Below are 57,671 nucleotides of genomic sequence, written 5' to 3' on the forward strand. Positions count from 1 at the left end.
TTTGACATGAAGAATGGTGTTGCGATCAGAATAATTCTCACATAGTTTCGTCCAAGTCCAATCAGTCCGGCATCTGCACCCAACAAAGCCAATGCTTTGTCCGGAATAAAGATTCCGATCAGCATAAATGGAACTGCAGCCAATATGCTCCAGGTTACTGACTGTACGAAATAATGTTCTGTATTTTTTCCTTTTGCCCTGCTTATGGCATACCTGGTAGCGGAACCAATCCCGATCATAGCCCCAATCGCATAGATCAGTCCATAAACCGGCAGAATCAAATTGAGAACTGCCAGTCCGTCAGCACCGGAATATACAGATATAAAGAAAGTATCTGCCAGAACATAAACGGAAATCCCGATCATTCCGGCAACACTCTGGGTTACATATCTGGTGAATCTTTTCAGCATAATACTTCGCTCCTTCGTTATATTGTCAGCATTATCTTCCTTTCATCTGCAGACTTATCTCACCATTATACCCATATAAAACAAAAATGCAACCACAAAACTCCAGACATAAAAATCTCCTTAAGCAGATTTTTTAATGCTGCTCAAGGAGACTTTGTTGATATTCGCAATTCACTTCACGACACTCTTTATTTTATCCTGTTTTTTTTCAGGTCTTCTACGATTTCATTGTAACGTTTTTTGTTCAGACGGTAGAAAAACAGTACAATTGCTGTCACTATCCATAAAATTCCCGGAATTGTAGTAAAGGAATGTCTCATAATACTGAGGACAGCCGGATTCTGTACCTGATTTGCCACATATCCATATTTTCCAAGAAGTGCTGCAAGAAGCGCAGTTCCTATTGCCATGCCAATTTTATTTCCCAGTGACACAAATGCATATTGAAAACCATCATTTCTTAATCCCGTTTTCCACTCTCCGTATTCTACGCAGTCAGGAATGATCGCATAAATTGCAGTGTTAAATCCAGAGAAAAAGAACTGTGTAATTCCTGCAAGTGTATAGAACGCTGCCGGTGTTTCTTTTACATTAAAGAAGAACATACAGAGCATGGAAATTCCAGTAAAAAGGGCAAAAATGGATGCAGTTCTTCCTTTATTATTCAATTTTCGGAATACAGGCTGGAAACATGCAGCACCGATAATGGATGGAATGATAATGCACATGGAATATGTAGTATAGTAGGATGCATTTCCCTCTACATAAGTGAAATAGTATAAAACATCTGCATTTCTTCCATAAAGTGTAAATCCGAATAACACCTGTCCGATTAATGCCAGAATATATGGGCGGTTCTGCATCACTGCTCTTAACTGCACTTTTATGGATATTTTTTCTTTTTCCGGCATAATCACCTGCTCTTTTGTTTTTGCAAAACAGAAGAAATGACAGGCTGCAAAAATACATCCGTATATGATTGCTACCAGTAGGTATCCGATTTTAGCACTTTGACTGCCAAGTTTTCCAATCAGTGGAACTGTAATGATATTGATAATTCCAATTGCAACCATTGCAGATACTGAACGTGATGTATTAATCTTTGCACGTTCATCGATATCCTGTGTCATTGCTCCACAAAGGGTGCCATACGGGATATTTACACAAGTATATCCAAGTACCAGCAGACAGTATGTAATTACCATATAGATAACCTTTGATCTGTCCGGCCAGTCCGGATGTGCCCAGAATGTCATAATCAGAAGCACGGCCGTGATCGGAGCTGCAATGAGAAGCCATGGACGATAACGTCCCCATTTTGTTTTGGTTTTATCTGTCAGTCCACCCACGATCGGATCATTGATCGCATCCCAAAATCTCGAAAACAGCATCAGGGCAGAGACTGCTGCCATACTGATTCCGAATACGTCTGTGTAAAAAATCATGAGAAAATTACTGACGAACATCCAGCTGAAATTACATCCTACATCGCCAAATCCATATGCGATTTTACTGATCAACGGAACTTTTACATTTTCGTTTTTATTCTCCATAATTCCTCCTGCCTGCTGCCATCCTCCGTCTTTCCGTTTACTCATGTCTTCTTTACAGCAGTCTTTTTTATTATATCTTTGTCTTACATAATGCTTATGATCAGCAGGGTATTTTATTTTTCCTGCACATTGATAATCACTTTCATTGTAGTCTCACGGTTATCGTCAATGTACTGGTATGCTTTCAGATAATCTTTAAATGCAAACGTCTTAGAGATCAGCGGTCTTAAATGCACTTTTCCTTCATTCACCAGTCTGATTCCGTCTACATAATCATCATGTCTGTACATCATTGTGCTCTTGATATCAAGCTCATGATCATTTGCAACTGCCAAATCGATCTCAGCCATTCCTGCAAAAACTGCAACCAGCACAATCACGCTTCCTTTTCTTGCATATTTGATCGCCTGTCCCATTGTAATGTTATTTCCTGCACAATCATAGATAACATCTGCCTTATCCGGTCCAAAGGCTTCTACCATTGCTTCCCCGAAATTTTTATTTCTTGTGTTGACACATACGTCAATTCCACACTCTTTTGCTTTTTCCAGACGGAGATCACTGACATCTGTAATCATAACTTTAGCTGCTCCCATCCCTTTTGCAGACTGCGCTACCAGATTTCCGATCGGACCGGCTCCTATCACCACAATATTCATTCCTGTTACATCGCCCATCTGTTTAACACCATGAACAGCTACTGCCAGAGGCTCAATCATTGCGCCCTCTTCATAAGACATATCTTCCGGTATCGGTGTTACTTTTGATGCATCAACTGCAAAATATTCGGATGCAGTTCCTGTTGTCTGGAATCCCATTACTTTCAGCTCTTCGCAGAGATTGTATTTTCCGTGACGGCATGGATAACAATGTCCACAATATACCTGTGGCTCAATTGTTACTTTCTGTCCCACATGAAATTCTGTTACTGCATCACTTGTTTTTACCACTTCTCCTGATACTTCATGTCCCTGGGTTACCGGATATTTTGTAAAAGGATGTTTTCCGTGATATACATGGATATCAGAACCACAGATACCAATATTCATAATCTTAACCAAAACCTGGTTGTCTTTCATCTCTGGTACGGGAACCTCTCTGAAAATAATTTCTCCTGGATTTGTCATAACCTGCTGTAACATAATATTTTCCTCCTTATTTGTTGAATGTACTTTGAACTTCTAGTTATTTATTAACTTTTATTAAATGTTTTATTAAAGTAATTACATTATTATTCAAATCGCTAAATTTGTCAATAAACATTTAAAAATATTTCTCATTTCTACCAGTTGCACAAAGTAAAGATTTTATTTTTATGCAGATGTTACTATAACACTCCTCATAATTATCTGCTGAATTCCCGCACAACAACAAAATACCCTGCTCACAACCTTTCTTTGTTGTAATCAGGGTATTTTTTATATTCAGATATTTGTTTAATATGGTATATCAGCAGATCATCAGTGATTCAAGAATGCCATCGGCTATATCTTTCCGATAAAATCCTGCAAGAAATGCTTTGCTGCACCTACAGCTGAGGCTTCTTTCTTATAAGAACAGTTTTTCAGATATCTCAGATCATGATCAAATCCATTATACTTCATTACTTTTTCCCCAAGAGGTATCATATAATCTGAGAGATATCCACCCATTTCACCTCCAAGAATGATATCCATATCATATGCCATGCGCAGATTTGAAATCAGAATTGCAAGATAATCAAGATACTCTTCCCATTTTTTCTCTGCCTTTTCATCATTGTTTTGAAGCAGCTGCATAAACTGTTCCACAGAATCCTTTGACTCACCAACAAGTGCGCCTGCAGCGCAATAAGCATCTGCACAACCTGATTTTCCACAATAACACTTGCGGCCCTGAGGTACAAGTATCATATGTCCAAATTCTCCGGCCTTCTGATTTTCTCCGGAAAACAAATTTCCCCCTATGCAAAATGCACCGCCAAGAGTCTGATTCAATGAAAGGTAAATTGCATTCTGATAGATGTTCATATCTTCTGCCATCATTGCCGCATTGGCATCATTTGAAAAATAAACCGGGACAGAAAATGCCTGTTCCAGGAAACTGAGACTATAGTTTTCAAGTTTCAGTGCGTGGGATTTTATCACCAGTTTCTGCTCCTGATTAATGATTCCCGGAATAGAGATTCCAACACCCAGAAGCTTTTCTTTCTGTTCTGCATCATTCATATGATCCAGAAATTTCGCCGCATAATCTGCCACCTGACTGCAATATGACATATCAGATACAAATTTCAGACGGATCCGCTCTGATTTCACAATCTCATACTTCAGATTTACCAGCACCATTCCCAGATGATTTGCAGTAATCACAATTCCCATTGCATAACGATAGGATGGATTGATTCCAATACTTTTAGCCTTTCTTCCGCCTGTGGATTCATATTCTCCAGTTTCTATTATGATACCTTTTTCCAATAAATCTTTTACATTAGACAGAACTGTTGGCATACTCAGATTCAGTTCTTTGGATATTTCCACTTTTGATGTGGATTCTCTATTTATAATATAATTTACGATTTTTGATTTCGTAGCAAATTTCTTTTCCAGTCCGCTCATTCTGTTTCTACCTTCTTTTATTAATGTATTTATAAAAGAATGATACCTGTTATTGTCATATTTGTAAATAGCCATTGTCTCTGCAGAGTATGTTGCTTTTTGCAATTGAAGCAGGGAACTTAACTTATTCAGCTGATTCAGTTAATATATCTACAATAACAGATAAATTTATATCATTCAGATGAAATATTATATTTCATTTTTCACGTTAATGATATAAAATTATCGTAACTGTTCAGTACCTTCACAGTCACGAGCCAAAATGCATTAAAAATCACCTGCGGTGATGGCATTTTGGCTTGTATGTCTTGGGATTTTGGTACTTGCGTGCCAAAACACCTCGCGGGATAGTAGACTACTGAATAGTTACAAATTATTAATATAAATATCAGGGCATATTCGAATAATCATTTCTAAACTTTTTCAAATATGCTCAGGAAAGGAACTTTTATACTAATGAAAACCAAGATTCAGGATATGACCTCCGGTTCACCGGGACGGTTGATCATTCTTTTTGCAATTCCACTGATGCTGGGAAATATCTGTCAGCAGCTTTATACAATGGTGGATACCATGGTTGTTGGCCAGGTTGTAGGTGTGGAGGCTCTTGCCGCACTGGGTGCTGTTGACTTTCTGATGTGGGTTGTCACAGGAATATCCACAGGACTCACTCAGGGATTTTCTATTCAACTCTCCCAGTATTATGGGGCAAAGGATTTCGAAAATCTGCGTAAATCTCTGGCTCACAGTTACCGGCTGACCGCATTCATCGCAGCCGGAGTATTGATTCTCAGCCAGTCATTTGCCTCGCTGGTATTAACAGGGCTGCATACACCTTCCAATATTATCGGAATGTCTCTGTTATATCTGCGCATCATTTTCTGTGGAATCCCCGCTACAGCAGCCTATAATATGTTTGCCTCTGCCCTAAGGGCTATGGGAAACAGTAAAACACCGCTGACCGCAATGATCATCGCATCTGTGCTGAATGTCTCACTGGACATCCTTTTTGTGGCAGGCTTCGGATGGGGTGTGGCAGGAGCAGCAATCGCAACTGTGATCGCACAGAGCTTCTCCGCTGTTTACTGTTTCCTGATTTTACGCAGAATTGATATCGTTCATCTGACCAGAGCAGATTTTATGCCTGCCTCCGGCATGAATGCCCGCCTGATGAAACTTGGTATTCCTGTTGTATTCCAGAATATCATCATCGGTGTGGGCGGTCTGGTAGTGCAGTATGTGATCAATGGCTACGGTTTCCTTTTTGTGGCAGGATTTACAGCTACAAACAAGCTTTATGGTCTGCTGGAAATGGCAGCTATTTCCTATGGATATGCCATCGTTACCTATGTGGGTCAGAATCTGGGAGCCGGAAAGATTGACAGGATCAGAAAAGGCGTCCGCAGCAGTATGCTGCTTTCCCTGCTTACCTCACTGATCATTTCTGCTGCCATGTTTTTATTTGGAAAAAATATTCTCTCACTTTTCATCTCAGGTGAACCGCAGCAGACGCAGGAGGTACTGGCAATTGCTTTTAAATACCTTTCTATTATGGCTGCCATGCTTTGGGTTTTGTACTTCCTGTACGTGTACAGATCTGCACTTCAGGGGCTGGGAGATACCTTAATGCCTATGGTAAGTGGTATGGCTGAATTTGTCATGCGTATCAGTGCTGCACTGATTCTTCCCCATTTCATCGGACAGGACGGTATTTTCTTTGCAGAGATTGCAGCATGGAGCGGAGCCACTGTGATCTTATGCATCAGTTATTATGCACGGATGCATAAATATCATTAAAACAAAACAGGCACATAGTCCCGGATATCCGGTATATGTGCCTGTGAAACGTGTAAAATTATGTAAGATTCTTAATCCATTTATATTTCTTATAATGTTTATAGACCACTGGCAGTTTAATGATCTCGTCCAGATTGAGTACAAAGTAGACAACCATAACCGGCAGTTTCAGGATAAATGCGCAGATGCATCCCAGAGGAACAATGATACACCACAGAGTTACAGAATCACACAGCATTCCAAATTTGGAGTCTCCGCCTGCTGCGAAGATTCCTCCTATTGTCATACAGTTTACTGATTTTCCTGCGATGTAATAGGAAGAGATCAGCAGCATTTTTTGCAGATATCCGCGGGCTGTCGGGGTGAGATCTACCATTTTTGTGATAAATGGGGATAAGGCAATCAGGACAAGGCCTGATACAATTCCTGCAATAATCGCAGTTTTGGTAAGTGTCTCGCCTACCTCTTTTGCTTCCTGCAGGCGGTCTGCACCAAGACGGTTTCCCACTATGATACTGCCTGCATTTCCAAGTCCGAGGCAGAAGCATACAACAAGATTTTTGGAAATATTCGCTATTCCATTGGCGGCAACAGCATCCGTTCCCAGATGTCCCATGATCACAGAATACATGGAAAAACCTATTCCCCATGCAAGATTATTGATCAGTAACGGAACTGTTTTCTGCCAGAAACGGCCAAATAACTTTTTCTCACAGCTTCTGAGACTGAATTTCACAGCTCTGATCCTGCACAATACATAACCAACACTCCACAGGAACTGCACAACTGTTGCAAGTACGGTTGCCAGTGCAGCACCTTTAATCCCCATCTTCGGGAAGCCGGACAGGCCAAAAATGAAAACAGCATTCAATGCGATATTGAGAATTACCATAACCCCATTGATCAGGGTACTCATATTTACTGCACCACAGTTCTTCATCATTGCCAGGAAAATCTGTGCAATTCCCGAAAACACATAGGAAATGCCGATGACTCTTAAATACTCACTTCCCAGAACGATCAGAGTTTCCTCATTTGTCAGGATTCTCATGAGCTGTTCCGGAAAGAAAAGGGTTCCTGCCAGAAATACTACTGCAATACATCCACAAATCTTTGTCACAAGGCTGAACACCTGGGAAATACCTGTGTAATCCCCTTTTCCATAATATTGTGCCACAAACATATTCTCGCCTGCCATAAATGCAAACATAAACAGATTAAATACAAAAGTAACCTGTGTGGCCAGTGATACGGCTGACATGGCATCCTGACTTAACTTTCCCAGCATGATCGCATCACATGCTCCGACCAGGGCTGTCATGAACTGCTGAAGTGCGATTGGAAGTGCCAGCCTGACTATTTCTTTTCGTAAACTTCGTTTACGCTCATCCATTATCTTTTTTTGCTCCTGTATAAAATATTAATGATACTCATCAGTCAATTTTCAGAATCATATTCAGGATTCTTCTTGCGCTGAAACGGATCTCTTCTTGTTAAAGCTCTTTCGTTAAAAATGCAAAAGGTTCTTCATCCTGCAGGAAATGCAGAAGCTGATATGCGCACATGATCGCTACATTTTCCTCTTTCAGGATTCTCTTTACTTCTTCTCTGTCAGCAAGTACAACTTCAATTTCCTCTGTGTCTTCCTGTGCATCTTTACTGATTTCACCTTCCGCATATCCATAAACAGTTGCGCAGGATTCATCTGTCATGCCAACCGTTGTGAAATAAGGTTTCTCAAATGCAGGATCTACTTTCAGCGGTGCGAATTTCAGTCCTGTTTCCTCGTACATTTCTCTTACTGCACCCTCATGGAATTCTTCGTTCGATTCTACCAGACCTGCCGGGAATTCATAGATGTATCCGCCGATTGCATATCTGTACTGACGTACCAATACAACCCTGTCTTTTTTCTCTCCGTAAAGACTGTAAATAATTACACCATCCGGAGTATTTTTACCTGTTTTTATTTTTAATTCGTTAATACTCTTCGCACGGGATGCCACAAAATATGACACAGGAGTGTTGTGAATGCTTGTTGCATTTAAATGATACAAATTCAAAAATTTACAGTCTGTCAGTTTCTCAATATTATGTATCTGTCCCATAATGGATACTTCCTTTCGCTATTCATAAACCTCACATTCTGATGTTTATATCGTCTGTTTTATCTTACCATATTATCGTATCTTTTTTAAGTCTGTCTGAAAATTTCCGTAATTATTTTTTGCACATAAAAAAAGAACAGCCACAGATTTTTCATCATACGACTGTTCTTCTTTTTTATTTATTGGATTGCCAATTTATTCTTTATCAGATATAAAATCAATCTCCCTTGAGAACTACACGGATTCTCTTATAGATCAGGAATACGATCAGGGATGTCAGAGCATATTTGAATATGTTGAATGGGAAAATGATCATTGCTGCAAATGTAAGAAGATTATTTACAGAACTGTGTACTGCACTTCCCATTTCGATAAATGCTTCTACCGGCATTCCAAAAGCCTTTCCGTATGCCGGAAGTAACACGAATGCATTGATAAAGCATGCAACTACTGCTGTAAGTACGGTTCCAACTGCCATTCCGATCACTGCATGTTTTCTGCTCTTAACAGATTTATAGCGGTAGATCAGACCTGCCGGAACTGCAAATGTACATCCAAAGATGAAGTTTGCCACATCGCCTACACCTGCTGTCATAGAGCCCTTTGTTACCAGATGCACAAGAATCTTCACCAGCTCGATCAGTACACCTGCGATCGGTCCCATTGCAAATGAGCCAACCAGTACCGGGATTTCTGAAAAATCCAGCTGATAAAAAGTCGGTGCCAGGAAAGGAAGCGGAAACTCCAGATTCATTAAAATTCCTGCGATAGCGCCAAGCATGGCTATCTGTGTAACGGTTCTCGTCTTACTCCTTGCCATCGCATTTCCATTTCTTAATACCTGTTCACTCATACTGTTTCTCTCCTTTGAAATTATTCTTTATGGATATGTCTCATACCCTGTTAAAAGAAAATTCCACAAGCTTTTTATATAATGAAGATTTTCTTCAACATATAAAAAACCCCGGATCATATCCGGGGTAATGAGCACGTATGGTAAATATCGCGTGTTCTTCTCTCATCCAGACTATACTGTCGGTTCTGGAATTTCACCAGATCAGCCGCCGAAGCGGGTCGCGGACTATAACCGCCGGTAGGGAATCTCAGCTGATGCTGATCACCACAACCCCGAAGAATTTTCTTTTATTTGCGTCTGATTATACTACATACAGGCATTTATTTCAATATCATTTGTGACTTTTTTCTGAGTTTTATTTCCATTTAATCAATATTGTTAACCCTACAGCCCGCTAATACAACAACAAGCGTGTCTCCACCCTCGGTATTCTCAAATGAACTGGTTCCAAGCGGCAGACCGGTTACTTCTACTGTATCATCCTCGAAAACATCATCCAATTCTCCATTATAATAAACAGAATACTGCTGTTCTTCTCCATCTATCAGATTTAGCCATGTCAGATAATGTCCTTCTTCCATTTCCTCTTCCTGAACCTGTATTACGTATGCGTCCGAAATTCTCATCAGCTTATCACCATATCTGGATGGATTTTTGTTGATATGGCGAAAATCCAGTTCTGCATCTATCATTTCATCCGGTATTACCAGTTCTGGTGAAGCAGGGAAAAAATCATCATGTTCTTCCAGAAAAGTTTCCGCCTTCTCCGTTAATGTATACTCTGTACTGCATTGATCCTGTATATATGTATACAGATCCAATGCTGTATAGCTTGCGCCTGTATTCTCTGAGGCATATACATTTAAACTGTCCAGAGGTGTTACTCCCTGTAAAATAACCGCTGATAATGCTGCTATTGCAATCCTTTTCATAATTGTTTTTGCTGCCATAGTTATCCCCCTTTTCTTTTGTAACATTTACCATTAATTATATCTTCGCTCTTTCTTTAATATCCTCTACAAATGCTGTAGCTATTTTCTTTCTGTTGGAATATACAACCGCTTTGTTCCCGCTTCTCAGACATATCGTTATTTTATAATTTGAGCCTGCCCATATAAACAGAAGAACACATATGATCATTCCAGGATTAGAAAAACAGGAAATCACTGCCAGACAAATGAAAAATATATAATATCCTGGTATTTTGTAGTTCATAAGTATTGCCGTAATATCTTCATAATAGATCACAGGAATCATATTCTTCTTTACCGGCTTTATATCTATAGTCAGCTTTTCGTGATCAGCAAGAATTGTGCTGTAAATCCTTCCCGTCAGCCACGATAAATAAATTCCTCTTGAAGAACTCATGGTATACTTCATATTCTGCTTTGTCACAGCATTTTCTTTTTCCTGTGTAGGCTGTGTTTGAGTTTCCAGTGCTTCCATATTACTTTCCCCTCTTATTTCAGTTTTTACCGACCAATGTCAGCAGCAGTGCAATGGGTATTGTCACAAATCCTGCAACCATACAGATAATAAAACGTGTCATGTAGAAGTATGTTGCATTGGAATAAACATACACTTTCTTAGACCACCATATCTTATTAGTCGCCCAATATGCTGCCGCTATGTAAGCGATCATAAGTATTGCTGCCATAGTTTTCACCTCACTTATGTACAATCTTCAGTAATTCATTTAGAGGATTGTTATAATTCACTCATCTTTATTACACTCATTATACCCTTCTCTTATCAGCTTTTCATTCACTGACAGTATATGTTTTACGCCACAGCAACAATAGTTTTCTCACTTATGGCCAAACGTTATTTTTGTTCCTTACAGTAACGTAGCCAACTATCAAATATAAAATTTACAATCTTCTTTGATAATTGACGAACTCCTGAGAATATGCTTTAATGGGTTTAGTATAAATACTTCAGGAGAACAAACATAGTTCTCAACTACGCATCTACACCAATGATACATTGTATCATATCTCACAAAAAGAAATGGAGGAACACAAATGGGTCTTATAGCTATCAGCAGTCTGATGCTCTTGGGCGGTATGTATCTGATGATCGCATTCGCATGGTGGCTTCTGCAGATCATTGCCAACTGGAGAATCTTTACCAAAGCAGGAGAGGACGGATGGAAAAGTATTATTCCAATATATGGCGATTATATTTCTTATAAAATCGCATGGCAACCTGCATATTTCTGGCTGACATTGGTTCTTGGAATCGTATCTTCCTGCTTACAGGGAACTCTTGAAACAAACGACAGTTTAATGATCTCCATGATCATCGTACTGATCAAAATCATACTTGCCATAATCAGCATTATATACAGTGTTAAGCTTGCAAGAGCTTTTGGCAGAGGCACAGGATTCGCCATTGGCCTTATTTTCTTACAGCCAATCTTCATGCTGATCCTTGGCTTCGGCGATGACAGATATTATGGGGCAGATAAATAAGTATATATTAAATGGAAAATCCCCGGAACTTACGTTCCGAGGATTTTTACATATATACAGATTACAGTTTATTATAGAATTCTGTTGTCAAAATATTCTTTTACCGTTTCACAGCAAAAATCAGAATTGTCAGTCCACTGGAGCAGACAGATAACTTGCCAGACAATATCCAGATGAACCTTGATAATACACAGAAATAAATCCGTTTCCGACATCTCCGAATGTAGCAACGGCTGTTCCCAACGGAATCTGACAAATTTCAGCAGCATTTACATCTGGATTTGTGCGAAGAGTAATACTTTCATTGCAGTTAATCACATAACGTGTATGTGGAATCGGAGCACCTTCTGTTGGTTCTTCATATTTAGTAACCTGAGTAAGCGCAATCCATCCGTATGTTCCATTATAATTTGTATAGCCCCATGAATTTCCATTGGAAGCCACTGCTTCCTGAGTTACAGTCAGAACTGTTCCGTTTGGAATCATGTCTGGAAGAACTTTATCATACTCCACTCCTGCGCCACAGCGCATGTTTACACCGCCATCTGGGGCTGTTACTTCTACATCATACGAATTGCTGCCTGTCGGAATATCCGATGGCGAAAGGAATTCTATCTTATTATCAAATTCAGTATAATTTTCATTCTCACCAAGCTGTCTTGATTCTATTTCCGTCTCTGTTATAGCATTTCCACTCTTTGTAACACGAGTAATTCTCTGACATCCCTGTTTTCCCCATACAAAATACATCCCATTTCCATCAGGGGCTGTATAAAACATGCCTTGATCTCCCACTGTGCCAATCATACTTACATATTTTCCATCTTGCAGTGTATAAATATCATTTACCCAGTCTGCAAGACACGTGCCATGTGAGATAATCAGTTCCCTAATTCCATCCTGATCAATATCATATAATGCCACTGAAATACCTAAATTTCCCGCAGTCGCTCCTGCATCTGCTATCACACTTTCATATGTAGCGTACTCTGGCATATTCTTATAATTTATTGGATTGGATGCCATAACATCAGTACTTCCAGAAAATGCAATACTGCTTAAAAGTAGCGCACTGGTAACAACTGATATTTTTAATAAATTTTTCTTTTTACTCATAATATTTTTCTCCCTATATTGCTTTTTATAGATACTCCATAATCAATCACCATTAAAAATCTGGTCTATCTTTCGTTTCCAATCACCTTTTTGTTTAACCTTATCTTTCTCTGTCAACTTTACTTCTGTTCTTCCCTTTTCTTTTACATCTGATATTTCTTTTTCATATAAAAATCCATATCTGTCCTTTAATGTTACATGAAATATTGAATATTCGTCATAGTCATCCGGAATTTTTACTGAAAAACTTTCTTTTTTAGGATTCACTTTATGCGCTGCATTAATTTCTGTTCCTTCACCTACAGTAATATAAACTTCATTTATAATTTGTCCTGTTTCGTTTATGATTGTAAGATATCGTTCGTCTTCTTTTTTTTCAGCAATATCATTTTCTACACCTGATTTGTCTTTCGTTTTAGACAAATTTCCACATGCATATCCTCCTCCAAAAATCAATGTTGCTACCAACAAAGCTACTGCAATACTTGCTATTATTTTCCACATTAATTTTCTCCTGTTGAATTTAATTTCTGTATTTTTTCTTTTGTTTTTTGATTTTCATTTTTTGAACTATGTAAACTTTATTTCTGAGAATCTTGAATCTGATGATTTGTGTCTGAGGTCTTAGATATTTCTTTTTTACAATTTTGTTTTTTTACAGTTGATATTGTCTGTTTTCCATAATCAGTTAGCTTCTCGCCTGCTAATCTAGCCTCTTTCCCAGCCTCATAAATGTTGTCTTTCATTCCCATAAAAGTACGTTGTGCACATTTATGATAATATGGAAGCATCTCCTGAATCGCCGGTTCAATCACCAGATAAAGTATAATCCCAACTGCTGCACCCATTGCATAAACGGTTCCCCATATATTTCCCATAGCTACATTCAAGCTTATGATTTTAAAAAATCCACAAAGAACTATAAATGCCATACATCCAACGCTTAGAATTTTTAAACCTAGCCAGGATAAAATCATTGCCAATACAAAAAGCATTCTGCAGTCAATATATGTCCCTATAATAGGAATTTGAAATTCCCGACTGGACAAAATACTCTGAATAAATGAAGACAATAATAAAACTGACAATATAAAAAAAATCCAATCTGTACAATCTGACATTCTCTGCAACCCTTTAAACCTAATAACATAAGCTGAATATATCACAATTGCCATTACAGTTGAAATAAGATCTGGTTTTATGGAGATCGTTGCATGTTCTGATTTCCAGTTAATAAAAGATAATAAAACTGCAATCAGCATACCGATTATGGAACCGGCTGTAACTACTTTAGTTTTTATGGCTTTACTGGTATAAATTTCTCCATTACAACCATATTCCTCTATAAATTGTTCTCTCGCCAGCTGTTGTGCTTCTTCTTTTGTAGAGGCTTTAACTCTATACGATTTTCCTTGTAAATTAACAATTTTCCCTTCTGTATGTATTAAATATTTCATAGTTTTTTCTTCTCCCTCAGTAATAATTTTTTACGTCTTTCTAAGTTGAACTTCAATGTGTTACTTATTTATGCTAAAACGGGAAGAAAAATATTTCCAAATACTTTTCTCCCCATTTTGTTCGCAACACTTCTATAAAAATTAATAGAAGTTCAAAAGAATTAAATCTTCTCTCCCGTTATATAAACTCTATTCTTGCTCCTCAAATTTCTCTTTAATTTTTTCAACAGTCCTATTCTTAATTCTTTTTCCTATTATTTTTACTTCACTTATTATTTCATTCCTCCATTCTCCAGAAAATTTTGGCTCATTATCCATATTATCCCAAGAAAAATCACCAGAATTATAATCATACTCTTCATATAAATCGTAGTTTTTTTTTTGTAACAAAATAGCTTTTCTGCTATTTTACACCTTTCTATCCCCTTCTCATCTATTTTTTTTCTTAATTGTAGATTTTTTTCTAATGTTTCCATATCCGGAACTCCTGTAGACGTTTCTATAAACACTGCGTCTTTTTGTTTAACCATATTAAGATAATCATGATTTATGTTGAAAATACTTCCATATCCACAGGAACTGATTTTTTTTATTTTTTCCGTCTGAATGCGATATCCAAAGTAAAAAAGAGTATCTGGTTTAATGCTTTCCAAATAATTATTTATAATTTCAGTTTCTGTATTTTCCTTCTGCATTAATGCTTCAAATTCTGTCCACTCATCTGTAACAATGGCAAAATTAATATAATATTTCACGTTTTCCTTTGTTGCAGTAAACTTTTTCTTTAATAAGAAATACGTATCTGCACTTTCGGGAATCTTGCCATATCCTCCTCTGACTATTCCATTTTCAAAACACTGCTGTATAAATGGATTTATTTTATCGCAACTTGGTTCCTGTAAATCAATATCATACGAAGAAGTTTCAACTTTACCAATATGATATCCTGCCGGAGAACCTTCATAACTACAATAATAATAGATTTGCATAATATCCACTCCCTATTCATCAAATTTCATAGGATCCTGAAGAATGCGATATCCTTCTCCTGATTTTTTTAATTTCTTCAATAACAGTTTTTTCTGATTTTGATAATCTTCAGGACTTGAATGTTTTAAAAAAAGTTCCATCATTGCTTCTATAATCCAGTCCCATAAACTTTTCTTTAATATACTTTTTTTATTTTTTTCGGAAAGGTACATGAGATATGTCAACAAATATACTAATGGTTGCTCACAATGCTTGGGTTCTGGTTTTCTGCCAGCATTATCATCAAAACAATAAATCGCCTTTTTCGGAGTGCCAAACTGACGATTTATCTTGACATCACCACTTTCTCTATCTCTTTCAAAATGACTAAAATATGCCTTTCCAAGTGTAAAAATCGGAGTAATAGCAACTTCATACTTGGTCGGATTTTTTTTAAAGTATCTAATTAATTCTTCATATGATTGCATTGTTGCAGTAAGTACCTTATCCATTTTATTATCTTTCAAATATCTCTCACACTTCAGTGGAACAAATAGCACTAGCATTCTCTGTGGACGAGCCTTTTCCAAAGCCATTTTTATCATTTCTCCTGTCCTATGACAAAAATTGCGTCGTTCATTATATTTTCCCTCTTCTTCCATCATATGTGGCGTATCAATAGCAATCATTAAAACCTGACTTTTTTTCATCGTTTCAAACAAAAGATTCTCGTGTTCCTTATCGGCTAACCACTCTCCTGGATAATCCACAAAATTAACCTGCATACTGTCCCGCTTATCTTTAATTCCTACTTCCAATGAATATGTCGTCATCTCTGCTGTAGGATTACTATCTGGTGAAAAAGTACGATTGTCGCTTCCAAGAAAATATTCTTCTATCTCATTATTTTTTTCTTCTAAAATACTTAATGTTTCTAAATCAGCATAGGACATAGTCAGATCAGTTTCTGCAAACTGTTGTTCAAAATTTGATTTCATGGCAGCAAGAACACTAGTCTTTCCACAACGGCGCCCTCCAACCATCATAACCTGTACTTTTAATGCATTTTTCGCAGCCATTACTCTACCTCCATATATGTAAATTCAAATTGATTTTTATCATCATATTTGCGAATTTTATTCACCAGAAAATTCCATTTATCACTAACACCTTTTTGTTGCTGATATTCAAGATATTCATCTTCCCAGATACATGGTATAGAATCTTCATACAGGTATCTCCATTCATCTGTTACTTCTCGTTTTCCATCTTTAGCACATACAATACGGTCATAAAAATCCTTTACTACAGCCCATAATGCACTATTAGGATAACTATATAAGGGTTCCAGTTCTTCTTTAATTGATTTGTAAACAATTTCCAGATTATGTTCCAGCCAGAATATAATATCGTCCGCCTGTTCTTCTTTTTTCTTTCCCTTTATAGTCACCTGTCCAAGCACACTTAAATCAATGACATCTAAATGATTTCTTACACGATAAATCAGATAACTCTCCATTTTCAAATCAAAATCAGCTAATTTTTTTAGTGCCTCCACGATTAATTTATATCTGGGATAACCACTGAGATAGGAAATCATTTTTTCTAGCCATTCATCTTCATTTTCTGTTGATGCATTAAATAATCTTCCAAGTTTTCCCTGGGTTTCATCTGCGAGACAATATAAAACGTCCTGTTTCATTTTCTTTACCAGATCATGCAAAGTAACATTCAATTTAAGAAAATCATCAATAATAGCAATGCGTATCTGATTTGTGAATATTTCATATACATTAAGCTGATTCTTTGTTCCCACATTTAATACTTCCATAACAGTTTCTTTTTCAGGAACCAACTTTAATATATTTTTTAATTTTTCTTCTGACGCTGTTTTTAAACTTTCACATACATTCCGTCTTTCTTTTCCATAAGGTCCACCTTCTAAATACAATTCCCGTACAGAATTAGTCATTTCACCTATAATATCAACGATTTTACTGTCAAATTCTCTCTTTGCATCTTCATCCACAGATGCTTTAAATGTTTCCCCAATCCTATTTGCAATAAGATGATATTCCTGATAAAGCCTATACAGGCTTTTTTCCGCCTTACCTAATAATACGTCATCCATTTCCGGTAAATTACTTGATAACTTTTCAAGAACAGGAACCAGAAGTTTTTTCTCTACAGTTTCTTTATCTTTACAATCCACCCGTAATTTATCCGCAACCGGGAAATCCGGCATTTTTTTCAATGTTTCCATAATAAACGGAATTCCTGCTGTATTATTAGAGACATCACTGTTTACTTCATTAATAATCCAGAACAACATACGTCTGGTATAATCTGCTGTCATTTTTTTACTTATATCATTTACAATATCAATGTCATCCTGTTCAATACGAGGACGCTGTGCGTCCGGACGCGTCATCAGCAAAATAACATCACTGTCATTACTTACTGTCTCCAACATCTGCTCCCGAATATCAAGTGCCGTTGCTCCCAGACCAATTGTATCTACAAGTACTATTTTCCCGCAGTCTTTATATGGAAATGCACACAGGATATTAGCAACTTTCACTCCAAGATATGTAAAATACTTCTGCTCTTTATATTTACTGTTATACTGAGCAACATAACTTTCAATTTCCTCTGCCGGTATTTTCTTTACACTTCCAAGCAACGGGATTACTTCCGCACTATGTTCTATATATTTTTCAAGCTGTAAATATAAAGACTGTTTCTGAGCACTTGTAATATCTATTTTTGACTGCAATTGTTTCTGTTTCAGTTCCTCAATCTCATCAACTGAATCTATCTCATAAACATCTTTTCCAAATATTTCACTCAAATATTTATTTACAATATCTTTATATTCTTTTCGTGTATAAAATGTAATTTCCGCAGTTACAGTATCATCGCCAGAATTTGTGATAATTGATTTTGCACCTGTACAGTCCTCTCCATTCGAAGAGGGAATAATCTCTCCAGAAAGTCCACTTATATTCTGCATTACAAGACTTTTTCCCTGTCCTGCACGCCCTACAAAACTAATATGTATCTGTTTTCTTGAAAATCGGATTTTCAACTGTTCCAGTAAATCCTGAACATTATCATAATAATTATGAAATGTTGCTGTATCAATTGTCCTCAATTGTTCAAAAATAGTAAGATTTTCTTTTGCTATGCAGACACTGCTTTCAAGATTTTTTTCGAGCATTTCCTGACATGTGTTTTCCAGATCCGCAACCACCTTATTTATTTGGGTTAATCGTTGCTGCATTTGTATAATCTGCGGTATTTTTTCCTGCCTTTTTTTCACTATCTCATTAATTTTTTCGGCTATATCCATATTAAATCTCCCTCCCATTTTACTATTAAACGAATTTTCTACATCCGTTTCACCCTGAGAACTATTTTCCAATTCTCAGATTTTCCTCATACTTAATCCGTTTTCCGATATACTATTTGATAGTTTTAAATAATTTGTATTTACGATAATAATTTTACGTCTTTTAACACCTATTGTAAAGTAATTTGTCGAAATATTATTAACGTAATATGGAATTAAAGGAGATGCAAAATTGTTTGATGTATTAGAAAAAATAACCTCTTTACGGGAAGAACGGGGATGGACAACATATCGTCTTTCCAAATTGTCCGGTATTCCACAATCTACTATTTCCACGTGGTACCGGAAAAATCTTATGCCACCCATAGACAAACTTGAAATTATATGCCAGACCTTTGGTATTACTCTGGCAGAATTCTTTAATGATACAGATGTTCTGGTTTCCATGACTGAAGAAGAAAAAAATATGCTGTCACAGTGGAATCTGCTGACTCCTGCTCAGAGAGCAGCTGTGATAAATATTATCGGTCTGCTACTGTCCAGTGATTGAACCTTCCCTGGACAATAGCAATTTGAACTTCAATATTTTTCTTTTCCTTCATTGCTTATTATAACTTACTCATCTTTTCATTTCATTCACTGGCAGTATATATTTAATGCATATTGATCTATTGCTGCCCGCATACTGATATTCACAAAATATTTTAACAGGATATATCCAAACCCCATTGCCAGAAAAAATAGAATAAGATCAAGCAGATATTCTTAATTGAAGCAGTGCTTACTTGATTCGGTTAAATTCTCATTATCAAAGAATCACGACCACCGGCTTAGCTGATGGTCGTGATTCTTCTTATACCGAAAGATTTAATTCAAGATAATAAACTATCCCGTTTATTATCCGCTCTTTTTTCTTTCTTCTACTTTTCTATAATTTTTTTATTTAATAAAAGTGTGATTGTGGATAAAATCCATGTGTAATCGTAGTCTCATATTTGTCTGCTGAAGACCACCCAATAAGTTTCTGATCACAATAGGATTTCTCAGTGACCTTAATTCCATTTCCGGAAACTACAAATGTCAATGTATGTCTTTCTCCATCTGAACATGTAAATTTAGCCGTTGCCTTCTTTCCGTTTGAATCAATAATTGCAGTAATATTGTTTCTATCCATCTTAGGCATATGTACAGAAACTTTCATTTTGTTTCCACTGATACTTGTAATATTCAAATAGAATCCACCATTAGAAAAGGCCCATAATTTTTTCACTTTAAACTTTACCGGATTCTCAGATACGCTGGTTTTTGTATTCAATTTCGAATTTCTGTTAACTGTTGTATTGTCATATAAGACAGGTGCCTTTTTGTATTCCGCTCCACCAGTCAGATTTTGCAAAATATTCTTGTATGATTTAAAACTAATTGCTTTACCAATTCCGTTAAAGTAAGTAGTATTTCCTGTATATCCGGAATAAATCCTTTCTGCTTTTTTTGATACTTTTCCCCGGGAATATTTCAGATATGTATACACTGTACTTCCATATTTCAATCCCGTTCCAACATTAACAAATACACCTTTTGAGGCATATATCTGTCCCATTTTATAATATCTGTCAAAAGAATAAATACATTTGACTTTTCCATTCACGTAACTATATAATTTGTAATCGTAATTGTAATTCCATTTTTTTGTACATACATATAATTCCGGAATTGAATCATTATTAATATCAGTCAGTCCAAATTTTAAATTAGAAGGTGCGATATAAGTACTTCCATCCCAGTTTACTGATTTTGATAAAAATGCCGCATAAGCTTTCTTTGCAGTTGATGCTGAAGCGGCCTGAACCTCCTGTGAATTTATCTGGAATATCCCTGATACTGTTAATGTCATCACTGATATCCATATTAAAATCTTTCTTATAAAATCTTTTTCTCTGCTCATTTTCTATTGCTCCTTTATACAAATTCAGGCGGATAAAATCATCCACTTTTAGTTAAATATATAAACCATTATCTGCTATAAACTTCTTTGCATCCTGTATTGTTTTATTAACAGCATATTCATTTACAATATTATTATCTGTAACCTCATCTTTAAATACCAGCTTAGTTTTACACATTTTAAAGAGCAGACCTACCAGTAGCACTGTATTTTCTGTAATAGTCCTTTCTTCTTCTGTAAAATCATCCCAAAAAACTTTTCTTTTTTCAACAACTATCCTCTTTAGTTTTTCGAAATGTCTTTGATAACATGCATTTACCGTAATCAAACTATTATTAAAGTTCATTGCCACACAGTAAAGTTCATTTAAATAACTACATATTTCATTTACCTCATTTTCCGCTTTCAACATCTGTGCCCATGCTTCATCAGCTTTATCAGACAATGAACCACCCACAATATTAAAAATAACTCCACCTACCAGCAATCCAACTCCTAATGTCGATGCGCCTAAAATTGTACTTCCAAGTGCCATTCCACCGCCTCCGGCAGCTAATGATCCTCCGCCAAGTGCCGCTAATGTAGCATTTGTGGCAGCAACACCTGAAAGACTTGCTATCGCAGTTCCTGTAGATGCTGTTCCCAAAGCCATTACTGCAGCTGTAGTAGCACCTGCCGCCGCAAATCCTCCTGCTGTTCCAACAGCAGCACCTGTAATACCTCCCAGAAGAACACCTGCACCAACTGATACATTCTTCAATTCTTCAGCATCATATTTCGGTAATTCAACATCATTCTTCTTATATCCTTTAAATTCTGGTCTTCCCTGAATTCTTTCAAGTACATCTGAGAATTGTTGAAAACTCTTTAAAATAGTCAGCTCTCTTGTTCCTACTTCATCCATTTTACTACAGGTAATTCTGTTTTTACTTTCAAATTTTTCAATATTAGCTTTATGTCGCGACTCCGCCCTTTTCATCGTATCATTTGCATCCTTCATCTTTGATGCACCTTTTACTCCATTAACAACACCTGCTACCCCTGCGGCTGCAGCTAATCCCCCTAAAATAAATGGTATTGGCATATTTTTCTCCTTCCTATTTTTTCATTTTATTACAAGCATCATAATTTGCTTTATAATATTCTTCCAGTGACATTGTGTCTTTAAAAAATTTCTCATAACACTCATCAACTCTGCACAATAATGGTCTGAAATCATATATTGAACACAAATTCCCAACTAAATATTTGCATGTTCCATCTCCTTTGTCCAATTCACTATATATTTTTGATTTACCAAGATTTCTACAGCAACACCCACATTTATCACATTCAAACACTATTCAAATACCAACTTTCCATGTTTATTTGACATATGTTCATTAAAATCTCCCTCCCATGGTTTCTTAATTCCTAGTTTTTCAAATTCTTCAAGCAACAATCTGTTCAGTTCTTTTTCTGACTCTGCCTTTACAAATACTGTTATAACCTTTTCAAACTTAGAAGTTTCTTTTTTATACTGTTCCAAATCAATCTGTCTCAACTGTTCTAAATACTGTACCAGCAATTCATTGATTCTTTTATATGCATCAAGCTGCCTTTGAACAGCGTTTGACAAGCCTACTCTGATACAAACTTCTTTCAAAACTAATGTTGTCAATCTTACCCATGCACATAAATTCATGCGCATGAAAAATGCCAAAAAGTTCCCGCCGGATCTGATTCCTGCATCAATCCCATCTATTACACATAACGTACCATTTCCGATCAAAAGCATCACTCGCAAATCCGCATTTTTAGAAGTAGGAATACACTCTTTAAGTGGTTTATGATATTGAATATATCTTCTTAACATCCAAATAAGCCGAATTGTCAGTTCTGTAACTATTACAGGAATAGCCTGTGCCATTCCAAACCTGAAATCATATCCCTGTGTAAATGCTATCTGAGCAATTTCTGCCAGATTCTTCTTTTCATTTTTATAATTAAAGCTTCCATTTTTACAAAAACCAAAGAATTCATAAAACGGCATTACAATACCGGTTCCTCTGCCATGTGCTCCTGAACTTCCCGCTATATCAGACATTAAATGAATGATCCAGTTAGAAACTCCACACATTATTTTCATAATAAAATTTCCACCTTTTAATTCAAATGTATCAGTAGAAATTGTGACTAAGCGTCCATTTACAACAAACGTTGATTTTGAAGCAAATTGATTCAAAATCGAAAAGAACAATCCCACAACATCCGGAGAATGTGCCAAAGACATCATATGATGAGTTTTTGGTGCAATATTAAACAGATCATTGACATCCCCTGGCTTTCTCTGATCATAATTTACTCTTGAATTTCGCTCTAAAAATCCGATTGCTGATTTAACATTATCCACATTTTTTTCCTTCGGATTCCAACCCATTTTTCTGGAAAAAGCCATTACTGCTTTATCAACTTGTTGATCTGTCCATGTTCCTAACGCACTATCTCCAGGACTTCCGACTCCAAATATATCAATCATTCCTCCAATAGCCCCACAGACTACCGCTGCAATATAATCATATTTATCACATCGGTCTTCACTTTGTAATAATTTTCGATTTGCTTCACTTAATTCAATTTTAATTTCTCTATTATCCATACTTTTTCCTTCATATTTTTAATAAATCTTCCATGGATTACTATTGATACTCTTACCATTTCTGAATATTCTCAGGGAATACGGAAATACAGTCAAGCGGATAAAATCATCCACTTTGCTACGTAGCTCTACAGCGAATAAATGCTTCGCAGTGGACTTACTTGATTCGGTTAAATAATGTAGATATTTTCTTAGTTATTATTTTATTGTATTTCTTACTTTATAATAGGTCAATTAGTCCCTAAAGTCAACAGGTCATTATGCCATAATTCTTATAAAAGGAGGTGTATATGTCACGTTTAAAAGAGTTACGCCGCGAGCGAGGCTACACGCAGATAAAAATGCAACATCTTACCGGTATTGATCAGAGTGATTATTCAAAAATTGAAAACGGCAAGCGGTACTATACCTTTGAACAATGCCGACGGATTGCTCTTGCACTCAATACAAGCATGGATTATCTGGCCGGACTCACGGATGTTAAGGATGCCTACCCGCGGAAGCCCTCTAATTCCTCCGCAGAATCAGCACCTGACAATAGTACTTCATAAGTCATTGTCGATTTGAAAACAAAGAACCTATGAATATATTCAGTATATACTCATAGGTTCTCAATTTCGTCCACCTTAGGTGAACTTTTCTTATATTTTCTACCCCACCTGATAATAAGAGTTATCTATAAATGTTTCATTTTCTGTAAATTCATCAAAATCCGAATATCCTGTGCTCCCCTTTCTCGTAACTACAACTTCTCCATCATCTGTCCATTCCAAAGAAAAAGAAACATTCTTTCCTTCTGCCTCTGCAACATATTTTCCCATTATTTTTCCCTGTGCAGAAACAACTCCACCATGTGTCATAGATCTAAAAGTAATGTTAATGGTATGATTTCCGCAATCATATACATCCATATTAATATAGCTTTCTGTGCCACCGCGGGTACTGATATATGTTCCCATTTTTCCAATAAAATCATCTTTGTTTTCACTTATCATTTGAGATGCCACATTTTTTTCAATAGATACTATTTTCATTTTCCAAAATGCTCCTGCCACAATTACCACAAAAGAAGCAACACATAATATACCTATTTTCATTCTATTCCTGCTCAGTCCACCCCAGGGGGTCTCATAAGTACTCAACGTCTTTTTTAATTCCTGCACAGAGTGGAATCTTTTTGCAGAATCTACTTGAATGCAGTGGCATATCACAGAACGCAACTTCCCCTTATAAATCACCTTATGATTCTCCAACATCTTTCCTGTCAGCATTTCATGCATTGTGACACCAATAGAATAAATATCACTGCCAATGCCGGTCTGACCATATCCATAATGCTCCGGAGAAGCATATTCTTTCGTTCCCAGCAATATTGTATCCTGACTTTCCTTTTCTTTATAACAACGTACTGTATCGAAATCTATCAATTTAATACTTCCGTCACTTCTCATCATAATATTGCCTGGCTTTATATCTCTGTGAATCAGTGGTGGATTCTGATTATGAAGCACTTCAAGACCAGCGCAGACTTCCTTTATTATGAAGATTACTTCTTTTTCTGAGAATTCACCGTTTATCTGTAGATATTCTGCCAGAGTTTCGCCATCTATATTTTCTTCTACAATATATGTATTTCCATCACAGTACAAAACATCATACACAGTTGTAAGATTCGGATGATGAATGCCCTTCAGCTTTAGATATATTTCTTCTAAATCTCGATCGTAATATGTTTTCAGAATACATACAGACTGACGTGGATTATAAAAAACTCTTTCTACTTTACTTTTAGATGTATCCCTTATCAAGTCCAGAACATGATATTGTGAAAAGAAAAACTGTTTTTCTATCGACTCCATATAATTTTACTTCTTATTCTTTTCTTTATCTAACAAACTCATTTTGGATCCACGTTTTTTTAATAGTTCCTCCACCTGATAAACATCCATGTGATTTCTGAGTCCAAACTCTATAATAGAATCCTCTTCCTGTCTTGGATAAAGTTCCTTATTTCCTGATGACTTTAACAGAAGATTGGTTTCTTCTACGGTTGCATTTAATGCAAATGCAACTTTAATTACAGTCTTTTTTGATGGACGTTTTTCTCCATTACGAATATAGTAGGTGAAACTTTTTCCAACCGCATTCCTCATGTAGAGTTCACTCATTTTAACGCCTTTTTCATCAAGTAAATGGTTAAGACATTCTCCGAAATCCAATTTCTGATCCTTATTTGCATTTATCCAGTCTTCCAGCTGTATACTATCTGTTATGCTTTTTAATTCATTCTCTAATTCTTCTGTCGTCTTTGTCATTTCATTCATTTTCTTTTATAAATCGCCCTTCTGGAGCATGTTTGAAAAATACTTTACGCAAGATATGCGTCACAATTTACGGAAAATTTTATCCGAATGAAGGCATCGTAGCGGATTACTGAAACCGAATTCGGGCAAAATATACCGCCAAGCGGGGCATACAGATTGTGGAAATGATTTTTCAAACACGCTCTAACACATCCTACATTGCTTCTGCTACATCTTCAAATATATCCAGCGTTTCAATCAGCGTATCACAATTTTTAACATTTGACTACTTCCATTTTAGCTGTTGTTGGCTATTATCAACTATAAAGTGAGCTTAAAATGAGAAGTTAAAGCGAGAAGATATGTACTGGCAAGCACTTTTTATACTCTATCAGCATTCTCCTCTAATTATACCACCGGAGGTTTTTTTCTGAAAGCTGAAGCAATGCTGACTCACCTGCATAGCAGGTGGTTTATTTGTTTTCCAAAGCTCCGTTTTTCGGATCAGCGAAAAACTCCACAATGGCAAACAGGGCTTTGCCCTAACAAAGCAAAAATACCCTTCCGTCATGTCATACGAAAGGGTATTTTATTTCAGACTATTTTATTTTTTGTAAAGCACAAACGCCTCATATGGATTCAGAATGATTTTCCTGTCAAATACTTTTCTTCCCATATTCGTAATCAGGCACTGAGCTTCTTCTGCGAATGTTTCCGGAAGTTCCATTTCCGCTTCCTGTGCACTGAAATTGCATACTGTGAGCAGCTTCTCTGATCCAAGCTTTCTTATGTAAGCGAATATCTGATCATGGTCGCGGTACAGAGCCTCAAATTCTCCGTACACAATGATGTCCATTTCTTTACGCAGACGGATCAGCTTCTGATAATAATGGAAAACAGAGTCCGGATCTTTTAACTGATCTGCTGCATTGATCTGCTGGTAATTTGGATTTACCTTGATCCATGGTTCCCCTGTAGTGAAACCTGCACCTGCGGAAGTGTCCCACTGCATAGGTGTTCTGGCATTATCGCGGCTTCTGAGCATCAGGCATTTCATCATATACTCCGGTGTCAGTCTGCCTGTCTCTGTCAGCTCAGTGAAATAATGAAGGCTCTCGATATCGCGGTAGTCCTCCAGCTTGTCGAAATAGATGTTAGTCATTCCAAGCTCTTCACCCTGATAAACATAAGGGGTTCCCTGCATCATATGAAGACAGGTCGCCAGCATCTTGGCTGAAATATCGCGGTAAGCAGGATTGTCATTTCCAAATCTGGATACACTTCTTGGCTGGTCATGGTTGCCAAGGAAAAGGCTGTTCCATGCTTTTCCTGCCAGTTCTTCCTGCCATTTGATCATGATCTTCTTGAACTCTTTGAAATCATACCGTTCTGTGGTCCACTTGCCATAATCACCGCCGCCGATTTCTACATGCTCAAACTGGAATACCATATTCAGTTCTTCTCTGTCATCACCTGCGTATTTCTGTGCTTCCTCAATGGTAACTCCTGAGGTTTCCCCCACAGTCATCACATCATATTTGGAAAGAACTTCCTGATTCATTTCATGCAGGAATTCGTGGATTCTTGGACCATGAACACTGTACGGACCGAAATCACCATACAATCCGTTATTCATCTCCCCGTCAGGAAATTCCTGATCTTTGGAGATCATGCTGATAACATCCATGCGGAAACCGTCGATTCCCTTTTCACACCAGAAGTTCATCATATCATAAACTTCCCGGCGAACCTTGTCGTTCTCCCAGTTCAGATCCGGCTGCTTCTTGGAGAACAGATGAAGATAATACATATCTGTCTGTGCGTCATATTCCCAGGCTGAACCGCCAAATACTCCGCCCCAGTTATTTGGTTCCTTACCATTCACCGGATTTCTCCAGATATAATAGTCGCGGTAAGGATTGTCTTTGGATTTACGGCTCTCGATAAACCAGGAATGTTCATCAGAAGTATGGTTTACAACCAGATCCATAAGAATCTTAATTCCTCTTTTGTGTGCTTCTGCAAGGAGAGTTTCATAATCCTCCATGGTTCCGTAATCTTTGTAGATCTTTCTGTAATCAGAAATATCATAGCCGTTATCATCCTGAGGAGACTCCAGCATAGGAGAAATCCAGAGAACATTCACACCTAACTCCTTCAAATAGTCAAGCTTCTCAATAATTCCTCTGATATCCCCGATTCCGTCTCCATTACTGTCTTTAAAGCTTTTGGGGTATATCTGGTAAACAACACTTTCTTTCCACCAGGTTTTCTTCATAAACGTAAGCCTCCTGTTTATATTTCTCAAGTTTATTGTTTATTGATGTGTTATTTTACTGCACCGGCAACAACACCGTTCATGATCCACTTCTGGCAGAAGATATATACGATCAGTACAGGTGCCAGTACAAGCAGATAAGAGGCAAATGCCAGATTATAGTCTACAGAAAACTGGCTCTTGAATACATACTGTGCAAGCTGTAAGGTCTGCTGGCTCTCATCACTTAAGAGTACCAGTGGCATACTGAAGTCGTTCCATGTCCACATAAAGGAAAGGATTGCTACTGTTGCTGTAGTTGGTTTTAATACCGGGAAAATGACCCGGCTGAAAATCTGGATGGGATTGGCACCATCGATCATTGCTGCTTCATCCAGTGCTTCCGGTATCGCCTTGATTGCACCTGTATAAAGGAAGGTATTCATGGGCAGACCAAAGATAACATACAGAAAAGTAATACCGTAAATATTATCCAGATGGAACGCATTTGCCTGTACAACCAATGGAAGCATGATTACCTGGAACGGGATAAACATAGCACTGATAAAGTAGTAGTACATAATGGAAAAGAATTTGCTCTTTTTCCTGTTTCTGGTTATTGCATACGCTGCAAAGGAGTTTGTGATCAATGTAAAGAACAGGTTGATCACTGTAATAAATGCAGTGTTAAAAAATTTCTGTGGAAAATTTGTCATCACCCAGGCATCTACGAAGTTCTGCAGACGCAGCTTTCTGGGCAGTGCCAGTATGTTATTCATGTCAGACGGATCCTTGATTGCGATCATCAGTGCCATATACAGAGGCAAAAGAATAATCAGCACAATTCCTATAATAAGAAGAATCGTTACAGGCCAGTTGTAACGTTCTTTTACCTTCGCTACACCCTGTTTCATCCTAACTTCTCCTCTCTCTTCTCAAGTATACGCAGCTGGAATACAGAAATCAGCACAACTACGATGAAAAGCACAACTGCATTGGCTGACTGGTAGGCGAACTGTCCTCCGCCAAATCCTTTCTTATAAATCAGGACTGCAATGGAAGTAGTTGCTGTTCCAGGTCCACCATCTGTCATGGCCATGATCTGATCGTAAACCATCAGGTAACCTTTGGCAGAGAGCACCATATTAATGGTAAAGGACGGTGCCAGAAGAGGAAAAGTAATCTTGCTGAATCGCTTGAATCCTGTAGCTCCGTCCAGATCAGCAGCTTCATATACATCTGTATCAATAGACTGGAGTCCTGCAATATAGATCAGTGTATTAAATGCACATCCAATCCACAGAGATACTGCAATGATTCCCCAGATTGCATGGTTGGTACCCAGAATATTCACACTGAGAGCCTTGATTCCCAGAGCTTTTCCAAGCTCCGGAACCAGGTTTGCAAAAATATAGTTAAAAATGAATCCCACGATCAGACTTCCCAGCATATACGGCAGGAAATAAAATGCTTTAATCGTATTTTTGAATTTAATCTTTGCATTTAATGCGCATGCGAGCACAAGACTGATCACATTAACCAGGATCGTAGTGATCACAGCAAATTTAAAGGTGAAAATGTAGGCATTTCCTGTATCTGCATCTACAAACATATGCAGGTAATTACGCAGCCCTACGAAATTCCAGTCTCCGTATCCTCTCCAGTCAGTAAAGCTGTAGAACACACCTTTCAGGAAAGGAATTGTATGGAAGATGAAAAATAATACTGCAAGAATGCCAACATAAATATAGTAAACTTTATTGACAGCAGGTCTTTTACGATTCGCTGCTTTCTTCATAGGCTCATCCCCTCACTTAATCTACATTCGCAACATCATATTTTTCGTCACACTGTTTCAGGAACTGTTCGATGTTTTCCTTATCATCCATTCCATTTGCACGATTTAAACTAAGTTCAGTAAGCAGTACAGACATATTAAATCCTGATGGGTAGTAGTGGTCTTCAAAGTTAGCAACTTTACCATTGCTGATGTCTTCCTGTACGCCTGATACTGCTTCATCACTCTGCTCTACACCCTTTAATGCTGAGAATGAGAACTGCTCATCAATATAAGTCTGTATATTTTCTTTTTCCATCATAAAGGAAACGAAATCTTTGGCTGCATCTACATTAGAGCTGTTCTTATTTACGCCCAGAAGCACATCCACACCTGAGGTAACCTTGTTCTGGGATTCATCATTGGAAGACGGCAGTGCAAACATGTTTACTTTTACATCCGGATTAGCATTACGGTACTGGCTGATTGCCCAGTTTCCGTTGATGATCATTACAGCGTCACCATTGGCAAATTTCTTATTTCCATCATCATAGCTAAGTCCCATGAAATCATCCTGTGCATAATCAAGAAGTGTCAGATATTTCTCTGTAATCTCCTCATGAGTTCCCACAAATGTTGTCTTTCCTGCTTTGCGGTCATCTGCGAAGCTCTCCGGTGCAAGGTCTGCTGCCATGGAATTCCATGGTGCATTTGCTGTCCATGCATCTTTATAAGTCATCAGTAATGGCTGCTCGCCTGCATCTTTGATTTTCTGCAGAATGTCTATAAACTCATCCCAGGTCTTCGGAACTTCCAGTCCAAGCTCTTCGAATTTCTCTGTATTGTAGATAACACCGGAAGCATTTGTGGCAAAAGGAACACCATATATTGTCTCTTCTTTGTCCTTATTTACATCGTAAACCATCTCAATATAGGCTTCCTGTACATCCTTGATATAATCCTGATCACCCAGATCAAGCAGCATACCTGCACCCTCAACCTCAGTGTAGTTATTATCTCCACCCATTGCTACGATGTCTGGCATATCATTCTTTGCCATTCTGGTCTTTAATACTGTTCCTGCATCCGGCGGAGCAGTAACCTTTACTGTCACATCGTCATGGCTTTCATTATATTTGTCTACCAGTTTCTGAATCGTATCCTTGTTCTCAGGTTTTGTGGAAAAAAGTTCCAGTTCTGTTTTACCTGAACTTTTCGCTGAAGATCCTGCGTCAGATGAACCGCCGCATCCTGTTAATGCGCCGGCAAGCAAAGTACCAATTACCAATGTGCTTATTATTTTTTTATACATTTTTTCTCCTCCATAATTTAATTTTCATTAACTACGAAGGCTGCGCAACCTCTGTTTTCCCTTGGTGACTTTATCATAACGCAGTCTGTCTGTAAAAATCAACAGGTTTCTCGGGAAACTTAAATTTCATACAAAATTCATTATCTGTTTTTATGCATATTGTATAATATTTGGTACACTTTTACACTATAAACTCAACCAAATAAGTTCTGTAAATTGCAAAAGAGAGCCTGCTATTCTTTCACAGACTCTCTTTTTATCAGCCGCACCGGGCTCTTGATATTCATTTCTTTTAAAGTTTCTCCCTCTATCATCCGGTGCAGACGGCGCAGGGAGATCACGCCCTTCTGGTGGATATCCTGATGAACTGTAGTCAGCCTGGGACGGACAAACTCCGCATAAATACTGTCATCATAACCTACTATGGAAATCTGATCCGGAACCTTAATCCCATGATCAAAGAAATAGTTCATAGCCTCAATCGCTCCGTAATCCGAAGAAAACGCCAATGCCTTTACTTCAAGGAAACGGGGAAGCAGTTCTTCATACCTGCTGAGGCGCTGTCTCTTCTCCCCCGGAACTACGATCAGACGAGATTTGCTGCAGAAACCGCCCTGCTTTTCCATAGCCTGTTTAAATCCGTTCCATCTGCGGGAATCACTGTCCTTATCTGTCTCTGCGATAAACAATGCCCTGTGATATCCACAGGAATACAGGTATTCTCCAACCTGATATCCACCGGAATAATCGTCAACTCCTACATTCTGGAAGGTGTATTCACCTTCCGGAAATGCATCGATCAATATCATCTTTTTGTTCAGTTTTCTGGACAGCTGTCTGTATCGTTCCTCATCATATCCCAGAATGATCAGACCCTCAACATTCCACCTGGAAGCCATGTCTACTACATCTTCAATTTTTTCCCCACCGATAAGCATGACGAAATAACCTTTCCGTTCTGCTTCTGTCTGTATGGTTCCGATCAGCTCTCCCACAAAGGAATCCTGCAGAGACTGCATTCCATGGGCAGTGGCAAATCCAAGCACTACTCCGATGATTCTGGAGCCATGACCTGACAACATCACAGATCCCATATGTGGAACATAATTCTGTTCTTTCAGAATGCGGGTAATCTTATCTATGGTTTCCTGAGACACTCTCTTGGTATTTCCATTGATCACATTGGAAACCGTAGTCCGGCTCACCCCCGCCATATCTGCAATATCCTGAAGTCTGATCATTCAAACGCCTCCTGCTTTACGATATTTTATAGATTCATACAATCGTGTTAAAGATATCCTTTTCTATAAAATGTTTATACCATATATATGTTTTTAAGTAAACTTCCGTTTTTATATTATGATATAAGAATTGCGGAAGCTGCTTTGCAGCGGAGCAATTCGTAGATATCAATGACCCTAACTGAGGCTTTTATACCTGTGTAGTCGGATTCGCAGACAAGCGAATGGTATAGTTATTTCCCAGATTGAAACAAAATTGCGCGTCTGACTCTCATCATTGGAAAATAACGAGAATGCGACGCGCAGTTATTCAAAGGATGAACTGAATGATACTTTTATTCTTCATCCGCATGATAAATTCCCACATAGCCCTGCGGTTCTACTCTGACAATCTGCTCGACTTCCTCTGTTTTCTCCGGGAAGTCCGCTTCTGTATGAAATCTCACACAGGTTCCGCAGGAGGAGCTTAAATCTCTTGGGACCGGCATGACTTCTGCCCTCAGATTCATTGCCTGGCAGTTTCTTCGAAACTGGATAGCTCCATAATGGGAATAGAAGGTTGCTATATATGTGATCATTTTTTAAGTTTCAGCAGGATATCATCTCCCTGCTCTGTTGCCTGTACCTGATATCCCTGATGTGTTGCAAATCTGGATACATTCTCTTTTGCAACTACGTTATCAACCAGGATCTCATATTCTTTGTCTCCGGATTCCATTGCATTCTTTGCACGGATCACTGGTTCCGGACAGGATAAACCTCTTGCATCTACTTTCTTCATTCGTCTTTCTCTCCTTTTAGAGTGTGTCTAAAAAATACTTTCCACAAAGTGAGCGTATTGATTGCGGAAATAATGTCTGCATTCCAACAATCAGGCTTCTTCTTTTCTCATGGAGTTCACTGCCGCAATTACAGCAACTACCACAATCCCAATAATAACTGCGATCTTTCCGTTTGCTGTAGGACCTTCACCGGAAGATGCCAGTCCGAAGTTATGGGCAAAAGCAGCACCTGCCATCAGACCGAGAACGGTCACAGCGGAGTCTGTATTTCCCTCGCCTGCAAGGATTAGCTGACGAAGCGGGCATCCACCGAGGAGAATACATCCAAAGCCTGCCAGATACATTCCCAGTGCGTTCCACAGTCCGTCTGTATGTGCGATCGGCTGTCCCGCAAATCCCGGATTGAAATAGGATGTTCCTGTAACTGCACCGAGGATCAGATTCATTACCAATGCTGTCACAAGAATTGCAGCAAAACCGAACAGTAATTTATATTCTTTGAAAAGTACCGCATCACGGATACCGCCGACCATACACAGACGTGTTCTCTGAGCCAGGATACCAACAATAATTCCTGCTGCCAGTGCAATAATGATTGCAGCATGTTTTGCTCCGGGTCCACCTTCCGGTTCTGTGAAATGGATAAATGCAGGTGCAGCTGCCAGTAACAGCAGCATCACGATCTGGAATGCCGGATAAATACTGCCTTCCAGCTTCGGCATCTTATAAGAACGTTTCAGTGTGTAACCTTTCTTCAGGAAAACAGTTCCTGTAAGAATACCGGCTACAAATCCAACAAGTCCAAACAATGCATTTCCGTCTCCGCCTGCCAGACGCAGGATCATACGGAATGGACATCCGAGGAACATCAGACATCCGATCATAACAAATGCACCAAGTGTAAATCTGGTCACAGGTGCAGAACCGCCTCTTGGACGGAACTCTTTCTTAGCAAGTGAAATGATACATGCTCCAAGCACCAGACCAATGATCTCCGGGCGGATATACTGAACTGCTGCCGCTGAATGAAGTCCCAGCGCACCTGTGGTATCTCTCAGGAAGCAGGCAATACAGAAGCCCATATTTGCCGGATTTCCAAAAAACACCAGAATTGCAGCGATCAGACCGATCACGCCTCCTGCCAGAACTATGGTTCCCTTTTCGTTTTTCATTTATTTCTTTCCTCCTTTTGCATTATGTACTGTCAGAATCTTTTTGTGCTTGATTCTGACAGTACATCACTGACTTTTTTTGTTGTCAGCACAATTTCTTTGTATCTATTTTATCATTTTTATGCTGAAATCACTAATTCATTATAGCCGTATTTTATAGTTATTTATAGAAATCATTTATAAATTGTGCTATACTACAGATATCACTATATATAAAAATCGGGGGGATTTATTACTATGAATAAAATCTATCTGGATCAGGCCAGTACGTCTTTTCCAAAGGCACCATCTGTTGCACAGGCAGTTTATGATTACCTGGCAGGCTCTGCTGTGAATGTGAACCGGGGAGGATACCGGGCAGCTTATTCTGTGGAAGAACAGATTTTTGAGACAAGAGAACAGCTTCTGAAGCTCTTTCACTTTACTTCCGGAAAGGGTAAGAATGTTATTTTTACAGAAAATATCACTGCCAGTCTGAATGTTCTTCTGAAAGGACTTCTAAAACCCGGCGATCATGTACTTGTAACTGCCATGGAGCATAATGCAGTGATGCGTCCCCTTGTACAGCTGGAGAAACATGGAATTTCTTTTGACAGGATCCCATGCGCTTCTGACGGCAGTCTTCTGCTTGATAAAGCGACCGCACTCCTTCGTCCTGAGACTAAGCTTGTGGTCTGTCTTCATGCTTCTAATGTATGCGGAACTGTCATGCCAGCACAGGAAATCGGAGATTTCTGCAAAGAACATGGGCTTCTTTTTATTCTGGACACTGCACAGACGGCAGGAACCATTAACATTGATATGGAGAAATGTCACATAGACGCACTGGCATTTACAGGTCACAAGGGACTCAGAGGGCCACAGGGAACAGGTGGCTTTCTGATCCGCAATAAACTGGCAGCGCAGATTGAGCCTCTTATCAGCGGTGGAACAGGAAGCGCCTCTCATTCTGAAGAAGTACCGGCATTTCTTCCTGATCGTTTCGAGCCCGGAACTCCCAATATACCTGGGATTCTGGGACTTCATGCCGCACTCTGTGATCTGGAGAAACAGTCCATGGAAGAAATCCGCCAACATGAATTAATGCTGACACAATACTTTATAGATGGTATCCTGAATCTGGATCCTGAAGAAAAATTTCTGCGTATTATCGGTAAAAAAAATATTGAAAACCGTTGTGCAGTTGTATCCGTCCAGACCTTACATATGGACATGGCTCAGGCCGCCTTTGAGCTGGACAGTACTTATGGAATTATGACAAGAGTCGGCCTTCACTGTGCACCAAACGCACATAAAACTCTTGGAACATACCCGGAGGGTACTCTCCGTTTTTCTTTCGGACCTGAGAATACAAAGCAGGAACTAGATATTGCTTTAGATGCATTATCCGCATTACTATAACAATCCTAGTGTACCAACAAGTTGATTTCTTGAACAATCTTACGTCTAAATTTCTTATTTCCGCGTTGTCGTCAGTCGCCGTAGCCACCGCTACGCCTCTCTCCTCCGCCTTGAAATAAGAAAATTTATCCTGCAAGATTGTTTCAAGAATCAACTTGTCGGTACACTCGTACATCGTTTTCGTACATAAAAGGAGATTTTCACAATGGAATTTAAACAGTTAGAAGCATTCGTCGCTGTCGTGGATTACGGCAGCTTCTCAGAGGCGGCCCGCCGCCTCTATCTGACTCAGCCTACGATCAGTGCTCATATACGTTCTCTGGAAGATGAGCTGCATATGAAACTGATCATCCGCACTACAAAGAAAACAACGATTACAGCCAAAGGCTACCAGCTTTATGACAGTGCAGTCCGTATGCTGGAGATCAGAAATAATCTGCTTGAGAATTTTACAGGTGCCCACAAACATATGATAGATCTGGCTGCATCTACCATCCCTTCTTCTTATCTTTTGCCGGAATTGCTTGCTGCTTTCGGAAAAACGCACCCGGATGTTTATTTTCACTCCATACAGTCAGACAGTTCTGAATCCATCAGCCGGGTACTGGACGGAACTGTAGATCTGGCTCTGGTAGGCCAGAATACACGTGATGAGAGCTGCGTGTTTATCCCTTTCTGCCATGATGAGCTGGTCATTGCAACTCCTGTAACAGATCACTATCTTGCACTCAAGAACAGAGAAACACCCGCTGTTTTTCATGATTTCCTGAAAGATCCTATTATTTTCAGGGAAAAAGGCTCCGGCACAAAAAAAGAAATGGACCTTTTTCTGGAGCGCACAGGCATCACAACAGGCAATCTGAATGTGATCGCCCGCATGAATGACCTGGAAAGCATCAAAAAGTCCATTGTTAATGGTCTGGGAATCTCTATTCTTTCATCACGCTCTGTCACTGACCTGCAGAGGACAAAGCAGATTCTTGTCTTTCCGCTGGAGGAATCTGCTCATAAACGCAGTTTCTATATTGTCTACAGCAAAAACAGGATTCTGAAACCCCATGTAAAGCAATTTGTGCAGTTTGCGCGAGACTATTATATGTAACTGCTATCTGCCGGCATCCAACAGTTTCACAAACTCTTTCTCCGGCATCGGTTTGTAAAAATAATACCCCTGGATATAATCACAACCGTTATCTCTTAAGAACTCGACCTGCTCTTTAGTTTCAGCACCTTCCGCTATAGTCTTTATATCCATAGCATGTGCCATTTCAATGATGAAGCGGATAATACTGCGTGTTTTGGTATTGGTTTCTATCTGCCGCACAAAACTCATATCAATTTTCATAATATCAAAGTTGTAATTCTGGAGCATTCCAAAGGAAGAATATCCGCTTCCAAAATCATCCAGGAGCAGCAGAATCCCTGCTTCTCTTAATGCCTCCAGAGTTGCATTTCTGTCTGCCTCAATGGCAGCATAGGAGGTTTCTGTAATCTCCATTCTACACAGACCGGACGGCATGGAAGCATCTGCACATTTCTTCTCCAGCCAGTTCATGATTGTCTCATCATAGAAATCCATCCATGACAGATTAGTTGATACCGGAACTGTGATCTTATCAGACTGATAACGTTTCTTCTGAAATTCATTAACCGAATCCAGCACATACAGATCCAGTTCGGAAATATGTCCGCTTTCCTCCAGTGCAGGAATAAATACACCCGGCGAAATAAATCCCTTTTTCGGGTGGAACCACCGGATCAGAGATTCTGCTGATGCAATCTTTCCGGTCATTGCATCCACAACAGGCTGAAAATATACTTTGAACTGTCCCTGCTCAATCCCTTCCTCCAGTTCACCTGCTAATGTTGCTTTATCTATATATGTATTCTTCATGGAAGAATCATAAATCTTATATGACTGGACAAACTCATCTGTAATATATCTCTGGGCAATCTTTGCCCTGTCAATCATTCCATTCACAGACATTTTTTTCTTTTCAAGCATAAAAATCCCACATTTGACAGACAAATGAAGTGTTTTTCCTCCCCGGGTAAGTTTCTTCTGACACATTCCGGTAAGCATATCCAGATCGAGATTCTTACGTTCTACCAGACAGATAAAATGATCTGCGTCCTCACGTGCCGATACCAGAGGCTTCAGCTCTGATTTCCGGACATCTTCGTACACTTTGCGCAGCATCATATCTCCGATTTCTGTTCCAAAAAGCTCATTGACTGCCTTGAAATTCTTAATATCGAAAAATACAACCGCATATCCGGTTCTGTCTTCACTTTCTTTCAGGATCCGTTCCACATGACGGATAAAACCCTGTCTGTTATATCCGCCCGTCAGAATATCCTGTTCAAATTTCTCCGTAATATCCTCAACTGTAGCTACAATAATGTCAAAAAATTTATTGAGGTAAAAAAATGTATAGTTCTTTAAACATTTCTCCCCTTTTTTATTAAACTGATGAACAGAGAAAGAATATCTATCTTTCTCCTGCAGTTCTTTCCGAATGGTATCAAGACGCACACATTTTTCATATACGGATTTCTCATCATCCGGAACAAATTTCTTCATAACTTCAGTAACATAACCGGAATAACTGATCTCTTCTGCCAGAACCATCTCCATGGCAAAGATACCCGGATGATCCAGTCTCACACAGTCTCTCTGCCCGTCAATAATCTCTATTCTGTCAAAATTCTTTCTGTACAACATATGCGGAATCTGCTCTGAAAAATAGTTCTCTGTAATATCAGAAAAATAGATCAGTGCTTCCAGCCTGTCATAAGAAACGTTCCGGACCATCTCAACTGTGGTTCTGATCATCCTCAGATTGATTCCTTTTGCGGCATACACAGGACATTCCCATTGGATCATATCTTTTCCCTGTGTCAGACACTCCCTCAGATTATCTACACAAAATACCTTTCTGTACTGAGTTCTCACTTCTCTCTGCGGAATAGACTGACTGATCCGCTCAATATAAGAATCCAGTGGTTCATTTACATCGTTCAGCTCCAGTGAAGCAATCCTGCTGTTTGCCATAATACAGCTTCCATCCGAAATATTTACTGTAACTGAGGCAAACGCATCTTTTGCATGACGTATGATCTTATCCAGCTGTTTCAGATATTCATCATTGATATCCCGGATATACATCATGGCAATCTGGTCATCCGGTTTATATTCTGCACTTCTGATGACTTCCATACATACCCAGCGGTACTCCTGTTTTATCAGAGTTCTGTAGTTCAGGTAAATGCGTTCTCTGCCTTTCGCAAGTTCTCTTCTCAGATTATCTATACTGCAGAATTTCAAATATTCTTCCTGATCCTCTTCATAAATATACTTATAATCAGCCATCATTTTAAGGCTTTCAGAAAGACTTGGAAGCATGGAAACAGTACTGTCTTTTCCTCTTATAACTGTATAAGTATCTGTCGAGAGATTAATCTTGAGTATCCGGTGAAAAATAGATGATAACATTTTCATCGCATCCTGCAGGTCTCCCGTCATCTTATCATGCAGCGCAATCGTACTCTCAACACGATGAAAGACCGTCATTGCATCAAAGGGACGTGTGAAGTAATCACTTGCTCCCAGCACATAAACCCGACGCATGCTATCTTCGGAAGTCTCTGATGAAATACAGATAACAGGCAGCATATCCAGCCATTGCTTTTCCTTCATAACAGCAAGTACCTGATAACCATCCATTACCGGCATGATCAGGTCAAGGAGCACCAGCTTAAAATCCTTATGGCATCTTTCAAGGATTTCAACTGCCTGCTTTCCATTTTCAGCTTCACAGATATCATAGTTATCTTCCAGCATACAGGAAAGGATTTCTCTGTTTAATTGTGAATCATCAACGATTAATATCTTTGGCTTACTCATATAATGTATGCCCTTTCTTCTGTTATTATGGCTGTGTGAAAATTTAACCGGACAGATGCCAAAAACAGCTGCTCGGTTATGCATAATTCAAGTATATCATTCAAAGGATAAAAGTCAATAATTGGAAATATCGTTTTATCGCTGTTCACCGGTAAAAGTTTTACTGAGAACAGAGTGAATAGCAACGTTTTCATACACTGTCAGTATATAATTCCCCGTTTTCTCTTTACAAAGATTCACTTTGAGATATATAGTACATATATAATGTCAGGTTAAGAATGTTTTAGCACTGACATCATATCCACGAATTTTAAGGAAGTTATTGCCGGATACAGTAACTTAAAGGGGAAATTATGACTAAGAAACTAAGCACAAATGATATCTTTGCCAAAATTGAAAAAGGAGAACCGGTAGATGTAAAAGAAGTAGAATTTGTTTCTCCTGATACAATGAGGGATAAACTATATGCCAAGATCACAGAAATGCCTTCCAGCATTAATCATTTTGCAGATCTGTGTGGTATTTATCCTTCCCATCTTCATGAATTTCTGAAAGGAACCAAGAATCTCGGACGGGACAAACTGATCATCGTCTGTATCGTTCTGAAATTAAATCTCAGGGAAACCAGAGAAGTATTAAAATGTACACTGCAATCTGACTTTTATCCAAAAAACCAGAGAGATTTTATTATTATGTCAGGTATTAAAGCACATAGAAGTGTAGATGACATCAATGAACTTCTCATGAACAATGGACTTTCTATCTTATCCTGATTTACTGCTCATCTTATTCCTGTAGTAACGTTACTGTTCACACATCACTATTCCGCGAGGTGTTTTGGCATGAATATGCCAAAATCCCGAGACATACAAGCCAAAATTCCATTGCCGCAGGCAATCTGGAATGAATTTTGGCTACGTTACTGTGAACGGAGTGAACAGTAACGTAGCAACGGGAATTGCTATATATTTTTCACAGAAAATCATTTATATTTTGATCCGGAAGTGATACAATGTATTACAGCTGACACGATCACTTACCGAAAAACGCGCCTGTTTTCTTCTCAGAGAGCAGGCGTTATATGTATTTACAGCAATATGAGGTTTCTATGACTATTTTAGATTATTTCTATCCCAGGCTTAAAAATTATATTGATTTTGATTTTACAGATCAGCTTTCTCCGCCCAGATTAAAAAAAGATGGAAATTACTATGCTACCTATGTTTCTGAAATCAGGCAGGAATACGCTGTCCTTTCGCCTGACAGATGCAGTGTAGTCCTGAAAGAGATTCCTGCTTCCTTAACTGAAATTTACAGAAAAATCAGTTCCAGATGGTCGCCTTATATCGAAACTGTGTATGGTGTTCTCTCAGAAAACGGACATTCTCTGGCAATCAACGAATTTATACAGAAACCCGCCTGCCTCAGTTATCCCACAAAGGAGCTTTCGGAAATGCGAAGCCTCACCCTGGAGGATTTTATTCTGAAAATGCGTACACTCTCCGAAAAAGAAGCACTTATTTTCCTTCTTCAGCTTTGCGAAGCTCTGGAAAATATTTCGGAACTTTCCCTGGTACATGGTGATGTTTCTCCTCAGAATATCCTGCTTACAGATGTCCTTCCCCTGAATTCCCAAAAGCAGCAGCCCACATCTTCCACCGGAAAAAGTATCACAGAACTATGCCGGAATGTAGCTGTGAAACTGATAGACTTTGATATTGCCAGAGAAGAAAAGGGGAGCCATCATATGGTCACTACCGTAGCAGGTACCAATCCCTATGCTGCACCGGAGATTCTGGATTACCAGACACCTACAGACAGAGTCGATATCTATTCTCTCGGATGTGTTTTTGCCTTTATGCTCACCGGTAAATCACCTAAACAGATGAGCAGAGAAGAATTTCAAAGCAGTCTGTCTAAATCAGTCCGCAAAATAATCAATAAATGTACTGCCGATTATTCCAGAAGATATAAGGATGTTACACATTTGAAAAAAGATATTTCCGCTCTTTTGTCCACTTCCACAATGCCTGTTCCGGAATTTTTTCACATACTGCCAGGTCTTCGGAGTGGAAAACCATTGGAAATATGTATTTTTTCCCTGATTTACTGTGCACTTTTTCATCTTCTGATATTCCTGATCTGCCCCTCACCTTCACTTGCCTGGATCCTTCCTGCAGTAGCAGTTTCTGTAATCCTGACTACTGATGTTTTTCATCTTGGCAGACACTTTGCCTTTTATCAGCTTTGCCTTGAACAGCAGCCTGAATGGTGTTATCTTTTTAAGTTTCTGATCGGATTTGTGTTGCCGTTTACTGTTTTGAGAATGATATCATAAAAAACTTATAGAATTGCTATAAGCAAAGAGGTTATACATTATGGATTCATCTGTTATAGAAATTCTGAAAAGACAGCAGATACTGGAGACATTTAAATCCTCCGGATATGAAAAAGAAACAGAAATCAACTCCACACAATACGGTCAGAATATTCTCAGAGTCTGCCGGACATCTTCCTTTAAACGAAACAAATACAGGAAAAGGCTTACCGCTGCCTGTGCTTTTGCCATTGCAGCCGCTCTGTTTTCCGCTGCAAATGTGGGATATATATGGATAAGAAACGGAATTGCCACCTCTAATGCACGTCCTGCTTACCTGGAGCCTGATCCTGACGTAGACAACTCTTCCGATGACTATTACTCCACTTCTGTTCCACGTGCAGAGGCAGCCATGGAAGCAGGGGACTATACAAATGCCAAAAAGATACTGGACTCCAAAAAGAAAAGAAATGAAAACACCTTCGCCGGTGCCCTGACTTATTCAGAACTTTATAATAAGACAGGAGATTATGATAATGCCGCCCTGGTGATTCTTAATTTTCTGGACAAACATTACCCGCCTGTCAATATCCATTCTCAAAGTCCGCTTTATACAGACCTTCAGGATATTAAGGGGGAACTGTCTCCGGATGTACAGGAACGATACGATACATGCATGACAGAATGTAAAGCATCTGCTGCATTTTATGATCATCTGGATTCCCTTGTCAAACAGGAAGATTACCAGACTGCTCTGGATCTGTGCAATTCCCGGAAACAGGAAGGTGCTTTTGATTCCACGCTTTTTACTTATTACGATTACTGTTATATGGGACTTGAAAAATACGAAGAATTCGCAGATTATCTCATGGAAATCATTAAGAACTACCCTTCTGATGTCTATTCCATGATAAAAGTACCGTCAGATGATGCTGTGACTTCAGGTATAAACAAAGTTTATCCTTATCTCTCTGCTGAAAAAAAGAGAGAAATTGATAATCTTCATGTTCTCACAAATACCGCTGATACTTCTGAGTAACAGTCAGTCGGATACAAAATAAGTCAGGGAGGAGCACAGGCTCCTCCCTGTCAGTCAGTTACAGGTTTTTCTTCTTATAAATAAACCATGATGCAGCTACAGTAAACACCAGCAGATAAAGAAGCAGAATCCCAATACCGGTGTAATTCACCGCCTCACCTGATGAAATGCTTCTCATCAGATGGCTGGTCTGGGATAATGGCAAGGCTGATACAAACTTGCCTACAAATCCCGGAAGTTTCTCTGTTGAGAAAAAGGTGTTACACAAATATGCCATGGGCATAATGATATAATTGGAAAACCTCGGCACGTCTGCGTGATTTTTTGCCAGAAAGGAGACCACCACGCCGATGGCTGAGAATACTGCTCCGTTCAGGAACATCACCAGAAAGGACCATCCGTTGAAGATCAGTCCTGTCTCAATAGGTGCTGTAAGAAGCAGTATGATTCCTCCTGCATACAGACCGCGCAGACTTCCCCCGATGATCTGTCCGGCAATAAACTGCCATAATGGTGTGGGGGAGATCATCACCTGATCAAAAGCCTTCTCATACAGTCTCTGTACGTTTAGGTTCTGCGCAATGGCGTTGAAGCTTCCGTTCATAGTTGTCAGTGATACCACACCCGGAATCAGAAAGTTCAGGTATGGCTGTCCATGAGAAGTGGTCTGGATTCCCATTCCAAATACGATCAGATACATTAGCGGTGCGATCATTGCCGCCAGTGTGATCTTATAGAAATCCCGGCGGAATTCTACCCACTTCTCCCATAATATTGTTATAATTCCCATACATTTTTCTCCAGATTATTCTAACTTTTTTCGCAACCTCCGCAGGGGACTTACTTGATTTGGTTAATAACTGCTATTTTGAAATCAAATGTTTCCCGGCTCTTTCTACAAAGACGTCTTCCAGTGTTGTCTCTCGAAGAGACGCCTGCCCTGTAAGCTCTTCCAGATACCGGATTGCTTCCTGTCGTGTATGGAAATAGTGATTCTGTGTTCCATCTGCTGTCATCTCGTCCACTGCATAAGCACCAAGACTCTCGATCAATGCTTGCGGAGTACTTACCTCCTCCAGCTTACCATGATCCATCAGCGCCACACGATTACAGAGACTCTGTGCTTCTTCCATATAGTGAGTGGTCAGAAGGATCGTCAGGTTTTTCTCATTAAGCTTACGCAGAAGATTCCACATCTGTCTTCTGGAAAGAGCATCCATACCTGCTGTGGGTTCATCCAAAAGCAATATCTCCGGATCTGTCAGTAATGCCCGACAGACCATCAGCTTACGCTTCATTCCACCGGAAAGCTTACGGACTGTACGTTTGCGAAACTTCAGCAGGTCACAGAACTCCAGAAGTTCTTCTGTTCTTTCTTTTATCTGCTTTCGCGGCATAAAATAGAGCCGTCCCTGGTATTCCATAATCTCATCCATATTCATATCCTGACGCATGGAATATTCCTGGGTGATCACACTAATCTTTCTCTTCAAATCAGGACGTTTTCTTGTAAGCTGCTGACCGTCTATAAAGATTTCTCCCTTTGTGGGAAGAAGAAGGGTTGACAGCAGGCTGATGGTCGTTGTCTTGCCTGCTCCGTTCGGTCCGAGAAGACCAAAAAACTCACCTTTTTCAATTTTCAGGTTCAGGGAATCCACTGCTGTAAAATTGTCAAAAGTTTTCGTCAGATCTTTTGTCTCTATCATTTCTCTTCGGCTTTCTCTTTAGCAATGATCAGAGAATAATATCCTGCATCATCCGGAATTTCCTCTACGCTGTTATAGATATGTTCATCCGGCATACCACAATTCTCTACCATACGGACTTCGCGGCCGCTTCTTTCAAGGATTTCCTTCACCTGATTCATCTTTCTTCCGGATTTCATAAGCACATAGGTTCCCGGCTGATCCAGTTCACTGTCAAGACGGTGAACTGCAGGCTGTACATGAAGGGGCTGATTCCACTCTGTAAGCGGGATATTCAGGCGTGCTGCTGTTGCGCAGAAGGAAGTGATACCGCTTACCAGTCTTGTCTCATATCCATCCTCTTCTACTCTCTTCTGCACATATGAAAATGTTGAATAGATAGTCGGATCTCCAAGTGTCAGAAATACTACATTCTTACCTGTATCAAGTGCTGCTTCCAGCGCCTTGGCTCCTTTTTCATGGTTCAGTTCCAGTTCTGCCTTATCGTGTGTCATTGGCATATAGATTGGCAGGAGTTCTTTGTCTGCAAGCTCAGGTACTGCCTGTACTGCAATCTTATATGCAACTGTTTCACGCACCTCTGCGCCCGGTACTGCAATAATATCATTCTCTTTGATCAGGCGCACTGCCTTTAATGTCATAAGTTCCGGATCTCCGGGGCCAACTCCTACTCCGTATAAAATTCCTCTCATTACCATATCCTCCTGTGATTTGCATATACATTTTTATGATATCAGAATTGCAGGAGCTGCTTCGCAGCAAAGCAATTCACAGATATTCATTTATTGTGCTCACTGTTCACTACGTTCTCAATGATGTTGCGTGCGGACAGCACCTTTTATTATACTAAAACAGGATAACTTTTTCAACGAAGTATTGACAATTAATTTCAATTGTGGGATGATGAAAATTATCGAATTTAAGTGAGGAAAGAAATATGAGAAAGATTTTTGCAGTTCTGGCAGCTTTGATCTGCTGTCTGTCAGTATGGACTTCTGTTCCTGCTGCACAGGCTTTCACTCTTGATAAAGAAGATGGGGAGTATTCCATCCAGGTAGAGCTGGAAGGCGGAAGCGGCAAAGCCAGTGTCACTTCACCGACTTTGATCACTGTGAAAAACGGCGAAGTAACTGCCGATATCCAGTGGAGCAGTTCTAATTATGACTACTTGATCGTTGACGGTAAAAAATATCTCCCTGTCAATGAGGAAGGAACGAATTCTGAATTCCAGATCCCGGTTACCATTATGGATGAGAGCATGCCGGTAATCGCAGACACTACCGCCATGGGTACCCCTCATGAGATCAATTATACCCTGACTTTCTATTCCGATTCCATCGGTTCCAAAAGCCAGATGCCGCAGGAAGCAGCGAAACGTGTTGTTGCTGTTGCACTTGTTATTATCGTAGGCGGTGGGATTCTGAATTATTTCGTAAACAAGAGAAACCGATGCTGAACCAGGCAGACACCTGCATCTCAGTTCGGTTAAGAAATACAAAAAAGCTGCCATACGGCAGCTTTTTTGTATTCTATATCTTTATTCAGCCATCTCTACTTCCAACACATAGTCTACAGGATCCGGCAGTACAGGATCCGGGCCAAGGTCAACAAATGCGATGTCCGGATAATCGCTGTGCACCCATAAAGTAGAAATCGGCACTTCATGTCCGTCATCCAGGGCACGTACTTTCACAATCTTATTCTTGTCAAATCCGATCAGCGGCAGTGGTCCTAATGTATTCTCATAAATATGGACATAATACTTGTTTCCATTTCTGGTGATACGTCCGTAATCCGGTTTCGGGATATCTGCTGCCGGAGCACATCCATAGATACTGTCATGGTTCTTATCCATCCAGCGTCCGATTTCCGCCAGGATCGCGGAGGATTCTTTCGGGAATTTACCTTTCGCATCAGGTCCTACATTCAGGATCATATTTCCACCTTTGGAAACACACTCTACCAGCTTCTTGATCAGCATGGAAGCAGGTTTGTAATAGTGGTCATTTGCGCAGTAGCCCCAGTTATTGTTCATGGTGAAGCATGCTTCCCATACCATCGGATTCCCTTCTTTGTCACAGATTCCTTCCGGCGGGATGATCTGTTCCGGGCTTATAAAATCGCCATGATACGGTGTCGGATCGCATTCATACAGAGATCCTCTTCCCTCACCACTGACTTCCAGACGGTTATCAATGATGATTCCCGGCTGTAATCTGCGGACCATATCTATCAGTCTGGTTGCTCCCCATTTCTCGCCTCGCATATCGTCATAGGAAAAGTCAAACCACATAATATCGATTTTTCCATAATTTGTGCAGACCTCTTCCACCTGATTGTACATATACTCTATATAACGAGAAAAATCTCTGTTTTCATTACTGCATTCCGGATGGTTTCTCATAGGATGGATGCGGTCTCCGTAATGAGGATAGTCCGGATGATGCCAGTCAAGTAAAGTGAAATACAGACCGACTTTCAGACCTTCTTCGCGAAGAGCTTCCACATATTCTTTGATCAGATCTCTTCCTGCAGGTGTATTGGTAACTTTATAATCTGTGTATTTACTGTCAAATAAACAGAAACCATCATGGTGTTTTGCAGTCAGAACCACATATTTCATACCTGCTGCCTTTGCCTCTTTTGCCCACTGTTTCGGATTATAGTCTCTGGCATCAAATTCTTTCATAAACGGAAGGTATTCTTCCTCAGGCATCTCCTCTGTACTGCGTACCCATTCTCCTCTTGCAGGAATAGAATATAATCCCCAGTGGATAAACATTCCGAAACGGGCATCCTGATACCATTTCATACGTTCTTCATATTCTTTTCTGTTAAACTGATACATGATTTTTTATCTCCTTTATGTAAATGCAAATTCAATATCCAATCCTTTACATCTATACAATAATGTAATCCGGCAATACCAGAAGATGCTCACAGGTGTCATCTCCGGGCATCTTATTTATCGCTCTGTTACATTAATCTAAGCAGCATATCCCCGGTTCCTACATTGTAACCGCTGGTCGCATAAATCCCATTCAGACTTCTGTTCGTCACAATGATCAGCGGAAGTTTGTCCGGATCTACATACATGCGTCTTCCCAGAGTATTGATAATCTCTGAGAAATCATCATAATAAATCTGAATATTTTTTAACTTTGCAAGTGCTTTGGACAGTGTCGGTGTCTCCAGTGCTTCTTTACTTCTCACTACAAAAATAATCTGCTCTGCATATCCTGCGAAAGCCCCTTCCTGCTCCATCATTTCATTTAAGATATGCTCAGTAGGCTCTTTTTCTTCTTCCAGAAACATCAGGATATGTTTTCCGTCTGCTGTAAGGTCAGATGCTTTCACCTCTGTACCATCCTCAGTTTTCAGCATAAATTCCGGCATGGAAATATTCTCCAGCATATCCTCCAGATCTGCTTCCCTGAGTACCAGCTCGATCTCCTTTGTCTCTCCGGGCTGAATTTCAAAATGATATTCATTTGCAAACATATTTCCATTTGGAAGTCTGTTTGAAGTAAGGATCCTGTAGTTTCCGGATTCCAACGGCAGATTCAGGATCTGATCTTCGAAATTCTCTGCTCCCAGTTTCAGTGATGTATATCTTCCATTCTCCAGTTTTGCAATACTCCAGTTCTGGAAATATTTCCACTTTACAGTCTCTCCTGCTTTCAGGATCAGAGTACAGTTCTTCTCTGTTCTTGCAAGCACAGGAACGAATCTTCCGTTTTCCATATATTCCATAGAACGATCATGTGGATTCAGTCTTGCCGCTACTCCAAAGGTTCTCGCTATTGCAACAAACAGGATTTTCTTTGACAGGAAGCTTCCTGTACAGGTCCTTATACATCCTGCCGGTGTTGTGAGCACACTGGAACGCTCTTTCTCCGGTCTGGAAACAATTGCCTTCTCGATCAGATTCCAGATTCTGGAAGGGTCATCTCTCAGCTCCTGTTTCTCAGCTCTGGAAAAATGCTTCTTAATCTCTCTTCTGTATTTCTGAAGAACTTCATCATCTACTCTTGGATTTAACACATAAGATACAAAGGTATCCTTTTTCATCATACCATGATATGGAATTGCCAGCTCCAGGTGTTCCTCCAGAACGTCACTGATACAGTCAGTTCTGTCTTTCTCTGTGAGAACCCTCAGGAGATCCTCTCTGTATGAGGCAGCAATGGCTTCTTCTATCCTGTTTACCTTTTTTTCCAGAAAACGTTCACATTCCGGATTTGACCAGTTTCTTACTTTCTGCTCTCTGTGTTCATTGGCTGCTGCCAGACGCTTATTTCCCTTCGCCTTCTGTTCTAAAGTCGGCATGTCTGTGTTTACAGGTGCGTCATGAGGAGCAAATATATCTGCTGCTGTCCACTTTTCTGATTCGCCGTCATTTCTTTTATCCTGCGGTACCAGACAAAGTTCACAGTTATCTTCTTTCTCAGTGTTCATAACTGTTTCCGCATAGAACCACTCGCCGTCAGAACACATTCTTGCAGAAATATGCAGACTCCCAAGTCCTGTTGTCAGTCTGGCGGTTCCCTTACTGTCTGTTTTCTTCTCTGCGATCGGTGCATATTCAGAGTAATTCAGTACTTCAAAAGAAACCTCTGCGCCCTCAGCCGGAGCTCCCTGTTCATCCTTTACGGATACTGTAATCTCCTTTGTAATAGCATATCTCTTCAATTCATTCAGCATAGTAACCATGCCGTCTTTGCCGATCACTTCTCCGTTCGGAATTTTTGTGTCAAATACACGGGAGTGAATCATCATCGCTCTGGAAGAAGCATTCGTAAACCATCCTTTATTCAGGATTTCTTCAGGCTCACAGGCTCCGAGGAAATACCATTTGCCGTCACACCAGATTTCTACCCAGGCGTGATTGTCATCGCAGTGAGACCACTTCGGTGCATATACCTGGCGGGCAGGTATGCCTACACTTCGCAGTGCATTTACAGTGAATACGGACTCTTCACCACATCTGCCATTTCCTCTGCGGTATACAGAAATCGCAGATAAAGTACGGTCATCTGTACAATGATAAGTAGCTTCTTCGGCACACCAGTAATTCACTTCCAGCGCTGCTTCTCTGAAGTTCATTCCCTGTATTCTGCTTCCGATCTCTGTGCGGAAATAAGTTCTGCACTGTGCGATCTCTTCCTCATTTACTCTGTGAAACAGCACATAATTCAGGAAGATTTCTTCCGGAAGATCTGCAACCTGTGGATTCTCTTTCCAGAGCTTCACACCATTCTCTGCATAGTCCAGAAATACTTCAAACGGATAATTGCCAATATCACTGTACGGCATAAACGCATATAAATATTTACATGCAAGCGCCACTTCCTCTGTACATTTCTGTAATTTCTCGTCTACAGGCGCAAAAACCCGGGGCAGGTTCTTTGCCTGCTCCAGGTAGTTCTCTTCAATTCGGCCCCTGTTCTCTTTTAAAAAAACTCTCGGTTCTGCCATTATAATTCCTCCAGAACTTTCTTTGCGGCACGGATATTATCTACATCCGTACGCCATATCTCATATTCGCTCAGCATCGGAAGTCCCATATTGACTCCATCCTTGCGAAACTGCATCTCACTGTCAATGACTCTCTTTCCGGTCATATGATAAGCCCTGATTCCTGTAAGCGGATAAAGCTGGCGGATCACTTCTGCTCCCACGCCGCTTCCTGCCTGGATCGTGATACGTCCCTGACTCTTCTCTACCAGTTCCTTCAGCAAATCTGCCCCCTGCAGACATACATTACGCTGACCTGAAGTAAGGATCGTATTGATTCCCAGTGAGATTGCCTGTTCCATTGTTTCTATTGGATCCACGCATACATCAAAAGCTCTGTGAAGGGTCACCGACATATCCCCTGCCGCCTCCATCAGTTCTTTCATCTGTTCCATGTTTAATGTGCCATCCGGTTTCAGCACCCCAAATACAACACCTTCGGCACCCATTTTCCTGAAATCTTCTACTGCATGCTTTATCATGGAAAATTCTGCATCTGTATAGCAGAAATCTCCAAAACGCGGACGGATCAGGGCATGGATCCTGATATCCGAACGCTTCCTTATCTCATCAAAAAGCCACGGTCCCGGAGTGGTTCCGCCGATGATCAGGTTGCCGCAGAGTTCCAGCCTGTCTGCGCCTCCCTCAACCGCTGCCATAGCAGATTCTACAGAATCTACACAGGCTTCCAAAATATATTCTTTCACGTACTTGCCTCCATCTTTTTCATTTAAGCTAGACAGATCATCCATTCTGCTGACTGATTTAACCAGATCAGCTAAGTCCCCCGAAGACTTAGCTGTATCAGAACAATTTCACCCCTGCTCTCTCCAGTGTACTCACGATCGTATCATCTGGAAATTCATCCGTAACAATTCCGCTGATATCATCAAAGTATGCATATTTATAGGAATCGTTGAAATAGAATTTATCCCTTTCCATAACAACATATTTATGTCTGCTGCTGTACACGGCTGCTTTCTTTGTCAATCCGTCCTCTACCCCCAATGTAGTAATTGCACAATCAGTCATATCCACACCGCAGCTTCCTATAAATGCACGGTCAAAGCTATACTGCTTAATCACTTCTATCGTTGCAGCTCCCATAAATCCGTTTACTGTCTGGTACATTGTTCCCCCTGTACCGATTGCAGTAATAGACGGATTTGTGGCAAGGATCTGCAGGATATCTATCATATTGCTCACCACTACCACACGCATATTTGACGTGGCAAGAAGCTTTGCCAGTTCGATATTTGTGGTAGAAATATCAAGGAAAATCGTTTCGTTATCCTTAATCAGTTTAAATGCTTTGGCTGCAATTGTTCTCTTTTTGTCAAGGTTAAACTGGCGTCTGTCTACTACGTCTCTTTTCAGCGGATAATCCTGTGAAAGGATTGCACCGCCGTAGGTTCTCTTTAACTTACCGGCGTTTTCAAGAATCTTAAGATCTTTTCGGATACAGTCTTCTGTGACCTGAAAGATTTCACTCAATTCCTTAACCTTGACTTTTCCGTTTTCACGAAGGCATTTCTCTATTGCGCTTTGTCTTTCCTCAGTAAACATAGCCCCTCTTTCCTCATCCATTCATGATGACCTGTATCTCTCAGTGAATCCTGTTTTCTTCACTTTTCATCTTCAGGTGTAATATTGTTATTTCGGAATTCCTATTCTGTAAGTTCCGGATAATGACATTTTACAATATGACCCGGTGCAATTTCAACAGGTGTCGGCACCTGTGTCTTACATTTTTCTGTACAATGTGGGCAGCGTGTATGGAACAGGCATCCACTTGGCGGATTACTCGGACTTGGAAGATCACCTTTCAGAGTAATACGCTCTTTCTTCACTTCCGGATCCGGAATCGGAACTGCGGAGAGAAGTGCTCTTGTATATGGATGTCTCGGGTTTGCATAAAGTTCTTTCTTCGGTGCTGTCTCTACGATCGTGCCAAGATACATGACACCGATTCTGTCTGAAATCATTTCAACAACGCTCAGGTCATGGGAAATGAACAGATAGGTAAGATTAAAGTCTTTCTGTAACTGCTGCAGAAGATTTAATACCTGCGCCTGAATAGAAACATCAAGGGCAGATACCGGCTCATCTGCGATGATAAGCTTTGGCTGTACAGTCAGTGCTCTGGCAATTCCGATACGCTGACGCTGACCACCGGAAAATTCATGCGGGTAACGCTCTCCATGAGACGGGCTTAATCCTACAGTGCCGAGAAGTTCGTGCACTTTCTTAAGGCGCTCTCCTGCACTCATATTTGTGTGAATCAGAAGTGGCTCACCAATGAGATCCTGAACTTTCATTCTCGGATTCAGGGAACCGTATGGATCCTGGAAAACCATCTGGATATCTGAACGTAACGGGCGCATTTCTTTCTCTGAAAGTTTGGAGATTTCTTTTCCCTCAAACCAGATTTCGCCGGAGTCAGGTGTGATCAGATGATCGATCAGCTTACCTGTCGTAGATTTACCACAGCCGGACTCGCCTACCAGCGAAAAAGTTTCACCCGGATAAATATCAAAAGATACATCATTTACCGCATGGACAAATTTCTTCTTGCTGAACATTCCTCCGTTTGCCTGGAATGTTTTCTTCATATTCTTTACTGATAATAACGGCTCGCTCACAGGTTACGCCTCCTTTCCGGTTTTGTTGAGCAGATGGCATCTGCATTTTCTGGTGCCTGCTTCGTTGATATCTGCAAGCTCCGGCTCCTGCTGATGACAGATATCCATTGCATATTTACATCTCGGTGCAAACTTACATCCTTTCGGCATTACGGACAGATCCGGTACGCTTCCCGGAATGGACGGAAGAGATTCCACACCACTTCCAAGTTTCGGTACAGAACCAATCAGCCCCTGTGTATATGGATGTTTCGGATCTGCAAAAAGTTCCTGCACAGGCGCTTCTTCTACAATTCGGCCGGCATACATAACAACAACTCTGGAACACATTTCAGCAACAACACCAAGGTCATGTGTGATCATCAGAATACCTGTATTCTTCTTTGCCCTGATGTCCTCCATCAGCTCCAGGATCTGTGCCTGAATGGTAACGTCAAGGGCTGTAGTCGGCTCGTCCGCAATAAGAAGCTCCGGCTCACAGGACATTGCCATAGCAATCATAACACGCTGGCACATACCGCCTGAAAGCTGGTGCGGATAACTCTTTAATGTCATATCCGGTTCAGGGATACCTACTGATTTCAGTACTTCGAATGCTCTGTTGTGCGCTTCTTCTTTTGAGAAATTGTTATGGAGCAGGATTGCTTCTGTCAGCTGTTTCTCAATTCTCATACATGGGTTCAGAGAGTTCATCGGCTCCTGGAAGATCATGGCAACTTCACGTCCTCTGATCTTTCTCATGCCTTTTTTATCTTCTTTGAGAAGATCCTTGCCATTAAGCAGGATCTCACCGTTGGAAATCTTACTGTTACGTGCCAGAAGTTTCATAATGGAAAGGGAGGTTACGGATTTACCGCATCCGGACTCTCCTACCAGACCAAGAATCTCACCTGGCTGAATGGAGAAACTTACATTATTAACTGCTGTCACCCATGTTTTATCTCTTTTAAACTCCGTACGGAGGTTTTTTACTTCTAATAATTTTTCTGCCATGGTTTCTTCCTCCTAGTTCATCTTTGGATCCAGGGTATCTCTGAGACCGTCGCCCAGCAGGTTGAATGCCAGAACTGTAAGGAAGATCAGAATACCAGGGAACAGTACCATGTGAGGAGCTGTATTCAGATAGTTACGTCCTGTGGAAAGCATGGAACCCCAGTCAGGCTCTGTAACGTTTGCACCGAATCCCAGGAAGCTTAAGGATGATGCAGCAAGGATTGCAGTACCTACACGCATGGTAAAGTTAACGATCATAGACTGGATCGTACCAGGGAAAATATGTACAAACAGGATTCTTGTGTTTGAACATCCCAGGGAACGGGCAACCTCTACATAAGGAGCCTGCTTTACGGAAATCGTCGCGCTTCGTATGATTCGTGCGAAGGACGGCACTGTAAATACCGCAACTGCGATCATAACGTTTACCATACCCTGTCCGATGATGGCAACAACTGCGATAGCCAGCAGGATATCAGGGAAAGCGAAAAGTACATCACAGCATCTCATAATCAGGGAATCGATAATTCCGCCGTAGAAACCTGCGATCAGTCCGAGAACAACACCGATAGCCGTACCAATGATCGTCGCTGTCAGCGCACATGTAAGAGAAAGTCTGGTACCAACCATCAGACGTGAGAAAACATCCTGTCCGTATTCATTGGTTCCCCAGATGTGGGCTGCGCTTGGCCCCTGCATCATAGCTGTGTAATCCGGTGCCTGCGGATCATACGGAACTACATACGGTCCGATGATTGCCATTAAGATAATAAATACTATAAATGCCAGAGAAATCACTGCTGTTTTTCTCTTCATGAATTTCTTGACAAATTCTTTGAACTTGCTCTGTGCCTTAGGGAGTTCTTCGGCAGCAGCAAGGTTAATGTTTGATGTTGTGTTCTTATCTGCCATCTTCTCTCCTCCTCTATTCATAACGTACTCTTGGGTTAATCACGCCATAAAGAACATCTACGATCAGGTTGATCAGGATATATTCTGTAGCAAAGAACAGAAGTAATGCCTGAACAACTTTGTAATCTCTCATCTGGATGGAGTCTACCAGAAGACGTCCAAGTCCGGGTATGGAGAATACCGTCTCTGCCATAACAGATCCGGAAAGGAGACCACCAATCTGAAGTCCGGCTACTGTTACGATCTCGATCAGAGAGTTCTTAAATGCATGGCGCATAACAACCAGTGATTCAGAAAGACCTTTGGCACGTGCAGTACGCACATAGTCCTCACGCATAGTCTCAAGCATGGAAGATCTGGAAAATCTGGCAAGTACGGCCATGATTCCTGCTCCCATTGTAAGTGATGGAAGAATATAGCTCTTCCAGGTTTCCAGTCCACTGGTTGGAAGCCATCCCAGGCTTACTGAGAAAAGCTGGATTAATTCCAGACCTAACCAGAAACTTGGAACAGATATACCTGCGATTGCTATGATCATACCTACATAATCAAGAATTCTGCCATGAAATACGGCAGCGATGATACCGATTGCAATACCGATGATCGCAGCCCATATCATGGATGAGAATGTCAGCATGATAGTTGGTTTCAGTCTTGGTGCGATTGTCTCTGCTACGGTTTTACCGTTTTTGATAGAGTTTCCCAGATCTCCTGTAAAAAGACCTTTCATATATTTGCCATACTGTACAAGTAGTGGCTCATCCAGTCCCAGCTGTTCACGTACAACTGCCACATCTTCCTTTGTTGCATCCTGACCGGCTACCAGTCTTGCCGGATCACCGGGAATCATATGGATAAACATAAATACTACAAATGAGATAACCAGAAGCAGCGGGATCGTACTTGCCAAACGTTTACCTAAATAACGTCCCATATTTTTCCTCCTTATTATTTTCTTACCTGTTGTTTATATTTGATGCTTTATAGTCAGAGAACTGCCATAGTAAATCTTATGGCAGTTCTCCGGTTCGAACATCTTTGTCCTGTATTCATACTGCCGTATCGGCAGTATTTTATGGAATTGCTGCAATTTCAGATCAGGCAGCCAGATTTATGTTCTTCGCAGCCTGTTCTCAACCCCATTACTTACTGTGCTAAAGTTGCATTTGCGAAGTTAAATGCTCCGTCCGGAGATACATATACGCCAGACAGATAAGATTTTGTAGAATAGATGATCTGGTCATTGCCAAGGAATAACCATGGGCATGCTTCCCATGCAATCTTCTGAGCATCGCCATAGTATTTAGCCTGCTCTTCCTCGTTAGCTGTTGCAAGACCTTCGTCCATATCTTTATCAAAATCAGCGTCATTGAAGTATGCTGTGTTTGCACTTGTCGGAGGGCACATTGTGCTGTAAAGCAGGGAACGTAAAGAACCATCCATTGTGAAGTCAGATGCAGACCAGTTTACATACCACATATTGATCTCAGCATCTTCTTTGTCAACATAAATCTTGTCACTTACAGTTGCAGGCTCCATTGGCTGAACGTCAACTTCGATACCGATCTGAGCAAGCTGCTGGGAAATAAATGTCATACCTTTGATTTCCTGTGTTGTGTTATCGCCCCACAGAGTAAGTTTGAATCCGTCTTCGTATCCGGCTTCTTTCATAAGTTCTTTTGCTTTGTCTACATCATATGTGTAAGCTTCCTGTTCTTCATATCCACCGATGATAGATGGAACTACAGATGTAGCCGGTTTTCCGTATCCGGAATACATTAACTGGATGTATGCATCTTTGTCGATCGCATAGTTCATAGCCTGACGTACTTTTACATCAGAAAGCTGTTCCAGATCCATGTTCAGAGTTACATATCTCATGATGTTGGAGTCTGTTGTAAGGATGTTTACATCGTCTGTTCCTTTGATTGCTTCAATCTGGTCAGATGGTGTAGGATAGATGAAATCTGCCTCACCTGTCTGAAGCATAGCTGTACGTGCACCTGCTTCCGGAACTTCTTTGATTGTTACAGTGTCAACGCCCGGTTTGTCTCCCCAGTAATCATCATTGCGCTCGAAGCTTGTGTGGTCGCCTTCTTCCCATTCTGTACATACATATGGGCCGGTTCCGCATGGATGGTTCATGATATCATTGCCATACTCTTCAAGAGCTGCAGGGCTGATGATACAGAACTGTGTCAGACGGTTGATAAATGGTGCCCATGCCTGTGTCAGTTTGATAACCAGTGTGTAATCATCCGGTGTTTCAATGCTGTCTACACGAGGTGTTTCAGATCCGTCTTCGTTAGTTACGATAAATGTTCTTCTCTGACGAAGGTTGTTGTCTTTGTTAACTACACGATCGTAGTTTGCTTTAACTGCTGCTGCATTGAAGTCTGTTCCGTCCTGGAATTTAACGCCCTGACGAAGTTTGAAAGTATAAGTAAGAGAGTCATCGGAAACTTCCCATGATTCAGCAAGTTTGCCTGTTAATTCCTGGTTCTCATCAAAAGAAACCAGTGTCTCGTATACACCACGTGTAGCAGAGATTGCGTTTGTATCCGGAATGTTTGCCGGATCCATGGAGCTTACGCTTCCTTCGATTGCGATCACCAGATCATTGTCGGATGATTTGGAATCTTCATTTGTGGCTTTGAGAATATAGCCGTCATCATCTGCTGCAAATGCTGTAGCGGACATGGAAACTGTCATTACTCCTGCAAGAGCTGCTGCCATAACTTTTTTGTACATTTTCATAGTTTTCTCTCCTTTTCTTTCTGTACATTGTTACTTAGTTACAATCACGAAGTTAATTTTGGGTACAAAAAAAGTGTTTTTATATTTTTGCGTCTTTGCAATGTATAAAAATCGTGCAGCAATCCATTTACTTACATGCGCCTTTGCATCTTCATAAAAACACTTAGTTGTTTAACTTGACTCCAGTATAGCAATCTGTTGTCCTATTGTCAATTATTTTGTCGTATTTTATATTATTTTGGTGGTATTATACCAATATCTGACAGTGAAATTGGTATAAATCACCATCAATCAAGGATTATTTATTCTTGTTTGGTATTATTTGGCTATAATCTGTACAAACAATAAGTCCTCTAAACCTTAT

53 protein-coding genes and 1 riboswitch (1 of these 54 cut by a window edge) are annotated in these 57,671 nt (G+C 39.9%); of the genes, 10 read left to right on the forward strand and 43 right to left on the reverse strand.

Going from position 1 to position 57,671, the window contains the following annotated elements; translation table 11 throughout:
* From I4V44_RS00765 to I4V44_RS00780, 4 genes are all read right to left on the reverse strand, one after another.
* Window positions 1–410, reverse strand: the start of a protein-coding gene (locus I4V44_RS00765; protein WP_120062054.1) for an MATE family efflux transporter. The gene continues 892 nt to the left of window position 1, outside the view; 410 of the gene's 1,302 nt are visible here — the first part of the coding sequence; it begins with the start codon at window positions 408–410; its stop codon lies off the left edge, out of view.
* Between the two features lie 188 nt (window positions 411–598).
* On the reverse strand, window positions 599–1,963 hold the full coding sequence (locus tag I4V44_RS00770) for an MFS transporter (protein WP_118587147.1): 1,365 nt from the start codon (window positions 1,961–1,963) through the stop codon (window positions 599–601).
* 113 nt (window positions 1,964–2,076) lie between these two features.
* A complete protein-coding gene (locus I4V44_RS00775; protein WP_196002159.1) occupies window positions 2,077–3,105 on the reverse strand; it encodes a zinc-dependent alcohol dehydrogenase in 1,029 nt (342 codons plus the stop codon).
* Window positions 3,106–3,447: 342 nt separating this feature from the next.
* Window positions 3,448–4,560, reverse strand: a complete 1,113-nt coding sequence (locus I4V44_RS00780) for an ROK family transcriptional regulator (RefSeq protein ID WP_055059290.1) — start codon at window positions 4,558–4,560, stop codon at window positions 3,448–3,450.
* A 456-nt stretch (window positions 4,561–5,016) separates the two neighbouring features.
* Between I4V44_RS00780 and I4V44_RS00785 the strand changes: the two genes are divergently transcribed.
* On the forward strand, window positions 5,017–6,357 hold the full coding sequence (locus I4V44_RS00785) for an MATE family efflux transporter (RefSeq protein WP_196002160.1): 1,341 nt from the start codon (window positions 5,017–5,019) through the stop codon (window positions 6,355–6,357).
* A gap of 58 nt (window positions 6,358–6,415) precedes the next feature.
* On the opposite strand, the gene I4V44_RS00790 is transcribed toward I4V44_RS00785, so the two are convergent.
* The 6 genes from I4V44_RS00790 to I4V44_RS00815 all read right to left on the reverse strand — a co-directional run bounded on the left by I4V44_RS00790 (window position 6,416) and on the right by I4V44_RS00815 (window position 10,978).
* Window positions 6,416–7,750, reverse strand: coding sequence for an MATE family efflux transporter (locus I4V44_RS00790; protein ID WP_196002161.1), 1,335 nt, complete (start codon window positions 7,748–7,750; stop codon window positions 6,416–6,418).
* A 100-nt stretch (window positions 7,751–7,850) separates the two neighbouring features.
* Window positions 7,851–8,465, reverse strand: a complete 615-nt coding sequence (locus tag I4V44_RS00795) for an NUDIX hydrolase (protein WP_196002162.1) — start codon at window positions 8,463–8,465, stop codon at window positions 7,851–7,853.
* Between the two features lie 217 nt (window positions 8,466–8,682).
* Entirely contained in the window at window positions 8,683–9,318 is a 636-nt protein-coding gene (locus I4V44_RS00800) for an ECF transporter S component (protein WP_055058216.1), read from the reverse strand.
* A gap of 153 nt (window positions 9,319–9,471) precedes the next feature.
* Window positions 9,472–9,605, reverse strand: a riboswitch (FMN riboswitch).
* Between the two features lie 81 nt (window positions 9,606–9,686).
* A complete protein-coding gene (locus I4V44_RS00805; protein WP_118338652.1) occupies window positions 9,687–10,271 on the reverse strand; it encodes a hypothetical protein in 585 nt (194 codons plus the stop codon).
* A gap of 37 nt (window positions 10,272–10,308) precedes the next feature.
* The gene (locus I4V44_RS00810) at window positions 10,309–10,767 is read right to left on the reverse strand and encodes a hypothetical protein (protein ID WP_196002163.1); all 459 of its coding nucleotides are present in this window, start codon (window positions 10,765–10,767) and stop codon (window positions 10,309–10,311) included.
* Between the two features lie 19 nt (window positions 10,768–10,786).
* Window positions 10,787–10,978, reverse strand: a complete 192-nt coding sequence (locus I4V44_RS00815; RefSeq protein WP_055059284.1) for a hypothetical protein — start codon at window positions 10,976–10,978, stop codon at window positions 10,787–10,789.
* A gap of 367 nt (window positions 10,979–11,345) precedes the next feature.
* On the opposite strand from I4V44_RS00815, the gene I4V44_RS00820 reads away from it, so the two are divergent.
* A complete protein-coding gene (locus I4V44_RS00820; protein ID WP_196002164.1) occupies window positions 11,346–11,795 on the forward strand; it encodes a DUF5684 domain-containing protein in 450 nt (149 codons plus the stop codon).
* A gap of 129 nt (window positions 11,796–11,924) precedes the next feature.
* Here the strand turns inward: I4V44_RS00820 and I4V44_RS17460 are convergent, their stop codons facing one another.
* The 6 genes from I4V44_RS17460 to I4V44_RS00850 form a co-directional block, all read right to left on the reverse strand.
* A complete protein-coding gene (locus tag I4V44_RS17460; protein ID WP_243280157.1) occupies window positions 11,925–12,911 on the reverse strand; it encodes an SH3 domain-containing protein in 987 nt (328 codons plus the stop codon).
* Between the two features lie 42 nt (window positions 12,912–12,953).
* A complete protein-coding gene (locus I4V44_RS00830; protein WP_196002165.1) occupies window positions 12,954–13,415 on the reverse strand; it encodes a hypothetical protein in 462 nt (153 codons plus the stop codon).
* Between the two features lie 77 nt (window positions 13,416–13,492).
* Window positions 13,493–14,368 carry a hypothetical protein gene (locus I4V44_RS00835; protein WP_118569804.1) on the reverse strand — a complete coding sequence of 292 codons (876 nt, stop codon included), beginning with the start codon at window positions 14,366–14,368 and terminating at the stop codon, window positions 13,493–13,495.
* Window positions 14,369–14,640: 272 nt separating this feature from the next.
* Window positions 14,641–15,357 carry a hypothetical protein gene (locus I4V44_RS00840; RefSeq protein WP_118593018.1) on the reverse strand — a complete coding sequence of 239 codons (717 nt, stop codon included), beginning with the start codon at window positions 15,355–15,357 and terminating at the stop codon, window positions 14,641–14,643.
* Between the two features lie 12 nt (window positions 15,358–15,369).
* Window positions 15,370–16,416: a TRAFAC clade GTPase domain-containing protein gene (locus tag I4V44_RS00845; RefSeq protein WP_196002166.1), complete on the reverse strand. Its 1,047-nt coding sequence runs from the start codon at window positions 16,414–16,416 to the stop codon at window positions 15,370–15,372.
* Complete coding sequence (locus I4V44_RS00850; protein ID WP_196002167.1) at window positions 16,416–18,689, reverse strand: hypothetical protein; 2,274 nt, start codon at window positions 18,687–18,689, stop codon at window positions 16,416–16,418. The genes I4V44_RS00845 and I4V44_RS00850 overlap by 1 nt, the downstream gene beginning before the upstream one ends.
* A 232-nt stretch (window positions 18,690–18,921) precedes the next feature.
* Between I4V44_RS00850 and I4V44_RS00855 the strand changes: the two genes are divergently transcribed.
* Complete coding sequence (locus I4V44_RS00855) at window positions 18,922–19,239, forward strand: helix-turn-helix domain-containing protein (protein WP_182437289.1); 318 nt, start codon at window positions 18,922–18,924, stop codon at window positions 19,237–19,239.
* Between the two features lie 393 nt (window positions 19,240–19,632).
* Here the strand turns inward: I4V44_RS00855 and I4V44_RS00860 are convergent, their stop codons facing one another.
* The 3 genes from I4V44_RS00860 to I4V44_RS00870 all read right to left on the reverse strand — a co-directional run bounded on the left by I4V44_RS00860 (window position 19,633) and on the right by I4V44_RS00870 (window position 23,272).
* A complete protein-coding gene (locus I4V44_RS00860; RefSeq protein WP_196002168.1) occupies window positions 19,633–20,634 on the reverse strand; it encodes a hypothetical protein in 1,002 nt (333 codons plus the stop codon).
* A 52-nt stretch (window positions 20,635–20,686) separates the two neighbouring features.
* Entirely contained in the window at window positions 20,687–21,718 is a 1,032-nt protein-coding gene (locus I4V44_RS00865; protein ID WP_196002169.1) for a hypothetical protein, read from the reverse strand.
* Window positions 21,719–21,973: 255 nt separating this feature from the next.
* Window positions 21,974–23,272 (reverse strand): hypothetical protein, encoded by a 1,299-nt coding sequence (locus I4V44_RS00870; protein ID WP_196002170.1) that lies wholly within the window; start codon window positions 23,270–23,272, stop codon window positions 21,974–21,976.
* Between the two features lie 290 nt (window positions 23,273–23,562).
* On the opposite strand from I4V44_RS00870, the gene I4V44_RS00875 reads away from it, so the two are divergent.
* On the forward strand, window positions 23,563–23,823 hold the full coding sequence (locus I4V44_RS00875; RefSeq protein ID WP_196002171.1) for a helix-turn-helix domain-containing protein: 261 nt from the start codon (window positions 23,563–23,565) through the stop codon (window positions 23,821–23,823).
* 99 nt (window positions 23,824–23,922) lie between these two features.
* Here the strand turns inward: I4V44_RS00875 and I4V44_RS00880 are convergent, their stop codons facing one another.
* The 11 genes from I4V44_RS00880 to yedE form a co-directional block, all read right to left on the reverse strand.
* Window positions 23,923–25,131, reverse strand: a complete 1,209-nt coding sequence (locus I4V44_RS00880) for a serine/threonine protein kinase (RefSeq protein ID WP_196002172.1) — start codon at window positions 25,129–25,131, stop codon at window positions 23,923–23,925.
* Window positions 25,132–25,137: 6 nt separating this feature from the next.
* The gene (locus tag I4V44_RS00885) at window positions 25,138–25,587 is read right to left on the reverse strand and encodes a hypothetical protein (RefSeq protein WP_196002173.1); all 450 of its coding nucleotides are present in this window, start codon (window positions 25,585–25,587) and stop codon (window positions 25,138–25,140) included.
* A gap of 53 nt (window positions 25,588–25,640) precedes the next feature.
* Window positions 25,641–25,772, reverse strand: coding sequence for a DUF6783 domain-containing protein (locus I4V44_RS18010; RefSeq protein WP_334297951.1), 132 nt, complete (start codon window positions 25,770–25,772; stop codon window positions 25,641–25,643).
* Window positions 25,773–26,179: 407 nt separating this feature from the next.
* Window positions 26,180–27,853: a glycoside hydrolase family 13 protein gene (locus I4V44_RS00890; RefSeq protein WP_196002174.1), complete on the reverse strand. Its 1,674-nt coding sequence runs from the start codon at window positions 27,851–27,853 to the stop codon at window positions 26,180–26,182.
* Window positions 27,854–27,903: 50 nt separating this feature from the next.
* Entirely contained in the window at window positions 27,904–28,746 is an 843-nt protein-coding gene (locus tag I4V44_RS00895; RefSeq protein ID WP_196002175.1) for a carbohydrate ABC transporter permease, read from the reverse strand.
* A complete protein-coding gene (locus tag I4V44_RS00900) occupies window positions 28,743–29,630 on the reverse strand; it encodes a carbohydrate ABC transporter permease (protein ID WP_196002176.1) in 888 nt (295 codons plus the stop codon). Before I4V44_RS00900 ends, I4V44_RS00895 begins: the two co-directional genes overlap by 4 nt.
* A gap of 16 nt (window positions 29,631–29,646) precedes the next feature.
* Window positions 29,647–30,921 (reverse strand): ABC transporter substrate-binding protein, encoded by a 1,275-nt coding sequence (locus I4V44_RS00905; protein ID WP_196002177.1) that lies wholly within the window; start codon window positions 30,919–30,921, stop codon window positions 29,647–29,649.
* Between the two features lie 233 nt (window positions 30,922–31,154).
* Window positions 31,155–32,162 (reverse strand): LacI family DNA-binding transcriptional regulator, encoded by a 1,008-nt coding sequence (locus I4V44_RS00910; RefSeq protein WP_118566671.1) that lies wholly within the window; start codon window positions 32,160–32,162, stop codon window positions 31,155–31,157.
* A 335-nt stretch (window positions 32,163–32,497) separates the two neighbouring features.
* Complete coding sequence (locus tag I4V44_RS00915) at window positions 32,498–32,740, reverse strand: DUF3343 domain-containing protein (RefSeq protein WP_118520040.1); 243 nt, start codon at window positions 32,738–32,740, stop codon at window positions 32,498–32,500.
* The gene (locus I4V44_RS00920) at window positions 32,737–32,943 is read right to left on the reverse strand and encodes a sulfurtransferase TusA family protein (RefSeq protein WP_117674275.1); all 207 of its coding nucleotides are present in this window, start codon (window positions 32,941–32,943) and stop codon (window positions 32,737–32,739) included. The genes I4V44_RS00915 and I4V44_RS00920 overlap by 4 nt, the downstream gene beginning before the upstream one ends.
* A gap of 90 nt (window positions 32,944–33,033) precedes the next feature.
* Window positions 33,034–34,116: a YedE family putative selenium transporter gene (gene yedE, locus I4V44_RS00925; protein ID WP_118566669.1), complete on the reverse strand. Its 1,083-nt coding sequence runs from the start codon at window positions 34,114–34,116 to the stop codon at window positions 33,034–33,036.
* Window positions 34,117–34,353: 237 nt separating this feature from the next.
* Here yedE and I4V44_RS00930 point away from each other — a divergent pair, with 237 nt between their 5' ends.
* The gene (locus I4V44_RS00930) at window positions 34,354–35,517 is read left to right on the forward strand and encodes an aminotransferase class V-fold PLP-dependent enzyme (RefSeq protein ID WP_008706318.1); all 1,164 of its coding nucleotides are present in this window, start codon (window positions 34,354–34,356) and stop codon (window positions 35,515–35,517) included.
* A 205-nt stretch (window positions 35,518–35,722) separates the two neighbouring features.
* Entirely contained in the window at window positions 35,723–36,619 is an 897-nt protein-coding gene (locus tag I4V44_RS00935) for a selenium metabolism-associated LysR family transcriptional regulator (RefSeq protein WP_119250530.1), read from the forward strand.
* Between the two features lie 3 nt (window positions 36,620–36,622).
* Here the strand turns inward: I4V44_RS00935 and I4V44_RS00940 are convergent, their stop codons facing one another.
* Entirely contained in the window at window positions 36,623–39,424 is a 2,802-nt protein-coding gene (locus I4V44_RS00940) for a two-component system response regulator (protein WP_196002178.1), read from the reverse strand.
* A gap of 353 nt (window positions 39,425–39,777) precedes the next feature.
* Between I4V44_RS00940 and I4V44_RS00945 the strand changes: the two genes are divergently transcribed.
* The 3 genes from I4V44_RS00945 (at window position 39,778) to I4V44_RS00955 (ending at window position 42,780) form a co-directional block, all read left to right on the forward strand.
* Entirely contained in the window at window positions 39,778–40,197 is a 420-nt protein-coding gene (locus I4V44_RS00945) for a hypothetical protein (RefSeq protein ID WP_055060095.1), read from the forward strand.
* Window positions 40,198–40,505: 308 nt separating this feature from the next.
* Entirely contained in the window at window positions 40,506–41,762 is a 1,257-nt protein-coding gene (locus I4V44_RS00950; protein ID WP_118616815.1) for a protein kinase domain-containing protein, read from the forward strand.
* A gap of 40 nt (window positions 41,763–41,802) precedes the next feature.
* On the forward strand, window positions 41,803–42,780 hold the full coding sequence (locus I4V44_RS00955; RefSeq protein ID WP_196002179.1) for a tetratricopeptide repeat protein: 978 nt from the start codon (window positions 41,803–41,805) through the stop codon (window positions 42,778–42,780).
* 58 nt (window positions 42,781–42,838) lie between these two features.
* Here the strand turns inward: I4V44_RS00955 and I4V44_RS00960 are convergent, their stop codons facing one another.
* The 3 genes from I4V44_RS00960 to cobI all read right to left on the reverse strand — a co-directional run bounded on the left by I4V44_RS00960 (window position 42,839) and on the right by cobI (window position 45,178).
* A complete protein-coding gene (locus I4V44_RS00960; RefSeq protein ID WP_008706312.1) occupies window positions 42,839–43,570 on the reverse strand; it encodes an ABC transporter permease in 732 nt (243 codons plus the stop codon).
* A 73-nt stretch (window positions 43,571–43,643) separates the two neighbouring features.
* Window positions 43,644–44,486, reverse strand: a complete 843-nt coding sequence (locus I4V44_RS00965) for an ABC transporter ATP-binding protein (RefSeq protein WP_196002180.1) — start codon at window positions 44,484–44,486, stop codon at window positions 43,644–43,646.
* Window positions 44,483–45,178, reverse strand: a complete 696-nt coding sequence (gene cobI / locus I4V44_RS00970; RefSeq protein WP_196002181.1) for a precorrin-2 C(20)-methyltransferase — start codon at window positions 45,176–45,178, stop codon at window positions 44,483–44,485. Before cobI ends, I4V44_RS00965 begins: the two co-directional genes overlap by 4 nt.
* A gap of 245 nt (window positions 45,179–45,423) precedes the next feature.
* Between cobI and I4V44_RS00975 the strand changes: the two genes are divergently transcribed.
* Window positions 45,424–45,942 (forward strand): hypothetical protein, encoded by a 519-nt coding sequence (locus I4V44_RS00975; protein WP_196002182.1) that lies wholly within the window; start codon window positions 45,424–45,426, stop codon window positions 45,940–45,942.
* 81 nt (window positions 45,943–46,023) lie between these two features.
* On the opposite strand, the gene I4V44_RS00980 is transcribed toward I4V44_RS00975, so the two are convergent.
* The 9 genes from I4V44_RS00980 to I4V44_RS01020 form a co-directional block, all read right to left on the reverse strand.
* Complete coding sequence (locus tag I4V44_RS00980; protein ID WP_022380024.1) at window positions 46,024–47,334, reverse strand: alpha-L-fucosidase; 1,311 nt, start codon at window positions 47,332–47,334, stop codon at window positions 46,024–46,026.
* Window positions 47,335–47,462: 128 nt separating this feature from the next.
* Window positions 47,463–49,964, reverse strand: a complete 2,502-nt coding sequence (locus tag I4V44_RS00985; protein ID WP_196002183.1) for a transglutaminase domain-containing protein — start codon at window positions 49,962–49,964, stop codon at window positions 47,463–47,465.
* Entirely contained in the window at window positions 49,964–50,710 is a 747-nt protein-coding gene (locus I4V44_RS00990) for a copper homeostasis protein CutC (RefSeq protein WP_173704149.1), read from the reverse strand. Before I4V44_RS00990 ends, I4V44_RS00985 begins: the two co-directional genes overlap by 1 nt.
* A gap of 97 nt (window positions 50,711–50,807) precedes the next feature.
* The gene (locus I4V44_RS00995) at window positions 50,808–51,590 is read right to left on the reverse strand and encodes a DeoR/GlpR family DNA-binding transcription regulator (RefSeq protein WP_330610561.1); all 783 of its coding nucleotides are present in this window, start codon (window positions 51,588–51,590) and stop codon (window positions 50,808–50,810) included.
* Between the two features lie 80 nt (window positions 51,591–51,670).
* Complete coding sequence (locus tag I4V44_RS01000; RefSeq protein WP_020993647.1) at window positions 51,671–52,645, reverse strand: ABC transporter ATP-binding protein; 975 nt, start codon at window positions 52,643–52,645, stop codon at window positions 51,671–51,673.
* 3 nt (window positions 52,646–52,648) lie between these two features.
* The gene (locus tag I4V44_RS01005) at window positions 52,649–53,638 is read right to left on the reverse strand and encodes an ABC transporter ATP-binding protein (protein ID WP_022380021.1); all 990 of its coding nucleotides are present in this window, start codon (window positions 53,636–53,638) and stop codon (window positions 52,649–52,651) included.
* Window positions 53,639–53,650: 12 nt separating this feature from the next.
* Window positions 53,651–54,550: an ABC transporter permease gene (locus I4V44_RS01010; RefSeq protein WP_020993648.1), complete on the reverse strand. Its 900-nt coding sequence runs from the start codon at window positions 54,548–54,550 to the stop codon at window positions 53,651–53,653.
* 13 nt (window positions 54,551–54,563) lie between these two features.
* Window positions 54,564–55,484: an ABC transporter permease gene (locus I4V44_RS01015; protein ID WP_118574490.1), complete on the reverse strand. Its 921-nt coding sequence runs from the start codon at window positions 55,482–55,484 to the stop codon at window positions 54,564–54,566.
* Between the two features lie 212 nt (window positions 55,485–55,696).
* Entirely contained in the window at window positions 55,697–57,307 is a 1,611-nt protein-coding gene (locus I4V44_RS01020; RefSeq protein ID WP_182437286.1) for a glutathione ABC transporter substrate-binding protein, read from the reverse strand.
* Window positions 57,308–57,671: the final 364 nt, after the last annotated feature.

The organism is Blautia sp. 1001283B150304_161114_C9 (genome assembly GCF_015668165.1).
Lineage (GTDB): Bacteria > Bacillota > Clostridia > Lachnospirales > Lachnospiraceae > Blautia_A > Blautia_A wexlerae.

Bases quoted from the DNA above. Each gene is read 5' to 3' on its own strand.
- I4V44_RS01015 (WP_118574490.1), bottom strand. From the start codon at position 55,484: ATGGGACGTTATTTAGGTAAACGTTTGGCAAGTACGATCCCGCTGCTT.
- I4V44_RS00805 (WP_118338652.1), bottom strand. From the start codon at position 10,271: ATGGCAGCAAAAACAATTATGAAAAGGATTGCAATAGCAGCATTATCA.
- I4V44_RS01010 (WP_020993648.1), bottom strand. From the start codon at position 54,550: ATGGCAGATAAGAACACAACATCAAACATTAACCTTGCTGCTGCCGAA.
- I4V44_RS00985 (WP_196002183.1), bottom strand. From the start codon at position 49,964: ATGGCAGAACCGAGAGTTTTTTTAAAAGAGAACAGGGGCCGAATTGAA.
- I4V44_RS00795 (WP_196002162.1), bottom strand. From the start codon at position 8,465: ATGGGACAGATACATAATATTGAGAAACTGACAGACTGTAAATTTTTG.
- I4V44_RS00935 (WP_119250530.1), top strand. From the start codon at position 35,723: ATGGAATTTAAACAGTTAGAAGCATTCGTCGCTGTCGTGGATTACGGC.
- I4V44_RS00885 (WP_196002173.1), bottom strand. From the start codon at position 25,587: ATGACAAAGACGACAGAAGAATTAGAGAATGAATTAAAAAGCATAACA.
- I4V44_RS00875 (WP_196002171.1), top strand. From the start codon at position 23,563: ATGTCACGTTTAAAAGAGTTACGCCGCGAGCGAGGCTACACGCAGATA.
- I4V44_RS00775 (WP_196002159.1), bottom strand. From the start codon at position 3,105: ATGTTACAGCAGGTTATGACAAATCCAGGAGAAATTATTTTCAGAGAG.
- I4V44_RS00785 (WP_196002160.1), top strand. From the start codon at position 5,017: ATGAAAACCAAGATTCAGGATATGACCTCCGGTTCACCGGGACGGTTG.
- I4V44_RS00975 (WP_196002182.1), top strand. From the start codon at position 45,424: ATGAGAAAGATTTTTGCAGTTCTGGCAGCTTTGATCTGCTGTCTGTCA.
- I4V44_RS00820 (WP_196002164.1), top strand. From the start codon at position 11,346: ATGGGTCTTATAGCTATCAGCAGTCTGATGCTCTTGGGCGGTATGTAT.
- I4V44_RS00940 (WP_196002178.1), bottom strand. From the start codon at position 39,424: ATGAGTAAGCCAAAGATATTAATCGTTGATGATTCACAATTAAACAGA.
- yedE (WP_118566669.1), bottom strand. From the start codon at position 34,116: ATGAAAAACGAAAAGGGAACCATAGTTCTGGCAGGAGGCGTGATCGGT.
- I4V44_RS00995 (WP_330610561.1), bottom strand. From the start codon at position 51,590: ATGGATGAGGAAAGAGGGGCTATGTTTACTGAGGAAAGACAAAGCGCA.
- I4V44_RS01020 (WP_182437286.1), bottom strand. From the start codon at position 57,307: ATGAAAATGTACAAAAAAGTTATGGCAGCAGCTCTTGCAGGAGTAATG.
- I4V44_RS00865 (WP_196002169.1), bottom strand. From the start codon at position 21,718: ATGCCAATACCATTTATTTTAGGGGGATTAGCTGCAGCCGCAGGGGTA.
- I4V44_RS00930 (WP_008706318.1), top strand. From the start codon at position 34,354: ATGAATAAAATCTATCTGGATCAGGCCAGTACGTCTTTTCCAAAGGCA.
- I4V44_RS00895 (WP_196002175.1), bottom strand. From the start codon at position 28,746: ATGAAACAGGGTGTAGCGAAGGTAAAAGAACGTTACAACTGGCCTGTA.
- I4V44_RS00965 (WP_196002180.1), bottom strand. From the start codon at position 44,486: ATGATAGAGACAAAAGATCTGACGAAAACTTTTGACAATTTTACAGCA.
- I4V44_RS00835 (WP_118569804.1), bottom strand. From the start codon at position 14,368: ATGAAATATTTAATACATACAGAAGGGAAAATTGTTAATTTACAAGGA.
- I4V44_RS00915 (WP_118520040.1), bottom strand. From the start codon at position 32,740: ATGATCACATATATAGCAACCTTCTATTCCCATTATGGAGCTATCCAG.
- I4V44_RS00830 (WP_196002165.1), bottom strand. From the start codon at position 13,415: ATGTGGAAAATAATAGCAAGTATTGCAGTAGCTTTGTTGGTAGCAACA.
- I4V44_RS17460 (WP_243280157.1), bottom strand. From the start codon at position 12,911: ATGAGTAAAAAGAAAAATTTATTAAAAATATCAGTTGTTACCAGTGCG.
- I4V44_RS00955 (WP_196002179.1), top strand. From the start codon at position 41,803: ATGGATTCATCTGTTATAGAAATTCTGAAAAGACAGCAGATACTGGAG.
- I4V44_RS00960 (WP_008706312.1), bottom strand. From the start codon at position 43,570: ATGGGAATTATAACAATATTATGGGAGAAGTGGGTAGAATTCCGCCGG.
- I4V44_RS00860 (WP_196002168.1), bottom strand. From the start codon at position 20,634: ATGAGCAGAGAAAAAGATTTTATAAGAAAGATTTTAATATGGATATCA.
- I4V44_RS00780 (WP_055059290.1), bottom strand. From the start codon at position 4,560: ATGAGCGGACTGGAAAAGAAATTTGCTACGAAATCAAAAATCGTAAAT.
- I4V44_RS00870 (WP_196002170.1), bottom strand. From the start codon at position 23,272: ATGGATAATAGAGAAATTAAAATTGAATTAAGTGAAGCAAATCGAAAA.
- I4V44_RS00880 (WP_196002172.1), bottom strand. From the start codon at position 25,131: ATGGAGTCGATAGAAAAACAGTTTTTCTTTTCACAATATCATGTTCTG.
- I4V44_RS00945 (WP_055060095.1), top strand. From the start codon at position 39,778: ATGACTAAGAAACTAAGCACAAATGATATCTTTGCCAAAATTGAAAAA.
- I4V44_RS00790 (WP_196002161.1), bottom strand. From the start codon at position 7,750: ATGGATGAGCGTAAACGAAGTTTACGAAAAGAAATAGTCAGGCTGGCA.
- I4V44_RS00900 (WP_196002176.1), bottom strand. From the start codon at position 29,630: ATGAAGAAAGCAGCGAATCGTAAAAGACCTGCTGTCAATAAAGTTTAC.
- I4V44_RS00950 (WP_118616815.1), top strand. From the start codon at position 40,506: ATGTATTTACAGCAATATGAGGTTTCTATGACTATTTTAGATTATTTC.
- I4V44_RS00910 (WP_118566671.1), bottom strand. From the start codon at position 32,162: ATGATCAGACTTCAGGATATTGCAGATATGGCGGGGGTGAGCCGGACT.
- I4V44_RS00810 (WP_196002163.1), bottom strand. From the start codon at position 10,767: ATGGAAGCACTGGAAACTCAAACACAGCCTACACAGGAAAAAGAAAAT.
- I4V44_RS00840 (WP_118593018.1), bottom strand. From the start codon at position 15,357: ATGCAAATCTATTATTATTGTAGTTATGAAGGTTCTCCGGCAGGATAT.
- I4V44_RS00905 (WP_196002177.1), bottom strand. From the start codon at position 30,921: ATGTATAAAAAAATAATAAGCACATTGGTAATTGGTACTTTGCTTGCC.
- I4V44_RS01005 (WP_022380021.1), bottom strand. From the start codon at position 53,638: ATGGCAGAAAAATTATTAGAAGTAAAAAACCTCCGTACGGAGTTTAAA.
- I4V44_RS00920 (WP_117674275.1), bottom strand. From the start codon at position 32,943: ATGAAGAAAGTAGATGCAAGAGGTTTATCCTGTCCGGAACCAGTGATC.
- I4V44_RS00800 (WP_055058216.1), bottom strand. From the start codon at position 9,318: ATGAGTGAACAGGTATTAAGAAATGGAAATGCGATGGCAAGGAGTAAG.
- cobI (WP_196002181.1), bottom strand. From the start codon at position 45,178: ATGAGAGGAATTTTATACGGAGTAGGAGTTGGCCCCGGAGATCCGGAA.
- I4V44_RS00890 (WP_196002174.1), bottom strand. From the start codon at position 27,853: ATGAAGAAAACCTGGTGGAAAGAAAGTGTTGTTTACCAGATATACCCC.
- I4V44_RS00980 (WP_022380024.1), bottom strand. From the start codon at position 47,334: ATGTATCAGTTTAACAGAAAAGAATATGAAGAACGTATGAAATGGTAT.
- I4V44_RS00845 (WP_196002166.1), bottom strand. From the start codon at position 16,416: ATGGCTGCGAAAAATGCATTAAAAGTACAGGTTATGATGGTTGGAGGG.
- I4V44_RS00850 (WP_196002167.1), bottom strand. From the start codon at position 18,689: ATGGATATAGCCGAAAAAATTAATGAGATAGTGAAAAAAAGGCAGGAA.
- I4V44_RS00815 (WP_055059284.1), bottom strand. From the start codon at position 10,978: ATGGCAGCAATACTTATGATCGCTTACATAGCGGCAGCATATTGGGCG.
- I4V44_RS00770 (WP_118587147.1), bottom strand. From the start codon at position 1,963: ATGGAGAATAAAAACGAAAATGTAAAAGTTCCGTTGATCAGTAAAATC.